At 45.8% G+C, this 44,431-nt stretch carries 54 protein-coding genes and 1 pseudogene; 11 read left to right on the forward strand and 44 right to left on the reverse strand.

Annotated features, from left to right (window positions below):
- The first annotated feature begins 176 nt into the window (after positions 1–176).
- Positions 177–689 carry a GspH/FimT family protein gene (locus K941_RS15200; protein WP_051225956.1) on the forward strand — a complete coding sequence of 171 codons (513 nt, stop codon included), beginning with the start codon at positions 177–179 and terminating at the stop codon, positions 687–689.
- A gap of 5 nt (positions 690–694) precedes the next feature.
- Here K941_RS15200 and K941_RS0107915 read toward each other — a convergent pair whose 3' ends face one another.
- Both K941_RS0107915 and K941_RS0107920 read right to left on the reverse strand, forming a co-directional pair.
- A complete protein-coding gene (locus tag K941_RS0107915) occupies positions 695–1,186 on the reverse strand; it encodes a YbjQ family protein (protein ID WP_029103196.1) in 492 nt (163 codons plus the stop codon).
- Positions 1,187–1,191: 5 nt separating this feature from the next.
- Positions 1,192–1,566, reverse strand: a complete 375-nt coding sequence (locus tag K941_RS0107920) for a YbjQ family protein (protein WP_029103197.1) — start codon at positions 1,564–1,566, stop codon at positions 1,192–1,194.
- 251 nt (positions 1,567–1,817) lie between these two features.
- Between K941_RS0107920 and K941_RS0107925 the strand changes: the two genes are divergently transcribed.
- Together K941_RS0107925 and K941_RS0107935 are read left to right on the forward strand one after the other, a co-directional pair.
- The gene (locus tag K941_RS0107925; RefSeq protein ID WP_029103198.1) at positions 1,818–2,078 is read left to right on the forward strand and encodes a type B 50S ribosomal protein L31; all 261 of its coding nucleotides are present in this window, start codon (positions 1,818–1,820) and stop codon (positions 2,076–2,078) included.
- 435 nt (positions 2,079–2,513) lie between these two features.
- Complete coding sequence (locus K941_RS0107935) at positions 2,514–2,738, forward strand: hypothetical protein (protein WP_029103199.1); 225 nt, start codon at positions 2,514–2,516, stop codon at positions 2,736–2,738.
- A gap of 214 nt (positions 2,739–2,952) precedes the next feature.
- Here the strand turns inward: K941_RS0107935 and K941_RS0107940 are convergent, their stop codons facing one another.
- The 14 genes from K941_RS0107940 to K941_RS16420 all read right to left on the reverse strand — a co-directional run bounded on the left by K941_RS0107940 (position 2,953) and on the right by K941_RS16420 (position 19,652).
- Entirely contained in the window at positions 2,953–3,177 is a 225-nt protein-coding gene (locus K941_RS0107940) for a DUF2190 family protein (protein WP_029103200.1), read from the reverse strand.
- Positions 3,178–3,235: 58 nt separating this feature from the next.
- Positions 3,236–5,065: a hypothetical protein gene (locus tag K941_RS15205; RefSeq protein ID WP_051225957.1), complete on the reverse strand. Its 1,830-nt coding sequence runs from the start codon at positions 5,063–5,065 to the stop codon at positions 3,236–3,238.
- Entirely contained in the window at positions 5,053–5,409 is a 357-nt protein-coding gene (locus K941_RS0107950) for a hypothetical protein (RefSeq protein WP_029103201.1), read from the reverse strand. The genes K941_RS15205 and K941_RS0107950 overlap by 13 nt, the downstream gene beginning before the upstream one ends.
- The gene (locus K941_RS0107955) at positions 5,409–6,245 is read right to left on the reverse strand and encodes a hypothetical protein (protein WP_029103202.1); all 837 of its coding nucleotides are present in this window, start codon (positions 6,243–6,245) and stop codon (positions 5,409–5,411) included. Before K941_RS0107955 ends, K941_RS0107950 begins: the two co-directional genes overlap by 1 nt.
- 54 nt (positions 6,246–6,299) lie before the next feature.
- On the reverse strand, positions 6,300–9,881 hold the full coding sequence (locus K941_RS0107960) for a hypothetical protein (protein ID WP_029103203.1): 3,582 nt from the start codon (positions 9,879–9,881) through the stop codon (positions 6,300–6,302).
- 44 nt (positions 9,882–9,925) lie between these two features.
- Positions 9,926–10,321, reverse strand: a complete 396-nt coding sequence (locus K941_RS15210) for a hypothetical protein (protein ID WP_051225958.1) — start codon at positions 10,319–10,321, stop codon at positions 9,926–9,928.
- A gap of 77 nt (positions 10,322–10,398) precedes the next feature.
- A complete protein-coding gene (locus K941_RS16415) occupies positions 10,399–14,208 on the reverse strand; it encodes a phage tail tape measure protein (RefSeq protein ID WP_051225959.1) in 3,810 nt (1,269 codons plus the stop codon).
- A 558-nt stretch (positions 14,209–14,766) separates the two neighbouring features.
- Entirely contained in the window at positions 14,767–15,645 is an 879-nt protein-coding gene (locus K941_RS0107980) for a DNA adenine methylase (RefSeq protein ID WP_029103205.1), read from the reverse strand.
- Between the two features lie 88 nt (positions 15,646–15,733).
- Positions 15,734–15,880, reverse strand: a complete 147-nt coding sequence (locus K941_RS18110; RefSeq protein WP_084137717.1) for a Com family DNA-binding transcriptional regulator — start codon at positions 15,878–15,880, stop codon at positions 15,734–15,736.
- Between the two features lie 193 nt (positions 15,881–16,073).
- Entirely contained in the window at positions 16,074–16,826 is a 753-nt protein-coding gene (locus K941_RS0107990) for a phage tail tube protein (RefSeq protein ID WP_029103206.1), read from the reverse strand.
- A 66-nt stretch (positions 16,827–16,892) separates the two neighbouring features.
- Positions 16,893–17,219 (reverse strand): Gp49 family protein, encoded by a 327-nt coding sequence (locus K941_RS0107995; protein WP_051225960.1) that lies wholly within the window; start codon positions 17,217–17,219, stop codon positions 16,893–16,895.
- A gap of 60 nt (positions 17,220–17,279) precedes the next feature.
- Positions 17,280–18,272, reverse strand: coding sequence for a major capsid protein (locus K941_RS0108000; RefSeq protein WP_029103208.1), 993 nt, complete (start codon positions 18,270–18,272; stop codon positions 17,280–17,282).
- 54 nt (positions 18,273–18,326) lie between these two features.
- Positions 18,327–18,686, reverse strand: a complete 360-nt coding sequence (locus tag K941_RS0108005) for a hypothetical protein (RefSeq protein ID WP_051225961.1) — start codon at positions 18,684–18,686, stop codon at positions 18,327–18,329.
- A 9-nt stretch (positions 18,687–18,695) separates the two neighbouring features.
- Positions 18,696–19,652, reverse strand: coding sequence for a hypothetical protein (locus K941_RS16420; protein ID WP_051225962.1), 957 nt, complete (start codon positions 19,650–19,652; stop codon positions 18,696–18,698).
- A 490-nt stretch (positions 19,653–20,142) separates the two neighbouring features.
- Between K941_RS16420 and K941_RS0108020 the strand changes: the two genes are divergently transcribed.
- Entirely contained in the window at positions 20,143–20,331 is a 189-nt protein-coding gene (locus K941_RS0108020; protein ID WP_029103211.1) for a hypothetical protein, read from the forward strand.
- On the opposite strand, the gene K941_RS0108025 is transcribed toward K941_RS0108020, so the two are convergent.
- The 28 genes from K941_RS0108025 to K941_RS0108165 form a co-directional block, all read right to left on the reverse strand.
- Positions 20,312–20,503 (reverse strand): hypothetical protein, encoded by a 192-nt coding sequence (locus K941_RS0108025; RefSeq protein ID WP_029103212.1) that lies wholly within the window; start codon positions 20,501–20,503, stop codon positions 20,312–20,314. The two genes, K941_RS0108020 and K941_RS0108025, sit on opposite strands and share 20 nt — an antisense overlap.
- A gap of 2 nt (positions 20,504–20,505) precedes the next feature.
- Positions 20,506–20,835 (reverse strand): hypothetical protein, encoded by a 330-nt coding sequence (locus K941_RS0108030; protein WP_115341002.1) that lies wholly within the window; start codon positions 20,833–20,835, stop codon positions 20,506–20,508.
- 5 nt (positions 20,836–20,840) lie between these two features.
- On the reverse strand, positions 20,841–22,181 hold the full coding sequence (locus tag K941_RS16425; RefSeq protein ID WP_051225963.1) for a phage minor head protein: 1,341 nt from the start codon (positions 22,179–22,181) through the stop codon (positions 20,841–20,843).
- Position 22,182: 1 nt separating this feature from the next.
- Positions 22,183–23,685, reverse strand: coding sequence for a phage portal protein family protein (locus tag K941_RS0108040; RefSeq protein ID WP_029103214.1), 1,503 nt, complete (start codon positions 23,683–23,685; stop codon positions 22,183–22,185).
- A gap of 1 nt (position 23,686) precedes the next feature.
- Positions 23,687–24,148 carry a phage tail terminator protein gene (locus K941_RS0108045; RefSeq protein WP_029103215.1) on the reverse strand — a complete coding sequence of 154 codons (462 nt, stop codon included), beginning with the start codon at positions 24,146–24,148 and terminating at the stop codon, positions 23,687–23,689.
- Positions 24,149–24,568: 420 nt separating this feature from the next.
- On the reverse strand, positions 24,569–24,994 hold the full coding sequence (locus K941_RS16430; protein WP_051225964.1) for a phage virion morphogenesis protein: 426 nt from the start codon (positions 24,992–24,994) through the stop codon (positions 24,569–24,571).
- 2 nt (positions 24,995–24,996) lie between these two features.
- The gene (locus tag K941_RS0108060; protein ID WP_029103217.1) at positions 24,997–25,410 is read right to left on the reverse strand and encodes a DUF1320 domain-containing protein; all 414 of its coding nucleotides are present in this window, start codon (positions 25,408–25,410) and stop codon (positions 24,997–24,999) included.
- A gap of 9 nt (positions 25,411–25,419) precedes the next feature.
- Positions 25,420–27,042, reverse strand: a complete 1,623-nt coding sequence (terL, locus tag K941_RS15235; RefSeq protein WP_051225965.1) for a phage terminase large subunit — start codon at positions 27,040–27,042, stop codon at positions 25,420–25,422.
- An 8-nt stretch (positions 27,043–27,050) separates the two neighbouring features.
- The gene (locus K941_RS0108070; RefSeq protein WP_147287531.1) at positions 27,051–27,305 is read right to left on the reverse strand and encodes a hypothetical protein; all 255 of its coding nucleotides are present in this window, start codon (positions 27,303–27,305) and stop codon (positions 27,051–27,053) included.
- Between the two features lie 113 nt (positions 27,306–27,418).
- A complete protein-coding gene (locus K941_RS0108075) occupies positions 27,419–27,916 on the reverse strand; it encodes a DUF1804 family protein (protein WP_029103219.1) in 498 nt (165 codons plus the stop codon).
- The gene (locus K941_RS15240) at positions 27,917–28,150 is read right to left on the reverse strand and encodes a hypothetical protein (protein ID WP_036387882.1); all 234 of its coding nucleotides are present in this window, start codon (positions 28,148–28,150) and stop codon (positions 27,917–27,919) included. It lies immediately after the preceding gene.
- The gene (locus K941_RS15245; RefSeq protein ID WP_036387884.1) at positions 28,147–28,431 is read right to left on the reverse strand and encodes a hypothetical protein; all 285 of its coding nucleotides are present in this window, start codon (positions 28,429–28,431) and stop codon (positions 28,147–28,149) included. Before K941_RS15245 ends, K941_RS15240 begins: the two co-directional genes overlap by 4 nt.
- Positions 28,428–28,700, reverse strand: coding sequence for a DUF7940 domain-containing protein (locus tag K941_RS15250; protein ID WP_051225966.1), 273 nt, complete (start codon positions 28,698–28,700; stop codon positions 28,428–28,430). The genes K941_RS15245 and K941_RS15250 overlap by 4 nt, the downstream gene beginning before the upstream one ends.
- A gap of 9 nt (positions 28,701–28,709) precedes the next feature.
- The gene (locus tag K941_RS0108095; RefSeq protein ID WP_029103220.1) at positions 28,710–29,210 is read right to left on the reverse strand and encodes a M15 family metallopeptidase; all 501 of its coding nucleotides are present in this window, start codon (positions 29,208–29,210) and stop codon (positions 28,710–28,712) included.
- A gap of 80 nt (positions 29,211–29,290) precedes the next feature.
- Positions 29,291–29,503: a helix-turn-helix domain-containing protein gene (locus K941_RS0108100; RefSeq protein WP_029103221.1), complete on the reverse strand. Its 213-nt coding sequence runs from the start codon at positions 29,501–29,503 to the stop codon at positions 29,291–29,293.
- A gap of 42 nt (positions 29,504–29,545) precedes the next feature.
- Complete coding sequence (locus tag K941_RS0108105; protein WP_036387886.1) at positions 29,546–29,767, reverse strand: hypothetical protein; 222 nt, start codon at positions 29,765–29,767, stop codon at positions 29,546–29,548.
- Between the two features lie 151 nt (positions 29,768–29,918).
- Complete coding sequence (locus K941_RS0108110) at positions 29,919–30,152, reverse strand: hypothetical protein (protein ID WP_029103223.1); 234 nt, start codon at positions 30,150–30,152, stop codon at positions 29,919–29,921.
- A gap of 10 nt (positions 30,153–30,162) precedes the next feature.
- The gene (locus K941_RS0108115) at positions 30,163–30,792 is read right to left on the reverse strand and encodes a DUF3164 family protein (RefSeq protein WP_029103224.1); all 630 of its coding nucleotides are present in this window, start codon (positions 30,790–30,792) and stop codon (positions 30,163–30,165) included.
- A gap of 21 nt (positions 30,793–30,813) precedes the next feature.
- The gene (locus K941_RS0108120) at positions 30,814–31,041 is read right to left on the reverse strand and encodes a hypothetical protein (protein WP_029103225.1); all 228 of its coding nucleotides are present in this window, start codon (positions 31,039–31,041) and stop codon (positions 30,814–30,816) included.
- Between the two features lie 19 nt (positions 31,042–31,060).
- The gene (locus K941_RS0108125) at positions 31,061–31,378 is read right to left on the reverse strand and encodes a hypothetical protein (protein ID WP_029103226.1); all 318 of its coding nucleotides are present in this window, start codon (positions 31,376–31,378) and stop codon (positions 31,061–31,063) included.
- Between the two features lie 32 nt (positions 31,379–31,410).
- A complete protein-coding gene (locus K941_RS0108130; RefSeq protein ID WP_029103227.1) occupies positions 31,411–31,635 on the reverse strand; it encodes a hypothetical protein in 225 nt (74 codons plus the stop codon).
- On the reverse strand, positions 31,625–31,849 hold the full coding sequence (locus K941_RS0108135; RefSeq protein WP_029103228.1) for a hypothetical protein: 225 nt from the start codon (positions 31,847–31,849) through the stop codon (positions 31,625–31,627). The genes K941_RS0108130 and K941_RS0108135 overlap by 11 nt, the downstream gene beginning before the upstream one ends.
- Positions 31,850–31,885: 36 nt before the next feature.
- The gene (locus tag K941_RS0108140; RefSeq protein WP_029103229.1) at positions 31,886–32,329 is read right to left on the reverse strand and encodes a hypothetical protein; all 444 of its coding nucleotides are present in this window, start codon (positions 32,327–32,329) and stop codon (positions 31,886–31,888) included.
- A 91-nt stretch (positions 32,330–32,420) separates the two neighbouring features.
- Complete coding sequence (locus K941_RS0108145) at positions 32,421–32,861, reverse strand: gp16 family protein (protein ID WP_029103230.1); 441 nt, start codon at positions 32,859–32,861, stop codon at positions 32,421–32,423.
- Entirely contained in the window at positions 32,851–33,045 is a 195-nt protein-coding gene (locus K941_RS0108150; protein WP_029103231.1) for a hypothetical protein, read from the reverse strand. The genes K941_RS0108145 and K941_RS0108150 overlap by 11 nt, the downstream gene beginning before the upstream one ends.
- A gap of 11 nt (positions 33,046–33,056) precedes the next feature.
- On the reverse strand, positions 33,057–33,932 hold the full coding sequence (locus K941_RS0108155; RefSeq protein ID WP_029103232.1) for an AAA family ATPase: 876 nt from the start codon (positions 33,930–33,932) through the stop codon (positions 33,057–33,059).
- A 15-nt stretch (positions 33,933–33,947) separates the two neighbouring features.
- Positions 33,948–35,987, reverse strand: coding sequence for a Mu transposase C-terminal domain-containing protein (locus K941_RS0108160; RefSeq protein WP_029103233.1), 2,040 nt, complete (start codon positions 35,985–35,987; stop codon positions 33,948–33,950).
- 56 nt (positions 35,988–36,043) lie between these two features.
- Positions 36,044–36,247 carry a helix-turn-helix domain-containing protein gene (locus K941_RS0108165; protein ID WP_029103234.1) on the reverse strand — a complete coding sequence of 68 codons (204 nt, stop codon included), beginning with the start codon at positions 36,245–36,247 and terminating at the stop codon, positions 36,044–36,046.
- A gap of 127 nt (positions 36,248–36,374) precedes the next feature.
- On the opposite strand from K941_RS0108165, the gene K941_RS0108170 reads away from it, so the two are divergent.
- The 7 genes and pseudogenes from K941_RS0108170 (at position 36,375) to K941_RS15260 (ending at position 44,275) form a co-directional block, all read left to right on the forward strand.
- Positions 36,375–37,175: a helix-turn-helix domain-containing protein gene (locus K941_RS0108170; RefSeq protein ID WP_036387888.1), complete on the forward strand. Its 801-nt coding sequence runs from the start codon at positions 36,375–36,377 to the stop codon at positions 37,173–37,175.
- Between the two features lie 222 nt (positions 37,176–37,397).
- Positions 37,398–37,610 carry a S24 family peptidase gene (locus K941_RS18115; RefSeq protein ID WP_115341145.1) on the forward strand — a complete coding sequence of 71 codons (213 nt, stop codon included), beginning with the start codon at positions 37,398–37,400 and terminating at the stop codon, positions 37,608–37,610.
- Positions 37,611–38,340: 730 nt separating this feature from the next.
- Entirely contained in the window at positions 38,341–39,597 is a 1,257-nt protein-coding gene (gene rho / locus K941_RS0108175) for a transcription termination factor Rho (RefSeq protein WP_029103236.1), read from the forward strand.
- Positions 39,598–39,988: 391 nt separating this feature from the next.
- On the forward strand, positions 39,989–40,393 hold the full coding sequence (locus K941_RS15255) for a hypothetical protein (protein ID WP_178037074.1): 405 nt from the start codon (positions 39,989–39,991) through the stop codon (positions 40,391–40,393).
- A gap of 130 nt (positions 40,394–40,523) precedes the next feature.
- Positions 40,524–42,350: an excinuclease ABC subunit UvrC gene (gene uvrC / locus K941_RS0108185; RefSeq protein ID WP_029103237.1), complete on the forward strand. Its 1,827-nt coding sequence runs from the start codon at positions 40,524–40,526 to the stop codon at positions 42,348–42,350.
- A 125-nt stretch (positions 42,351–42,475) separates the two neighbouring features.
- The gene (locus K941_RS0108190) at positions 42,476–43,090 is read left to right on the forward strand and encodes an IS607 family transposase (RefSeq protein ID WP_029102751.1); all 615 of its coding nucleotides are present in this window, start codon (positions 42,476–42,478) and stop codon (positions 43,088–43,090) included.
- Positions 43,087–44,275 (forward strand): annotated as a pseudogene (locus K941_RS15260) (RNA-guided endonuclease InsQ/TnpB family protein). The gene K941_RS0108190 and the pseudogene K941_RS15260 overlap by 4 nt, the downstream one beginning before the upstream one ends.
- Positions 44,276–44,431: the final 156 nt, after the last annotated feature.

A 44,431-nucleotide genomic window follows, 5' to 3' on the forward strand; every position in this document is an offset into this window, starting at 1 on the left:
CGATGGTAGTGTGGTTCGCCCATGTGAGAGTAGGTCATCGTCAGCACCTTATTTAGCCCCCTCTGTCATTGATAGAGGGGGTTTTGGTTTTTAAAATCGTTGAATTTGTGTATAATAGCTGACTTAACTTTACTTATATTTATGTGAGTAACTTGCTTGTGCGTAGGGTGATATTAATGGGTGGGCAAAAGGCGTTCACGTTGATTGAGTTGATGGTGGTCGTGGTTGTGATTGGTGTGATTGGTATGATTGCTTATCCTAGTGTGATGCGGGTTTTGCGGGGGATGGAAGCAAATAATGTTACATCTGTCGTTACTGATGCATTAAAAGAAGCCCGCAGTCAAAGCCATATTACTAAGCAAAACATTGTTATGTGTCCTGCCGATGAGTCAAATCGTTGCCATAAGCAGTCGGGAGTAAAAATTATCGTGTTTAGGGATTTAGATGGTAATGCCCGTCTTGATGATGGTGAGTTGATTAAAGAGTATGGGCTTAATTTAAAACATGGCAGAATTGACATGAGAGTGTCAGCATCTAGGCATTATATTAAGTACTTTGGGGTCAGTGCTAGTCCACGTGGTCATTTTGGACATATTAAGTATTGTTCGGTGTCTGATGAGTTGTCCTATAGGATTGTCTTAACGCATACAGGGGTTGTTAGAAAGCATGTTGATGATGTGGGGTGTTAGGTTTGTCAAAGATGGCTTGGCAATCTTGGCGGTACATTCGGATTGCCCACACTCATCACCGCCGTGCCATAGGCAAGCACTTCCACGCCACCACCGTCTATCGCTGATGTCTCAATGCGTACGCCATAGATTTGGTTATAGCCGTATTCATGCGCCTGCTGTTTCATACGCACAATCGCTTCACGCCTGCCACGCTCCAAAAGACTCTCATACACGGTCAAATTTTTGCCAAACAAACTCAAAAAATCAGCAAACACAAGCTTAAATCTATCTTGGGCGATAGACACGCTTCCCATCACAAGCGTGCCGTCCGTCTGCACCATTGGCAGAAAAAAGCGTTCGTTTGAGATGATGATATGCCCAAGCAAATGCTCGTCATCATCAAGGCTTTCCAAGTGCTTACGCTCATTCATCGTACCAAAATACCACCCCACAAAAAACAAAATAATGGCGATGACGATTTGCAGATTATCAAAAATCAGCTTGATAATGTTCATATCAATTACTCAAACGAAGTCGGATTAAACGCAGGGGGCTGTTGTGTGTTTTCAAACGGGGCATTTCGCACCGCTTTTACCGCCGTGCCATAAACAAAAATCTCAGACGCACCCACCGCCACATTGGACGTAGAAAAACGCACGCCCACCACAGCATCCGCCCCCATTGCACGGGCTTTGTCTATCATACGCTCCAACGCTTCTTGGCGGGCTTCTTCTAACAGCTCGGTATAGGCGACAAGCTCCCCGCCCACGATGTTTTTTAGCCCCGCCAAAAAATCCTTACCAACGTGCTTGGTGCGGACAGTACTGCCATAGACCACGTCTAGGCGTTCGGTGATGGTGTAATTGGGTAGGTGCTCTAGGTTGGATAGTTGCATGGGGTTTTCCTTATTTAATTCAAAAGCAAAGTATAACAAAATCAAACCAATATGACAATTTTTCTTGAAAATTTGGCAAATTTAGGCTAAAATAGCGTTTTTTATTTCCCATATAACTCCCACTTAAGTTGGCTAATAAACGACGGTGTGGTGTATCATGTCAAAGTTGGTTGATGATGATATGGCCGCAATCGGCAAGCGTTGCTTGAAAATGCCTTTTTATTAGTGCTTAGGTTTATTGGACTTTTATCATGCGTAAAGACATTCATCCAGAATACCGTGAGGTATTATTCCACGACACCAATGCGGACGTTTATTTTCTAACTCGCTCTACTGTGGCAACCAAGACCACTCGTGAGTACGAAGGTGCCCAGTATCCATACTTCCCACTTGATATTTCAAGTGCATCTCACCCATTCTATACTGGTGAACAACGTCAAGCGTCTAACGAAGGTCGTGTGGCAAGCTTTAACAAGCGTTTCGGTGCATTTGCCAACCGTGGCAAAAAATGATAGATTTTACAAATCCATCTATGTCGTTAAAATACCCCAAATCTCTGGTTTGGGGTATTTTCTAAATGAAAATCGCGTTAAAAAGATAGGCGTGTCCTAATTTTTTTAAATAAACCTTTGATATGAGCTGGAGCACACAGCACTAGCACAATATGTCTGTTATCAACCTTGCAAATAATCAGGGGTTGATGTGGTAAATGGCTTAAATCAAGAAAAAAATTTGTTATGAACAGCAAGAATGCCAAGAAAAAGCCATTGGTAATATTATGGGTATTTTTGATGATTTTCACAAAAGTGGCGATATATCCAGCACGTTATCTACGCATTGCGCCATCGACAACTATCAGGTTTTTATTAATGATGATGAGATATCGATGTCGTGATGAGAGCTGACACAGGCAAATTTTTACCTTTATTGAGGCATTAAGGCGATTTTTGAGCCAAGCCAAGCATTTTGGCGACAAGAAGTCCATCATCTTAACCCCTACCACGCCCATTCGTGAAGGTAGAAAAATCAATCTTGAAGACACCAAAGATTACTTTAAAGGTCTTTACAATGATGCTCATGGCAAGGAAATTGCGTCTGTGTCTATGAAATTGGCAATATTTCTGTCATTAATGATTTCATCAAATCTGAAAATTTGTCCGCTCTGGCCATGACACTCAGCTTGTTTGACAAAGGTGGTAATGTTTTCAATCGCCCCTTGGAGAGGAATTCACACGCCTGATTTGTTTTTTTGGGTAATAGTCTAAAAAGTATGCCAAACTGTAAAATCGCAAAAATTCCTGCATAAAATAACATAAATATCTGCATAAAGAAAACCCAATTATGCAGATATTTTTATCACAGTATGCAGATATTAATCTAACAAACTTACACCCCAAACTCCCCTCGCTCCCCCTGCGGAGCTTGCCCTGTGATTTCATGAGTCTGTCGGTCATAATAGACCATATCGCCCACCTCTGCTTGTCCGCTTAGCACCACAAACACCCCACCGAGTGTCTGCCCGACCACCACGCCTTGCCCCTTTTGGCCTGTGATTTGTGCCACGCCTTTGGGTGTGGCAAAGAGTCTATTAAATGTTTGATATAAATTCATGTTTTTTGCCTTTGAATTATTGACTTTTTAGAGCATTAATGTATAATATAATTGGGTGTTAATGTCCAATATACCTATCAAGCCCCACCACCTGCCACACGCTTGGCACACCGTCCTCTACTTTGACTTGTACGTCCACGCTGACCACGACCGCCTTATATCCGCCCTCATCGTTGATTTGCCAGATATCGCCTAGCGTGGCAAGGGGCAAGCCGTATTTATCTGACCAGCGTGTCGTTACCGTCATGTCCATGTGCGTACCAGAGTCTGAGAGTATTTGTACACCTTTGGCGATGGTAGCGATTTGGTCGGTAAACAGCTCATTGGACTGTGTGGAGGCTTCATTGGTGCGTGCCGATTGTTTGCGATAGACGTTATCCAAGCGTGCGGTGCTGGTCAGCCAAACGTTGTCATAAGCAGGGCTTACCCGTTGTTGCTCGCTGATTTGGCGAATGGGGTCAAGACCCAAGATAAGATTAGGCTCTGCAGTGGCAAGCTTCCAAGCAGGGACTTTATGACGAGGCTTGATGATAAGCTGTGGCTCGCTGACATGGCTTGATACAAACGCCCCGCACGCATGAGCGACATCGGAGAGTATTACAATCGGTGTCTTATCGGTGCTATATACCCCTGCACTGATGAGCCAATCAGGGGCTTGATATTCTGCCGTCATGCCTGTATTTGCCAATGCTTGCTGACAGAGCTGACTGGCAAATAAGGCTTGATTTAATCCGCCTTGTTTATTTGTCGTGTAGTCTGCTGACAGGCGAGCGGTAACACTTCGCCCTGATAGGGTGTAGCTATGATTGACAAACGAGCGGTTTTTGCTTATCTCCTCACCCATGATGACAAAGCGGTGATTGTTAATGACCACGCTAATCATCGGCTCATTACCACGGCTACCCAGTTTATCCTTGATTTTGGCAAAGTCTTTGGTGGGTATCTCAATGCGTCCTTGCCAACAAAAGCTGTCCATGTCTGTTTTGATACTAAACGACAAAGGATTGGCATTGACACCACCGATGGTGGCGGTGATGGTATTATGCACGATATAAGCTCCTAAATTTGGGGTGGTGGTCGGTGGTAAGTCATGCCAACAGAGGAGAGGCAGAGGCAAGGAACCCGCAGGGTGCTCTCCTCGTTTGCGTCTTAAAGCCAGTGGCAGTCGGTCAGATGGCGGCCTGATACTACAATACGACACAGGTTTATCAGGCTCTGGCTCTGGTATCGGATAATAGCGACAAGGCACAGGCACGCTATGGGTGATGGTGTGCGTGCTAGGGTGGGCAATTAGTGCACTATCCGCTTGGTGTATGTTATCGCCAAATAGCCCCTGCGTGTCTGATAATCTGCCATGTGTACAGCCCTGCAAATAGCTCTTAGCCCCATATTCAGCCACATGACAACTAAATAACCTCACATCATCGCCCACGCTAATGTGATGAGCGTGGTGAAGTGCCATGAGAGCTTGCCATGTGTGCCGATAGACACTGCCAATCAGATAAGGTGTACCCATAGCACTATCTGCCCCACTAGCAACAGGGATAAAATGGCGAGTGAACATATCACGCCCATAAGTCATTGTTAGCGTATCACCATACACCACACCATACGCCCGTGCCACCTCATCACTTGCTATACTCACTTGTCTGCCCATATTCACGCCCTGTGGGTCAGATATTAGGCTATCAAACTCCGCCATGACAGGGTTTTGTCTTTTTGGGGTTGGGTCAGTGGACTTGGGTACTGGGTCAATCGGTGTTGGCAAGACCACATCCAGCGTGCCTAACTTGCGATTAAGTGATAATGGCAAGCGGTCGGACGGTGGCTTATCACTTATCCGCCGTGTCAGTGGCAAGGGCAATTTATCACGGGTTAGGTCTGCCATGACTGCCACAGTTCCATTTGCTCGGCTTGGGTTTTGTCGCTCATGGGGGTTACATAATCCCAAGTGGCAGGTTCGTAACGCTCCACCCCATCGGATGGGGGCAGGTCTCGTGCCATGATGAGATACTGCTGATTTGGGTCAAGATTGTTAATCAGATAATGCCCATTGTCCAAGCTGTAAAAGCGTGAATGTACACTCAAATCCATATTAAACACCACCATTTCACGGCGGGCAGGGACACCGCCAATGGTTACAATGCCGTCAGCATCACCTGCAACATAACCAAGATTAGGTAGCATAAGCTCAACATCCGCAATGCTGTGTACTTCTGTAATTGCGTTCATTAGTACTCCCAATAATCAAGATAAATCATCGCTCCAAAAGCATAAGCATCGATAGCCCAGTCAGACGTGCTATTAGGTAAAAATACCGATAATACAGGTCTGCCTTGATATTCTGTTATCACTGTACGCCTTTCAAGGTTTGAGGTCATTGCGTTTTTAATCAGTAAGGCTGGCTGATGAGACAATACAGACCCATCTGACCTATAATAGACATCAGAGACCATTGTAATAAAAAATGTTTCTTGCTTGTTGTATTGCCAAGATAATGACGCACCATTTGACAAAAAATTGGCACCAGTGTGCTTGCCAAGTCTAAAATCGAGTCCAATTGGCGAAGAAGTGCTACTGCTACTTATATAACCCAAACTAAGCATAGCCATGTTTTGGTTATTGTCGTTAATCGCTGATTTGGTCAGCCCCATATAGTTTACTTTGCTCATACCATTGACAGTAACAATAAAATACAGCCCAAGCTCACACACGAGCATGACCCAGCCTCTTGTCTTGAACCGTCTAATTTCATAAGTGTTAAGTTGTCCTGCATTCCAATTTGCACGCACTTTTTGTGTACCATTGTAGCAAAATGGATAACAGTAGTCATTCACTTCTTCCACCCCGATTTTACTCATCATGATGTTTGGGGAGATAAACTCAGCAGATACATCTGTTTCATTCTCAATCGTATAGCCAGCACCTTGTTTATTGCCATAGCCAGTTACTAGGCAAGCCTTAAAGATAGATTTGATGTCGCCCAGTTGCCCCAGTAGCTGTGGGGCAACTGGGTCGGTAGATTGGTAGAGTCTGGGGATTAGGGTAATGGGATTTAAATAGCTCATAAATTATCCTTTAAAGATTGATTAATTAACATTTAAAATACAATTAAAACCGCTTTAAATTTCGGTCGTATCGCCAAACAACACCTGCGTATAGCCGTCTGACCCCTTAGGGTTGTCCGCTGACGGCTGCACGGCACAGATGACCCACACAGGCATGAGCGTCCCCCATGTGTTAAACCGTACCACCTCTTGCACGCTCCATGGGGTGTCAGTGCCAAAAGCCTCACGAGGTATGGTAAAGTAGGGCTTTTTGGTGGACGGATTGATTGGGGCTAAGTCTTGTAAGGTGTCGGTTTTTAGCACAAAGCCGAGTGTTTGCCCATACAACTCAAATTGTGATGAGCTGGTAAACTTGATGAGCCATTTCTCATCAATCGCCCCATCATCGGTGAGGATAATGGGATAGTCTTTGACATTTAAGCGGTTTAATGGCTCATCTCCAATGCGGGTGTCTTGCCAGACGTTCGTCCAGTTTCGCTGAGTAAACGGCACGCTCGCTCGCACTTGTAGATTGCCACCAATCAGCACGCTGGCGACATATGTGTCTTCCAATGGATAATCTCGCTTGGTTGGAAATATCAAGGTGAGCGTACCGTCAATATCTACACTGTGTATGCGGTTTTTCTCCTCCCACGTGCAAGTAGCAAATAAGGGCAGGGCATAATCGGACAAATCGAGCGGACTTGTCCATGTGATACTGCCCGCCTCCAAATCATAATCCCACAGTTCGGCATTGACCGCCTTGCCTGTACTGTCGGTAATACACAGGCGGTCTAAGTCGGTGCGGTCAAGGGCTATGGTTTGACCTGCCTTGTGAGCTGAGCCGAGTGCTTGTTTTAGGCTGTTGGTAATGAGTATGGTATCGCCACGGCGAAAGATAGGCACACGTCCGTCTTGGGGTAGCCTGACGGTGTCAATGCGTATGGTCGTGCTGTCCACAGGCAAATAAGAATAAGCCACGGTGCTGTATATGATAGATGAGCTAAACACATGGGTAGGCTTAAAGATTTGTCCGTCCACCACAGCGTCCGCATTGTACCAGTCCTCACTCTCATTACCCTGTGCCTGCACCCATTTGCCAAATTTGACCGATGCCAGCCCATATTCGACATCAACCAGTCCAGAGATATACTCGCCCTCAAACTCACCCTTTGCGTTTGCGGTGGCAGAGATTTTTTTGCCATCTAGGGTAGTTGCCGAGATGGTCAGCGATGACGGACGGATTGGGGCGGACGGCGTGATAAAGCTGATAGAATCAGTACGATTTGCATTGACGCTCGTGGTCAAAGACTGTACCGACACCGTCCCAATGGGGTCAGACAGTATCAGCTCGCCTGTACTATAATCAATGCTCCCCACTTTGTCCGCTTGCCCTGTGGCGGTCTTAAGATTAATATAAATAGAGCCGTCTTTATCAAAGTAGCTCTTACCGTTCATGGTAAATCGCACCGAGTTGGGTGTAATCAGCTCTCCTGCTCCTACATCAAATTTAATGTACGTTTGCACGGCAAGGCTATGCGACACCGCCGATGTGGGGTGATTGTCATAATAGCTTGCTGTGATACTACCGCCTGTCGCTAGGTTCGCCCCTGCGGGGGTATAACTAAACCCTGTGAAACTGGTGCGATAGACGTCTTGGTAGGTTTTGGTTGCATAATTAATATTGGCACCCACCCAGCTTGTGTCTGTTTGTGAGTACACTTTTTCGCCAATTTTGTCTTTTTGATAGTTGGCTTTGGGGATGGAGACCGTGGTGTCAGGGTTAAACACTGCTTTGCCATTTTTGACCGTGCCGACGGTTTTGCCGTGGCTGTCTATCAGATTGCCCTTGCCGTCATCGGTCAGCGTGATAAAGACCGTCCCCGCCCCATAAGTGCCGTGCGAGCCATCGCCTGACTGGGTAACGTTACGCCCTTTACGCCCACTGGTGCTAATCACCGCCCCTAGGGCAATCTCATCATAGCCCTCCACGGTGACAGGATAAGTCAGTTGCAACGTCCCTGCGACAAAATCGCCAATGTCAATACTGACATTACCCCGCAAGTCTCGGGCGGGGGTTGGGTGATTTTGGCTCACTTTATCGCCTGTGTTATAGCCGACAGTGACACCCTTGATGGCTTTGTCAAGCAACAACACGCCATCACGATACTGCCCTGTGACATCGCCACTGATGACCCCTTGGGCATTAACCCGAGCAGTACCGCCACGCCATGACAAGGTGATGGACGATGGGTCGGGCGTGGTGGGCAGTCTGATGACACTTTTAACGCTCGGCACAAGGTCGGCTCGCTTGATAAATGTCGCAGATGACCCCCAATAGATGACGATTGCCGAGCCGATGTCGGGCAGTTCGCTACACGTGATAGAGAGTGTGCCTGTTTGGGGATTTAGATTAATCGAGCCGTGCGTTTGTGAGCCTTGGGTGAGCCTGTACCACTTGCCCTGTGAGCGGTATTGCACGCTTACCGTGCTAGGACTTGGCAGATTGACGATGTAGTTATAAGACTGGGTGTTTTCGCTCACGATGATTTTGGCGGTGTCCGAGACGACATCGGCAACACTGGCTGGGGTAAATGTTACTTTGTTGACATAAGTACTGTTAAAGGTTGCCAATCCACTGGCATAATCCACCGCCCCCACCGCTTGCCCGTTTTGAGTAAGCGTGCCGTCTGTGTCGGTGATGTTACCGCTACCTGCACTGATAATCAGCGAGTTTGGCAAGATAGCCGAGCCTACATATAAGCTGTTTTGGGTGCTGTTAATGGTCAGTGTGATAGCCTCCTTTGCCCCATCAAAGAGTGCAACTGTCAATCCACTGGCGGTCAAATCGGCAAGCAAAGTCTCGCTTTGGGTCGTTGGCACCAGTTTCTCCATGAGTGATGGCACTTGTACGCTCATCATGCCCGCTTTGATGGCTTTGGCAAGGGGCTTGACACCATAGTATTGCCCTGCGTCCGCCACATGAGTTTCACGGATTTTACAAGGGGCATCGGTATGACCTTGCACAGGATATTCCACGCCCACAAAGCTGTGTTCTAAGGGCTGGCTTATCTCCATTTTAATGACGGTTTTGTTAAACGATTTTTCGCCCGCATAAAAGGTGCGTTCCTCGCTCGACACGCTGATGACTTTGATGTACTGCTCGGCAGTCTCATAGCCCCTTTTGTCTTGTCTTAAGCAATAGACATCACCCACTAGGGGCAATGGCTCACCCATCGACTGATATGCTTGCACGATACGGCTGTTTTTTGATTGGGTGGATAATAGGGTCATGCGAGATTCTATCGTGGCAACGCTGTACGCTTCGATAGATTTGATAATCTCACTTCGCACTTCGCCAAATTTGTTTGCCCGTGTGAGCAGATAAGACACGCTGGGGTCTTTGGGTGGCTTAGTAATGGCGGTGTATGCCCCAAGTAGCGGTTCATCGTCCGCCCTTTGTACGCCTGCATAGACTAGGCGAGTCATCATACTGCCGTTGATGCGTTGGATGGACGAGATGGGGTTAAAGAGTTCATTATCCGCCCCTGTCAAGGGCGTACCTAGTGCCAACCCACCGCCGTCATCGTTGTCGGTTAAGCGTTCTGACGGATAGATTTTTAGGTCGGATTTGTTGAGTTTGGTGCGTTTTGTCATGTTATCGTCTTTTAAATTGGATTTAATGGATGATTAAAGGGCATTTATTCTGTGGTTAAAAAATGCAGGTTTAGCGTGCATTTATCGTCATCTTCTTCATCTTCGGGCTTATATTGCTTGATAAAATTGATGTTGGTAATATTTGGTCTGGCAAAGATGACTTTATATTCTTTGCCTTTAGGGTGGGTTAGGGTCATCGTAAGCTCTGGTATGTCCGCCCATGCTTGCAAAGTCGCCAAATCCGCCCGTGTGGTGCGAGTATCATCGCCGTTAAGCGTGATGGGTCTGCCCGCCTTTTTTGTGCCTTGTTGTATGTCTATCGCTCCTGTCAAAGTATAAACAGGGTCAGACTGAGCAAGGGCTTGCCAGTCAAATTCATCTACCCAAATAAATTGGGCGTGCAGGTTTAGGGTGTTGGTTTTATTGGTGAGTTGCCACATATATTATCCTTTTTTGTCATTATGCCAAAGACTATCCCAGAGCATTAGGGGAACGAGTTCAGGGGACTGGCAGGGGATTAGTAGGCTTGGCGTTTGGATGCGTCCATGAGTTCTTTGGCAAATTCTTGCTTTGCCTCATGTTTGGCTTGCTCTCTGACAGCTTCGAGCCGTGCGTTCCAACCGTTTGCCACATCTTGGGCGGTAAGATTGCCAGTACTGTTGCTACTACTCTCTTGCCATGCTTTAATGCTTTGCTCGCTCGCTTTGGCAGTTGCTTGGCGGTTTTGCTCATCGTTGATTTGTCTTTGTAGGGATAGAGCCTTTTGATAATGGGCGATTTCTTGGGTATTACCTCGTACCACCGCTTCTGCCATTTTGGCTTGTAGGTCGGCAAGTTTTTGAGCCTGTTTAATACGCTGGCTGTCCGCCTCACGACCTTGTAGGCTGGCAAGCTCGGCATCTAAGTCTTGCATTGTATTTTTAGCACTGTTTGCCATATCATCAAGCTGTTTTTTGGCTTGCTCGATCTGATTTTTTAGGGCAGATAATTTGGTCTTATCAAGTCTAATCAGATTGCCAATACTAAATGCGGTGGCACTAGTCAAGGTTTCTTGGGCTTTTTGCAAGTCTGCCATTGTCATGCTTTGCCCTGATAGACTGTTGGTTGCGCTTGTCACCGCACTATCCATGTCAGTCATTGATTTGACTGTTTTTTTAGTGAGTTTATCAAGCTCACCAAAATACTCACCCAACTGACGCAGACTACGCTTAGTCTTACCTGCTTCTTTGGCTAGCTTGTCAAAAATCTGATTAATCTGCTCGCTTGTCGCTCCCATGCTGACCATCGCATTCATCTGCGATTTGATGCCCATCGCAATTCTTGCCAAGCCTTGTGCAAAGCCTTTGCTGCTGTTTTGGGTGGCAGTACCTGCATTTTGGCTCGCTTTTGCCATGTCATCAGCACTTTTGGCGGCGTCTTTTTGTGCTTTATCAAGCTCTTTTGTGCTGCGAGTCGATTGAGTTAGGGCTTTGTCGTTATTAGTCAGAGTCTCTGACTGCTCTTTTAGCTTGTTGTTTAGCTCTTGGACACCCTCCGCTCCGCCTGTCGCCCCTGCGTGTAGCTGTCTCATTTGTTCGGCAGAGACAGACGCTGTTAGCCCTGCTTTTTGTAGCTCGGTTTGTATTGCCCGAAAATCTTCTTTGGTCTTGGCGGATGCTAGGGCAGTATCTAGGGCTTGGGTGAGTGCGACTTTTAGCTCGTCTGCTCCTTTGGCGGTGTCTTTGATGACGGACAGACCGATTTTTAAATTATCCGTCATGTCTTTGCCTGATTTGCTCATGCCTGCATTGATGGCGGACATGGACACGCCCAAAGCGTCTAAGGCACGGGCTTGTTCATCGGTGGCTTTTTTAGCGTTTTGTTGGGCGGTGGCGGTGTCTTTGACGGATTGGGCGAGTTCTTTGTTGCCGTTTACTGCTTCAAGCAGTCGCCCGTTTAACTCGGTTTGGGCTTTGGCATTGTCGCCAACCTGAGCCTTAACAGCGTTATAAGCCATTGCCATTTTATTGACATCATCGCCTGCCAAACTCATGACCGTACTAAACCCTTGCAAGGCGGATTTGGTTTTGCCGTCAATGCCCGTGGCAAATTCGTCCATGTCAAGACCTAGGGCGTCAAATGCCCCACTGGCTTTTTCAAGGTCACTTTTAATCGCCTCGCCCAAGCCCTGATTTTGGGCTTCATCGGTCAAGTTTTTGATGGTCGTCTTGGTCGCTTCGATTTGAGTTTGTAAGTCTTTATAATCCTGCGTGTTCTTTTGCCCTGCCATGCCCATATTGGCAAGCTGTATTTCAAGCTGTTCTAGCTCTGCTTTGGCAATGGCAAGACTGTTGATAAGTTCGGTGTTGGCTTGGGACTGGGCAAGAGCAGTGTCTGTGGCATTGTCTTGGCTTTGGGCAAGGTTGTCGGTAGCAGTTTTTGCATTCGCTGTCTCATCTGCCAAACGTTTGGCACTCTCAGCAGACGTTTCAAAATTCTGGCGGACATCATCAAAGGTGCGGTCGGTAAAGATGGCATCTGCATAAGCAAGCAATCGCCCCATCTCATCACCAATGGCTCGGACGGCACTACTATTCTCATAAGCCCAATCGCCAATGCTTTTGCCTACCGTCCAAGCAGTTAATGCCCCCATAATGCTATTTAAGCTGGTCATTTGTTTGGCAAGGCTTGCTGTCTGCACACCTGCATTGCCAAGCTCAGTGTTCATCTTGTCAGCACTAACAGCGGTCGCATCGATGGCACTTTTAGCACCCAAAAAGCCTGTTGTTATCTGCAAAGCAGACTTACCACCCAAACTACCCGTCAGAGCAATCACGCTATTTAACGCCTTGACAGCCACCACCGCTCCGCCCATGAGCGTGACAAGCTGAGTGATGGTCGGGTATTCGTGGGCGATATCGGCAAGCGTACCTGCCATGTCGCCCACCGCTTCGGCTGTGGCACTGATGATGGGCAGTAGGTGCTGACCGATGTTAATCGCCAGTGCCATGAGTTCGGCTTTGGCTTGGGTCACCTTTTTGGCGGCAGTGTCCATTTGAGCTTGAAATTCTTTTTGCATCGCCCCTGCCGTGGCGGTCTTATCTGTGGCAAGCCCCAAGGCTTGATTATAAGTGCCAAGCGAGCCGACCAGTAGGTTAATGTCATCGGCATACTCTGCCCCAAAGAGCTTGGCAGACACCATAGAGCGTTGACGGTCATCAAGCTGTCCTAGCTTTTCTAAAAAGCCTGATAGGGCCTGTTGGGGGTTTTTGGCGATGTTATCTGCCATCTCATCGGCACTGGTGCCTATCATCTGTAAGCCATCAGCAAACCCCGCCCCTTGGTTTTGGGCGGTTTGTAGTTTGGTCAGCAAGGCATTGATGGCGGTGCTTGCTACTTCTGGCGGTTTGCCTAGGGCAATCATGGCGGCGGTCAGTCCTGCCACTTCTTCTTTGACAAGCCCAAACTGACGAGCTGTACCGCCCACTCTGAGCATGGCATCGACTATCTCTCGCTCTTTGGCTGCCATGTTATTGCCCAACGTGTTGATGACATCGCCAAGCTCGCCCACCTGTTCGATGGGCATGTTAAAGACGTTGGCAAGTTTGGCGGCGGCATTACCTGCCTCATCAGCACTCATGCTAAATGCCACTGACATCTGACCTGCCATGGTCGTAAACTCGCCCAATTTGTTAATCGGCACGCCAAGCTGACCGCCCATCGTGGCTATCTGTGCCACTTCGGTGGCAGTCATGCCAAGCTCCACCGACAAATCTTTGATTTCTTTGGAGAGCCTAGACATCTGCTCGGGCGTGCCGTCCACGACTTTCTTGACCCCTGCCATGGCGGTCTCAAATTCCATGGCGGCTTTGGCGACCACTGCCATACCACCTGCACTGCCTGCGATTTTACTAAGCTCGCCTGCCATCTCACTTGCCGTGAGTGTGGTTTTGCCCAGCTGTTCTTCTAGCTCTTTGACTTTTTTGGTGTGTAATTCATTGGCACGGGCAAGCTCACTGCCTGTTAGCTTGCCTGAGAGCTTAAGGCGTTCGTAGGCTTTATTGACTTCTTCTAACTGTTTTTTGGCTTTATTATCTTCATCAATGCCTAGAGAGATTTTGGCATCGCTGATGCTTTTTAAGCGTTTAAACTCATCGCCCAATGCTTTGACTTTTTTGGTTTGCTCATCGGCGGATAAGGCATTCCACGACTTTTGTAGCTCATCGGTGGCTTTGTCCAAACTGTCTGTTTCCGTGCCTGTCGCCTTTATCTCATCAGATAGGCGTTTTAACTCGTTAATGCCTTTCACGCCTGCGTGTATGGTTAAGGCAGTGTCCAAACTTTTCATAAAAAATCCCCTTAAATTTAATTAAGGGGATTTTAAAGGGGATTTACGGTTGGGGTAAGATGACGGGGTTCAGGGTCTTTTAAAAAATTAACAACTGTATTAAAAGTGTTTTACACAGCTAATGCCTTAGATACACTAGTCAAAGTCCACAGCTTCAGTATAAACACACCAACCTTTTGCAAGTGGGTTGTCTGTCGTTATGGGTTTGGCTATTAATAAAAACAAGTTAATCCAATGCAGATAATAATTTGGTGCACTCATGATATGTCCGTCCAAGTCAAAAAAAATTTTCTCATGATAACATAACAATACCCCATAATAAAAGCATTTTAATTTACAATTAAAATGCTTTTTAAATTTTAGTTTGGTGTTTGGTTTATGTGTCCAAATTCTCATTGCAAAGACAAGAGCTTAGCTCGTCCAAGGGTGCTTCTAGCAATGCCACAAATTCTGCCCACAATAGCAAGTCTTATTTTTGTATTTTTTTGCAAATAAATACTTGTTTTTAAAGATAATTTTTAAAAGAAATAACAAAGCAATGATAAAATAAACAACCGATTAAAACTTCGCCAAAATATTATCTTCATACCCAAGCCCTTTATTGACCGTTACTTTTACCACAATCCGCTCAAATCCCCCAATCCGCTCCCATGTGTGCGGTTCGTATTGCTCGACATAACTCATATAATCCAAAAGCTCGCTCCGTGTCGAACTAAAAAAGATGTAGGGTGGCTTGACATAGTGCATGAGTGTCAAAAACTTTGTCATGCCAAAATACCCACCACGCTCATGTAGGTTATAAGCACTTTGAGTGGTACAAACATACGGCGGGTCAAGCAGTAATAAGCAGTTGGGCGTGGCTTGGTGTTTTGTGAGCAATTGTTCAAAGCTCTCGCAAGTGATGACAAGTCCGTCAAGATAGCCATCTGCCAGCTCATAATCCGTCTTGGTAATGCGATTATAAAGTGTGCTTTCTGCCATAAATTCATCAAGGTCGGCGACTTGGCGACCGCTAAATAGTAGCCAACCTGCAATGGTCTGCACATCAATGAATTTGCCTTGACTTTGAAAGTCTTTGACGATGTCCAGTACCTGCTGTTTGACGGTAGAGCTAAGTTTGAGGCTTCTTGGCTCATGCTTTAAAATGTCAGACAGGGCTTGGCGTAGGGCGTTGGTGGTGGGAATGTGTTTAAGGCGGTTGGTGTAGTCATCAAAGTCGTTGTAAATGACGGTTGTTTTTGGCAGTAGGCGTTTGGCGTTATGAGCAAGTAGCCCAGAGCCACCGAATACGTCAATGACCGTCCAGCCTTCGCCATCGTTGGGAATGTTGTTAAGCAGTAACTTTTCAAAGCGACCGATGAACTGGCGTTTTTGCCCCACAAATGGTAGGGGTGCAGTCTTAAAGCGTTTTGATTGAGATAAAAGATTGAGTGTCATAGATACCTTCTTGCCCAACAGGGCATGACGCTCGCAGGCGTTCTAATCAGGCGTTCTATGACACTCAAAAGAGAAAATGGGTTAATTGTTACTGTGTTGCCACGCTTTTTGGTGATTGGGCGACACAGCTAAAATGATTGATTTGTTTACAGCGATTGCATTTAATCGCAATGTTATCAAAACAATCTACTTGCAATAGTTTTTTATTGCAGTTTTGACAAAATAAAAATCGCATATCATCATCTCCATATATATGCACTTATTTTCATGATTTTTTGTGATAAAAATTCGTGCATAACCGTTTAGTTTATGCTAAAATCGCCACGCTCTGTACAGAGTGCTTGGGTCTTAGCCTGATGACAGCGTGCTTGTCGGATAGGGATATGGCGTAGCCTTAATACGCCATATCGCCCAAGTTTTTTATTTTATTAGTCTACAAACTCTGTAAACCGCATGGCGGGTTTACCCTCGTCTTTGACGATTGTGCCAGTCAGACCAGACTCCCACCAGCCGTCTTCAAACCAGTTGATGTCGCCATCAGCCGACAAAACAACGTGAGCCACTTCCAGCACGCCATCGTTGCCACTGATACGGTCTTTGCCGTCTAGGTAGAGTTCAAGCGGGATTGATTGCAAGGTATTGGCATCAATGGCAAAGCCTTTACGCCCCTTTGTTTTGCCTTCGTAGTGTAGGTTATCGCCGTCATTAATGCCTGTACTGTCAAGCAAACGCACCATACCCAAACGGGGGTTTAGCTCGTATTTGGCTTTTTCAATGTCTTGTTTGCTTTTGTTTTTCAGCTTAAAGTTTTCAGGGTCAATGTCGTTGTGATTTAGCTTAATCCAGCCTGTTTTAGACGCTTTGACAGCAGTTTCATTGATAACTTCTGGCACACCGCCAATGTCCACCGCTTCGCCCATCAGCACACGGGCTAGGGCGTGTTTATCGAAAGTATTAAATTTGAGGGAAATTTCAGTGGGTTGTGGCACGACTTCCACTTCAATGGCTTGTCCAAAGTCGTCCCGACCTGTGCTTTTAAGTTCGTCTTTTTCGGTTTCGCTTTTGGTTGTAAATTCGGTAACATTACCCATTTTTTCAAATACATCAGATGAGCCGTATTTACGAGCGTACAAATCACCCGAATATTTACGCCCCCGCAGGGATTGTGTTTGTTGTGTCATTGATTTATCCTTATAAATTAAAGAGTTGGGATATGTTGGCGACATTTGTTTCGCCAACATTGTCATTTAACCAGCATTTAATGCTTGGTGTAGCAAAAAGCCATACACTTGCCAGAGCTTTTCAAAGGCATTGTCGTAGGCAATGGCTTGACCTGTTTTTTCATCAAAATTATCAGCAGATGCACACACCGCTTCACCTGTAACCACAAAACCTGTTTTGGTGGTAATAGTGCAGTGCATTAGACGGTCGCCAATTTTGGTGTAGGTGGTTTTGCCCTCATCAATTTGGCTTTCCAAAAAGTCCTGTGATAGCTTTTTGTCATCAAGCTCTTTTTGGCTAAGTAGTCCTGAGTTGATACAGGCGATAGCAAGGGCGGATAGGAATTTGATCATGGTTACTCCTTTATCGATAAATTAGTTATGTCGGCAAAACCGATTTCGCCGACATCACGATTAGGTTAATTTAATGGTCTGCACAAGGTCAGGACGTAGCACCAGTGGCAGGGGGTTGGATTGGGCGTGTAGCTCCCAGCCTTTATCCATGCCCAGCTTTTCACGCATGGCGTAGTAAGCAAGGGCTTTGGTGTTTACCGTGGCGTTCATGTCCGCAGGAGCGTAGTATTCAAAGAATGCCCCTCGTGTCCCCAATGGCAGGATAATACCCTCATCATCGGCAAGTTTTAGCCCACTGTCAAACTCATCGGCATACACCACAAACTTAATGCCGTTATGGACAAATTCCACATCGGTATTGCCCTCACGATACAGCAGACCGTCTTGGTGGCGGGCGTAGTATTTCTCCACGCTTTGATGAGCGATGAGCGTATTCATAAACTCAGGCGACACCAAGCACAGATGACCTGTTACCGACTCGCCACGGCGTAGCTTGGCAATGTCTTGCTTGTAGCTGTTGATGAGCTTGGTAACTTGGGTGGTTGAATTAGACAGCTCCCAGTTAATCGTTTTGCGGGTCATGCCAAACTCTTTGTAAATGTCGGTGATGACTGTTTTACCGTCTGAGTCTAGGATTTTGCCCTTTAATGCCCCCAAGCGTGCGTGTTCAATGGTGTAATCAATGTCCGCTTTCATGGCAAGCATTTTGTCATTAACCAGATCGGCAACGGCAAGCGTCTGATTTTGTGAACCAAAAGAGCGGATATTTTGCACGTCATCGGCTCGCACCACGTCATCTTTGACTAGGTGCATCATGTTAAAGGTTTTTGGGGCGTGGCGTTTTGATTGTACAGGGTCGCCCACACTACCACGGGGTGTGTTGGCAACCAGCGTTAAGATGTTCTCTTTACGCTCCACCGACACATGGGTCGTGGTTTTAAAGTCTTTTTTAAAGATACCCAAATCCCCCAAAATGGACGGGGTGGCAGGTAGCTCGTTAATGGCTTCGGTCAAAGACTCCACGCCAAAAATACGGTTATCAGATAAAGGCATAAATACTCCTTAAAATGGGTTTAAATCAGGTTTAATCGGTCAAACGGACATCGGTCAAACGGACGCATCGGTGATTGGCTTACCGATGTATTTAATGCCGTATTCATCGCCTTGTTTGATAAAGGCATCCACAGACGTTGCCACCGCCTTAATGTCGGCTTCTTTAATGACGGCTAGGTTAATCACGCAGTTATGCGGTTGTACCAGTACAAGCCCACTGGCATTTGTGTTTGACAGTGCCACAAGGGGCTTTTTTCGGATTGGGTGCTGAACTAATTGACCGATTTTGATGTTGTCCGCCTTGATGTTCTCACGGCTATGGCGGTCGGCTTCGGATTTTAGAATGTCGCCTATGGTGATGAGCGTGGTAGGCTCAGGGGTAGGGACGGCTGGGACTGATTGGGTGTCGGACATGATAAACTCCTATTTGCGTGCTTTGGCGTTGGCAACCAATGGATTGGTTGGGGCTGGGTTGGCAGATTGTCCTGTGCCTGTGCCGTGTTGTTCGGACAGTAGGTACTCAGGCAAGCCCTGCTTGGGAGCAGACAGCGAGCCAATCATGGTTTTGGCTTTGTCTGTATCAAGCGACAACAGCACCTGCACGGTTGCGTTATCAATGCCTTGCCAGTCGCCTTTGTTGTCTTTGGTAAAGCCTTTTTGTGATAGCTGAGCTTCAATCTCGGCAGTTTTGGCTTGTTCGTCTGCTTTGGCTTTTTGTGCTTTTAGCTCATCTCTTTCTTTGGTCAGCTCTTGAACTTGCTCGGTCAGCTCTTGCACTTGGTTGGTAAGCTCAGTCATGCGTGCCAAAACCGCTTCATCAACAGTTCCGCTTTTTTGGGGTGGGTTTGGATTGCTCATTGCATTTTCCTTTTGGTTGTGGGTTTGGGATAAAATCATCGCCATGGTCTGATTGTCCACGCCTGTGGGCGTAAAAGACACTTCCGACACTCGGCATTTTCTTAAAATGGTAATCTCGCCCGTCAGCGTCTGCCCATTGACCACCGCCGTCTGTCCATGCGACAGCTTCTCTTCGTAGTCGGCGATGATGTGGACGGACATCTGGAATGGAAAGCCGTCATCAGACTCACGGGCTAAGGCTTGTCCATGCTCGTTATCTAGTAACTCACCTTTGATGATGAGCTGATTGTCAGCCACAGACAGCACGCCAAAGCCCACTCGCTTGTCTCGGTCGTGGAGCAATAAAGCAGGCACTTTGTCAGCAAAAGTGATGTCAGATAAATCAGCAATGGCACGCACGCCATGATACACAAAGGGCTTGCCACTGTTGGCAATGCCATTAAAGGTGCGTTTGACTGCCTTGTCCGTTTGGTTGGCAGGGGCAATCGTAGCAGGGGTGGTCTCGGTGAGTAGGTAGTGCATGGTCGCCTTATATGTCAATTTTTCGGCGATTATGACAGATGGCAGTAGGGGCGATAAGATGACGGGGTTCAGGGATTGTATTTAAACCGCCCTAAAAGAGCGTTTAAACCTGTTTAAATCAAGGGTTACAGCCGATTTTGGCGGAGTGAATGGAGCCCTATTTTGCCAAAAAATGGTGGTTTGGCGGTAGGTATAGACAGCCCAAAAAGACAGGCACGCCCCATAAGCGATTTTAAGGGGGTTTTTGGCGTGATAAAATTGACGTGGTGCAATGGGTGCAAAAATTTTATTCCAACAAATTTAAAGGGGTTACAGCAAAATTTAAACGCTATCTTTGGGGTAGGTTTTGGCGGTGGGGTCAAAAAATCATAAAAAATCCCCAATTTGGGGGTGGGTTCAAAAGTAGGGCTTTGGATTCACCCTTGTGCTATAATAAAAAACGCCCTATGTGTCAGATAGGGCGGTCATTGCAAAGAACAACGGAGAACTTATGTCAAATCATCCAGACACCAACGAAACCAACAAGCACATCGCCTTAGAGCTTACCAAACTCGTTATTAATAACCCACAATCACAAAACAATCTAAGACTCACCAAAGAGCTAAAAGATAATCCAAAAGATTGTATTGTTACGATATATCTTGATGTTTTGGGGGTGCTTAACGCTCATAAAGCCTAAAATCATCTTGGTTATCTAGCATTTTAAACAAACTTTCATTACTGGGTACATAGCCTGTCGTTAGGCAGTCGGCAATGATTTTGGCTTGTTTGAATGCTAGATACAGACTACCAATATCGCCATTATAAATGCTCAAAAAAATCTGCTTTATTAACTCTTTTTCTATATTCATCATCACACCTTTTTAAAACGTGGGTCGGCTTGCATTTTTTGCAAAATCTCTAGCATAAAGGGTTTTAGGTCTTGATTGTCAGATTTTTGGATAAGCCCATAAGCCTGCATAAAAATATCGCTAGGCAGGTCATTTAACGATTGACTTTCTGCAATATTCCACCACAACTGATAATCTACCCCCCACTCATTGTCGCCTTGTTTTGCCATACTGTTTGAGATAGGGTCAAGCAACAAGTCAAATAAAAACTTACCAGAGCGGTCATCTAAATCTATCGCAAGGTTTTCTGTCTTATCCGAGTGGTTATATTCGTTAATGTATAACATTGTCATGATGATTACTCCACAACAAACACAATCTGTTTTTGTTTTTCTTTGGGTAATGATAGCACATAAGCGATGATTTTTGTAGCAATTCTTGCATCTGCTTTGCGTAAATCCATTGGTACAATATCTGCCTTCAATAAATGTTCATCTATCGTGTCTTTAACCCTATCCCAAGCATCAGCATGGCGTTTTTTCTTGCTTTCAAAAATTTGGTAAGCCATTTCTTTTGCTTGCGTGTTGTCAAAGGCAAATAAAAAATCAATCGTTACCCAGTCTTTGGGTTCGCTGTCTTTGGCAATTACGGCATAGTCTGCGGATTTTGGCGTGCCTGTTTTTTCATTTGATAACATGACTTTGTGAATATTAGGGTCAAATCGCACGAGCTCTACATCAAACTTTTGTTGCCATTCATCTGCCACCATACCCTCAAAAGGTCGTGTACTGCCATTTAACTCTTGTTCAAGTCTTAATTTTTCAGACTCACGATAGACAATGCCACCAAAATCTGCTGTTTGTACAAATCCTGTCTGTGTTGCATAGCTTACCATAAATGATTTTAGGGCAGTTTGTGCATCAAGCCCAAACGCCAACCCATGCTTATCCTCTGCTAGCTTCAAAAGAGCCGTCAGCCTATCATGATTATGATTAAAGCTAAAATGCACACCCTTTGGCACACTCATCATCTCGCCTGTTAGGGGGTGTTTGACCTGCTCCATGTCAATGTCATAGACGATGCCTTTTTCGGCTTGCTCATTTAGGATTTTTTCGGCACGGGTTTTGGTAAGCTGTTTGACCCAGCATTTGCACCCAAAGCTATTGGGGGGCATGATACTTGCCCAAATGGGGTCGTCCACAGGGCGTACCATGTCATAAAACTGCTTATGTTCGTCTCGCTTGTTGGTGGACACGCTTGGCATATATTGCAGATAAGGCAATAGCTCCTTGGTACGCTGTATGCGTTCCCATTGTCCGCCTGCATAAGCGGTGGCTTTGTTGGTGTGGTAAATGGTACGCAGACGATGACCCAGATGTTTTTGATAATCTCTAAACGTCTCTTTGTCATCGTCCACGTTGTCATTTTTAAAAGTCGGAGCAAGCCAGCCTTTTGCCATAAGGTACGGTCTAAGCTGTTTTTTAAAATCGGAAAAACTGGTGCCGTTCTCTATCGCCTGCTTCATCGCCTTGTGGACTTCGGTTAGCATGTCCTTATCAGCGATACGAGCCACGGTAAAGGCTAAGGCGTGTTCATACGCTGTTAATTCTGCATGGTGCTGAGTAGTCAGTAGGACTTTACCACCAAAGCTGGCAGTGGCGTCTTTGTTTGGCAGTCGCTCATGGTTAATCTCTGGCATATCACACCCCCGTCTGCCCGTCTTGGTTGCTCTTGCCTGTCAAGCCGTCCACATAAGCTGTTAAGTTTTGTCTGGCAAGCTCATCTACAAAGTCATCATCAGTCAAATCAAGATTTTCAAGCCTTTTTTGGAACGTTGCAAAGTCGTCCACGTCTTTAACCAATGCCAGCAACTTTTCGCCCTTGTTATTGGCAATCTTAATCTGTCTATCACTCAATGGCTCATCGTCATGGTCGTGGCTTGTATCAGCGTGGGTATCGGACAGTAGCATGGATAACGGCATATTCTGTGGCTCGGTGGCAGGGCTAGGCTCTACAATTTTAAAATGATGCTCTTCAAAGCCCACCACGTCTTTGTAGTAGTCCGATGTTAAAACTATCGTCCCTGTGTCCAGATACAGCTTATCTCGCTCGGCTCGCATCTTATCCACCGCTTTCTCGTTTTTCCAGTCAAACCACACCTGCCCACCCGACACAAGGGGCGTGCCGTAGTAGGCATTGACCGCTATCATGGCAGTTAGGGCGTGATTTATCGCTTCTTTGGTCAGCTCTAAGTATGTGCCAATGCGGTCAATGCGGGTCTTGTCGTCTGTCTCTTGCGATGCACGGCTGCCGCTAGATAGCTCAGACGTTTTAACACGTCCTAATAGGAGCTTTTGGATGCGGCTGTTTGCCATGCGCTCTGCCATTTCAAATGCCGAACCGTCCGCACTTAGCTGATGAATGTTAATGTCATCATCTGCCCCAATACCAGTCGCCCCGCCATTGATAAACTCAAACAGCCTAGCGGTAAAGCTCTCAATCATGCTAAATCCGCCTTGCTTACCCACGACATAGGGCTGGGCGTAGCGTTTGATAAACTGCCCCAAAAACGCCCAATTTTTACCACGCAGTAGTACGGACGGATACGCCTTGATAATCATCATCTGTCCCATAGGACGGGCAGGACTGGCTCTGTGGGTTAGCACCAAGTTTTTGACGGCGGTATTTATTGGTTCATCACGCCCATGGTCATCAAACAGCACCGTGCCGTCTCTTTTAAATTTATAATGCCCAAGCTCGCCCTCACGGTTTAGCACCTTATCAATGACAATCCGCCCCTTGTCATCGTGTTTATAGACGTATTCGGCGATGGCATGTCCGTTCCATTTGGCAAGCATGGCAAGCTCGGCAAAGGTCTTGATGTGGGGTGTTACCCATTTGATAAGCTCGTTTTGGGTGTCCTCATCTAGTGTGTCGCCCCACAGCACAAAGGGCGTGGCTCTGATGGCACTCTCAATATCCTCACGGCAGGACTCTATCTCATCATCATTTAGGATAGTGTCTAATATCTGGATGCGTGATTTGCCCGTCTGTGCGATGAGCCTAGCCAAGCTCTCGTCTGTCGTCTCACTGGCAAAATCATCAAAGGCGGTGTTAATCGCCCTAAACAGTACCGTTTTATCAAAAGGCTTGGTCTCTTTTGGGGTGGTTTTGCTTTTGAGTTTATTTAGTAGTCCCAACATATCAGTCCCCCATGACAGCCACGGTGGTGGTAAAACGGAGTGGGAATAGGGCATAATTTTTAAAATACCGCACCGCCAAGGCTTGTTTTTGCACAAAAGGCGATAAGGTCAAGGCTCGTCCGTCCTGCTCAGGCTCGTAGCCTTGCAAGGCTTTGCAAATGGCGGTCAGGCTCGCCCCCACGCCATCCATGCGTGGGCGTGGGTTGTACTGCTGTTTGGCAAGTATCAGCGTAAAGCCCAGCTCCATGACCTGCTCACGCCCATTATTGTTGGAGTCGGTTGGACTCATGCCGTCAAAGATGACATAGACCGCCCCGTCTAGTGGGGCAACGGTTTGGCTGTCTATTTCGGCAAGCTCTTTAATCTCTTGGACTTTTTTAACCTGTGGTATCGTGCCAATACGGTCAAGCAAGGCAGGATAGCACACCAAAAAATCATCATGCCAAAGGGGGTGGTTTTTCATGGGATTGTCCTTATAAAATTGGGCGACTGTTTTGCTATAATGGGTGTTTTGTCTCATTTAAGGGTTTGACATGGATAATTTTGGTTGTTCTCGGCACTCTTTGCTGTGTTTGTGAGCAATTTGGACAAATTCGCCCCGCAGGTTTACATGCTATTAAAGACGGCACTGATGAGTAATGCAGTCGCACTCCTATTTGGCACAGTCGCTTTATACGGCGAAGTGAGCACTGCCAATCGTCTTCTGAGAGCTCTTGTGATGTCCTATACAGGTAATGCACAGGAAAAAAATGTCGCCTCATATCACGGTAAAATCGTCGTTCCATTAAGCCCCATTTACTCTTTTTGTGAAAAAGCCAGTTACGCTTTTTTGGTAATAGCGTTTGGGTGCTTAACAGTTCTTGTGTGGTTTTTATAGTCATGGTTAATCGTCCATTAAAATCTCATTGATTAGCTCATAAATCTCTTCTTTGTCGTCATCAGATAAGCCCAAAAAGGGTCGGGCGGTCATCTTATCTGTGCCGAATTGATGATATACGCCGTAAGTCTCAGGCGTGCCAACAGTTACGCTGTATTTATCAGCGTGATTGGTGATAGAACTAATCAAATCGCCACTTTTTACCAAAATGTTGTTGTTGCCTTTTTGGGTTTGTGTGGACGGCATTAGATTTGCCCATGATGTGCTGTCTGGGGCTTTTTTATCTAAAAATCGCTGACGAGTGCTACCCTCCAACAGACTACCGATAGCTTGCATGAGCGGGGTTAAATCGCCCAGTTTTTCGGTAAGTGTCTCTACGTTATCTTGGAGTAGGGGCAGGTCATTGCTAATATCAATGGTTATTTGGGTCATGACTACTCCCACATACTTGGCGGACGGTTTGGCATGACGGCGATACCGCTTTTTGTGCCGTGTGTGCCGTCATCATGAGTCGCTCCTGTGAGCATGGACGGATTTTTTTGTACAAGCAGTAGCCAGTCTATGGCTTGTCTATACCGCTTTTCTACGATGTCCGTTACGCCATTTTCATATAGATAGTAGCGAGCAATATCACAAGTCTTTAATACAAGCGACTTGGGCGGTGTGCCGACATACACACCATTAGCGATAAGCCCCGTTGGGTTAAGATAGCCCACGACTTCGGCAACAGCGTCAGAGATGGCGTGATTAACCACCGTTTCATCAATCACTTGATAATTAACTTTGTCTGTGAGCTGTGCTATCTCTTGCTCACTAAATCTGTCTATCAAATCTTGCAGTTTAATCATGATTTATCCTTATGAATACATACTTGGCGTGGGAATATGAATAGGGGTAATTTCGGCTTGTCTAACATAAGTGCTGGCAAGTTTATACACCATCTCCACCGCATCAGCTCCATCATCGTGGTCAGCTTTGGGGAAATGACGAAACTGGTCAATCAGCGTACTTTGGGAAGTATGTAAAAGTAGCAAGCCATTTGCCATATAAGGCTGTAAGGTCTCAATTCTAAGCAATTTATCCGAAGTTGGCTTCACAGGCATGGCAGGCACTGGTACACCACTCTCACTACTTCTACGCACAAGCTCGGTTCTAAAAAACTCTTGAAACTGCACACTTTCCACCGCCCATTTCACGCACCCATATTGCCTTTGATAATGGATAACATCACTGATGATACGGTCGGGCAAGCGTTTTTTAATGTCTGCCACCACCACATAGACCTTGCCTGTGGTGCGGTCAAGCCCTGCTATCACAATGGCGGACGGGTCTCGGCTTGCCCCTGCCTTACCCAAGCTCGGGTCTACCGCCCCAAAATAGATGAGATTATTAGGCAAGTCGTGCCAAAAATTCATCGCTTTGGCAAAGGGGGCGTCATCCCCTGCGGTCGGGTCGTTTTGGTATTCTGAGTCAAAGGCTTCGTGTCCGTCCCTTGCACGGATTTTCATTAGGGCAAGGATAGGGCGAGCTTGCCAAGAAACAATCGCCCCTTTGTCCATTTTCTTTTTATGCTTGACATAAAACTCATTAGCTTCGTCAATCTGCTTGGATTTGTACAAGCATTCCCATTCGTCCCAAAGTGCCATATTTTCGGGCCATTGGATAATGGCTTTAAAGCGTGCCGATTCCCACCCTGCATTGTTTAGCGTACGGTTTAGCACGCTGTCATAGTGTAGGATTGTGCCGATGTAGATGATGTCAAACTTCTCCCCTGCCGCCCCAAGTGGCATGATGGTTTTGGTGAGCCACGAGTTCAGCTTATCTCGCTGTTCTGGATTTCGGACATTTTCGTCATTCTCAATATCATCAAGGGTGGCGGTGTCGGGGCGATATGGCCCGTGTCTTAGACCCCGTAGTTTTTTGCCCGCCCCTGCTACTTGCACCTTGATACCGTTTTTGGTAACGATTGTACCTGCTTGCCACACCCTTCCTACGCCTGCGACATCGGGGAAATCTGACTTTAAACGGGGGTTAAATTCCAGCTCCGCCTTTATCGCTTCCAACATCGGATAGGCTTGGTCTAGGCTGTCCATCACAATTAGACTGTATTTGGTAATGCCCCGCACGATTTTCCAAAGGTTGTAGAGCTGACTAACCAACGTGGATTTGGCTTCGCCACGGGGTGCAGCAATTGCCAAATATCGGCTGTCGGTGTCGTTTGCGACTTTGGGTAATTTGTCAAACAGATATTTATGCAATTCCGATTTGTGCGAGCTTCTGACATAATGTGGAAAATAGACACCCACAAAATAATCAAAGCCTGTAAGTGGGTCAAAAACCTGTGCCACACGCTCGCTAATCGCTGTCGGGCTGATGTCCCAGTTATCCGCCACCGATTCAATGGCGGTGCGATAGCCTGTTGCCAGTTCAGCGAGCTGGGTTAAAAATTCTTTGGAACGAAGAAGTTTTGATTTTGCCATATCTACCCCTAAAACCCACCACCGACCATCTCAGTTGTCTTAATACTGACATTATCAGAACACCGCAGGGCAGATTTGACGGTCAAATCCTTATTGGTCATTACCCGTCTTGTGATTTCGCCATAGCTGTCAATGTATTCTTCCACATAAATGCCGTTATCACACAAAAAGCGGTTGGTTGCTCCATATTTATCCACATAAGCCTGTACAAGGGGTTTGGCTTGTTCTTGTTGGACGATGTAAGGCGGTCTATGAGTTATCATCCAATAAAAAAACCAAACTAATAACACCACCATAATAATGCCAAAATAATATGGAAATTCCGCTTGATACTTTTTTACAAATTCAGATAATCGCATTTTGCTTAATCCTCCAATCATTCAAATTCTTTACTTAACACTTCGCCAAATGGCACCAAAATTTCTATAAATACAGGCATTGCTTCGGGTTTGGTGTCTTGGATATACTTGCCTAGCATTTCCATGACTGTCATGGCAATGGCGAGTTTGTCGGTTACGGGCATGAGTTTGCGGTTGGCACTCACCGCTTTATTGTAACTGTCGGCAAGGCTCGCCAAGAGCTTGACTTTGGTAACCGAGTCAATCTCATCACTTTTGACGCTGTCGGTGGTGTTTTTAAAGATAATGATTAGGTCAGTTAAAAGCTCTCTTGCCGTATCTTCCATTTCACCGCCTGCCAACGTTTGGGCAGTACGGATTTTGTCCCAGTCATCACCACTTGCCAAAGCATCTTTTTTCCAGCGTTGCACGGTTGGATAGCTGATGCCATAGACTTCAACACACTTATCCAGAGATAATTTGTCAAAGATGTAGGCACGGCGGACTTTGTCTTTGTCGTCTTGTGAATATGCCATTTAGCCTCCAAATTTGGCTTTGACGATTTCCATACCAATGGTAAATAAGCCACTTGTTGCCGTGCCAGCCACCGCTCCAGCGATTGCCCCTGCGGTGGTGGCTTTTTTGGTAACGCTCTTTTCTAAATCGTCAATTTTTTGAGCAATTTGGCGGTTTTGGCAGTGAATACTGTCTAGCGATGAGAGTATTTTGGCATTGACTGCCTGCTGCACCTCTTGGTCTATCTCGTTCATTTGTCCGCCTTTTTGTCTAGTTTGTCATTGACCTTGCCAAGTTCGGTCTTAATCTCTTGCAGTGACTGCATGATACGCTCACTGTCTTTGTGTACGTCCGCCTTGCTTGGGTAGTCTCGGTATATTTCTGATTGTAGCTTGGTGATTTGGTCTTTTACGGCATTGATTTGTTCGGTGTTAGACTTTTGGCTGTCCGATAGATTAGACACCCACCGCCAAAACACCGCCTGCACAAGCCCCAATACGGTGCTGATTGCCAAGATGATAAGTGAGTTTGTCATCGTCTACCCCCTGTATCGTCTTGGTCATCTGCTTGGGTGCGATACTCTCGTCCATGTCCGTCTCTATTCGGTTTGCTTTGACTGACAAACCGCAGTATCAGACCACACACCGCCACGACTGCGGTGAGTTTGTCCTGCATGACGGGCGGTAGCATGGCCGTTAGCTCAGGCGGTAGGGGCGTGGTCGCCAAAAACGCAATCAGCATAAACGCCCATGTGCTAAACCACTGCCAACCCTTACGCCAGTTTGCGACAAGTTGTAGTTTCATGCTTGCCCCTTAAAAAATTTCAAAATGCGGACTATCCGACTCGCCACGCTCTCTGGGCTTGCCGTTTCTGTTCCAATCGGCTCCCCATCGTAGATTGGTGCCTTTAGAGATAACACCTTCGGCAATCAACTGCTTTTCGGCATCAAACATGGCTTTGGCAATGGCATCAAACTTTTTTAAATCCGACCAATCCACAGGATAAGGGCAGATGTCAATGGCGTGTCCATAGCCGTCTTTTTGCTCACAGTGCTTGGACGCAAAGGGGTTATTAAGCCAAGTTACTTTGGCTTCTTTGGGACGGGCATAGCGAGCTGGAATGCCTTTGGCGGCACACTGGGCGGCGGTGCGACCCTTACCATAGTTAATCATGCACTGCTCACGGCTACGCACGCCCTCAATCACCACAAAGTCCTGACCTGTTATGGTAATGGCTCGCTTGACAATGGCGACAAGGCTCGGATGTACGCCATTTAGGTTGTTCAAAGAACGTTTTGATAAGACATCAGACATAAAAATCCCCTTAAAGTTGGTTTAAGGGGATTTTAAAGGGTGTTTAAGGTTAGGATAAGATGACGGGGTTCAGGGGTTGTTTATTGGCTGGCAAGGCACTCTATGGCAAATTGCACCGCATAGGGGGCTTTTTGATAAGTGGCGTTGCCCGTAAAGGTCAAATAACTTCTCATCATGCGTGGGCTAACCCCCACAAGCTCGGCAACGGCTTTTTGGGTCAAGCCTGTTTTGGCGATAAGCTCACGCAAATAGTCAGGGTCGGGGTTATAAGACGTTTGGGCGTTGGGTTTCATATTTTTATCCTTGTAAAATAGCCCCTAATTGGGGCTATTGGGTTATTTGGTAAGTAGGTAGGTAATGATGGGGCTTGCAATGGCTGCGATTAAGGCGATGACGGCAATAACTATGCCTATGGCGGGATAATACCGTGTTTCCTTTTGAATCTTGTAGGTTTCAGCTCTTAACTTTTCTGCCTCAACTCTCATTTTTTCAGTTTCTAGCTTAATGCGTTCTAGCTCTGCCATTTTGATTTCTCGGTTAAGGGTTGGGTTGTTCATGGTCGCTCCTTAGCGTTTTGCCCCAGCAGGATTGCTTGGCTTATGTGGTGTATTATAGGCTATTATCGCCTATTTGTCAAATAAAAATGGTAAATTTTTATCAAAAAAACACCCCAAACCGTGCTTGGCTTGGGGTGCTATGGTTTTAGCCTTAGAGTCTTAACTCTGGGCGTTTATAGCCATTTTTGATGGCTGACTCACAAAAGGCTCGGCGAATGCTGGCACAGTGGCGTAGCAGGCTGTCTTTTTTGGATTCTACTATGACCTGCCCCCACAGTCGCTTGGCTTGGGCATAGTAGCCCAGACGCTCAGCGTGTGCTGCTTGCTCGTTTTTGGGGCGACTTGAGTTATTGATGATGCTTAGGCTATGTGTATTTGGTATCATGGTTAGCTCCTTATACGCTGGCAAAATCTAGGGTGATTTGTTGGTATTTACCGTCATTGTCTCGCTCATAGACACGGATATACTCCTTAGATGAAACAACTTGAATGGCGTCCGAGATGGCATCCATCGCTTGTAGCCATTTTTCATCATTGATGTCAAGACTGCGTAGCGACAGCACTCGGCGGGTGTTAATCTTACCCTCCTTGTCCACATCAAAGGCATTATTGATGATGGCTTTGATTTTGTCATCTGAGCCTTGTGTCCATTCATTTAGGCACTCATCGATGAGCGATTTGGCGACTTGCAGACGCTCATCAAAGACGATGTTGTCTTGGACAGCCATTTGCACTTTGTATTTGCCATCAAAACTCATCAAGGTAACATTGCCCTTTTGTCCGCCAATCTTGGTATCATACTCACGGGCAGACAGCTCCACAAAGTCATAAAAATTGCTAAACATGATGTCTTTAACATTCACCATCTGACTTCTTAGCTCTTTGGCACGGCTGATGATGTCTTGGACAACGTCATCACGCAGTTTGTCAATCTCTTTGACAGCCGATAACGGCACATAATGCCCTTTGGCATTCATCACATAGCCCTCAGGGGCGGTTTGGGTGTTTGGGTTTGGGTTGGTCATAACATTCTCCGTTGGTTGGGGTTAGTAATCATTATTGCGTTCGTGAAATCTATCTTGTGCTTCTAACGCTTCGTCTTCGTTATGAGCTAAAACCACAAGATACTGATTGAAAGCCAGCCTTTCGGTCAAAAAGTAAGAAAACTTACCATCGCACATATTTTGATTGCACTTATGGGCGACTTCTAGGGCTTCGTCTTTGTTGTAAGCTCGCACTTCCATTGAGACGGTGTCAATTTTTGGGGTAGTCATAAAATACTCCGTTGGTTGGTTAGCAGTCTGTAATTTCACAATGTTCAACTTCAATATCTAGTTGGCAGTATTTGGTATCGGCATTCATCCAACCAATATCCTCTCTTAGCCAGCCAAAAACATCGTGCTGGCAATTTTCGCCACCCATTAGTAACAATCTAACAATGTGTGCATAGACATCTTGTTCGCTGTCAGTAGGATAGCCACAACCAGACATTTGCTCAAAAGTCTCTGGGTCGGACAGGTCTAGATAGTCAGGCAAGGCGATTTCAACGCTGACATCAATGGTTGCCTGAATACGCTTAAAGGCTTTGGTGGGTCGAACAGGTTCGGTCATAAATTACTCCGCTTGGTTAAATATAATAAAACTCAAATAAAACATATTAAAGCAATGATAAGATGTATCACGTGTAGCACGATAAAGAATAATAGCCAGTTTGCTTGTCTGTCTTGGCGTGCCAGTACGTCCGTCATCTGTCTGTCTAGACGCTCCAAGCTCTGATGGCGACCTTGTTCTTTTAGCCATTCATCCAGACTGGGTTTGACTGCCTTTGGGCGTGGGGTGCAGGGTGCTTGGTAAGTGCTAGGTTTCATAAATTCTCCTTGTTTGTGGTTTGGTGTCTATTTGAATGGCTTGTCGCATACACGCATAAGCGACAAGCAATCCAAGCTTAAAGGCTGATACTTGCAGACGACCCTGTAACGTCACAGGCTCGCCATCTAGTACGACAGTGATTTTTTCTTGCATGTCCAGCATGCTCTCGATGTCTTGCCATATTTGGGTTAATAGGTTGATGGGGTGGCTCATGTTATCTCTCATGTCAAAAACTAAAAAATCAAAAAGTCAAAAAAGGTTGAGCTGTGCCTTACCTGCTGTCATCTCTTTTAAGATTTCATAGGCTCGGCGTTCTGTGATACCAAATACAGGGGCGGTCTCTTGTATCGCTCTGTGCTGTGATGTGCCTGTCTCCATGCACGCCAAGATAGCACCGACCAGAGCTTGATTGCGTAGATACACACGCAGGGCATCGCAGTTGTTGATATAGAGCTTCTCGCCTTTGTGTCTGTCTATTAGAACGTTGGCGATGTCCGCCCCCAGCTCACGCACCAACCATTTGCCGTTTTTGGTGTTGGTGCTGTGTGGCATTTCAAAAGACAGTCCGCCAAACTTATCCACGAGTGTCAAAGTCGCTGTCAGCCCAATCAGGCAAGCCAGCTCTTTGATTTGCTCTGGCAACATATCGGTTATTGTGTCGGTGTGTGTCATGGTGTGTATATCTACTTTCATTATCTACCCCTTGTATTTACCCAGTTTTCTTGTTAAAATATGCGTAGGGGTTGTTCGTCCCTAATTTGCCCAAGTCTGCCAACTTGGGTTTTTATTTTGCCGTTTGGCTATTGGCATGGCGTTTTTGATACACCGCCAGAGCTTGCACGACTTTGTACATCTTTTGGGCGTCCAGCCAATGCACCATGTCCACACCAAACATATTTTTAGCCATGCCGTGAGCATAGTGCCAATGCAGGTTCATATCAGTAAGCATTGCCTCGATTTTAGAGAGCATCGCCTCACGGTCTGGCGTGGTGGTGGGTTTACGCCCATGTTTGGGAGTCACCTTTTGCCAGCTTTGTTTGACTTTAAAGCCAAGCCGTTTGAAGTCTTGAATGACTTTTTTAAGTTCGTTTAAAGTCATGTCTTTACAGCTATTTTTGCCAGTAACACGGATTAGGACATCACGATAAGTGGCATCGTCCATACACAAATCTTTTTGGGCGATATGGATTTTGGCGATGAGTGTGCGTTTTTCCTTAGTGGTCATCTTCTAATATCTCCAAAGCTCTTTTTAAGTCTGCAATACAAACCGTTTTGTCAAGGACACCTGTGTCGCCCAGTTTCCACGAGTAATGCGTGCAGTCTTTTGGACAGTTGGCAACAATATCTTTTGACCGTTCAAGTCCGTGGATATTGACTAATGTTTGTGCTTCGTCTTTATTCATCAGCATTTTTTTACCCCTTAATCAATCAACATCTGGCTAATTCTTTCCACCATCTTGGCGTTGATGGGCTTATTGTTCATTTTGGCGATACGGTTCACGCCCCGAATCAGCTTGGACAAACGGCGGGCGTTGCCACCACTTGCCTTGACAAAGCTGTCATTAAAGTCATTTGTGCCAAACACCCCAAAAATCAGCTCGCCAATGTCATCATCGGGCAAACGGTCAGCCAAATCACAGACAAAGCCAATGCGACTGTACAACTGCTTATACTCGCCTCGTTTGCCTCGCAAATTGGTGCGAAGTCGGGGCATACCCGCCAAAATCACGCCCACGCCCGACTTGTCGTGAATACGGCGTATCACTTCAAGGCATTTATAAGACAAGAGTTCGGCTTCATCAATGATAATCAAGCGGTCAGAGCCGTTTAATTTCTCAATAATGTTGGCAATGTTGTCGTGGTTAGAACGAGATGGTGGAATGCCAAGTTTGTTGCAAAGCTCAATGAGTAGCACTTTGGGGCTAAATGTCGGCTCAGTCTCAATCAGCACCACATTTTCAAAGGTTTGGGCATAGTGTTTGATTGCCATTGTTTTGCCAAGCCCCGCTTCACCAATGACAAGATTGATGTCATTCATCGTGTGAGCCATAGAGCAGACTTCTAGGATTTTTTGGGCGGTGGGCATGGCGACAAAGTCGGTTTTGACATCACAGGCTTTGTCACGGGCTCGCCCTAGCATTTCGCCCACTTTTTTATCAATGTTATCCACATCGCCCTTGTATTCGCCTTTAAGGTACTGGCTAATCACCGCAGGCGACACGCCCAAAAGGGTGGCAAGTTTGGCTTGGGATAAGCCGTTATCTTGTTGATATTGCTTTAAAAGTTCAACGCTCATTTTTCATTACTCCAATTAACCAAATTTTTTAAGCTCGTGTTCAAAAAGTACAAAATCATCATCGCTCTCGCTTTGCACCCTTTGTGTCTCTTGTAGGGCAAAAAACCCACCCAATTCGCCAAAGCTCTCGCTTGCTTCAATCTGTAAAGTTTTACGCAGTTCCAGCTTGGCTTTTTGGGCTTCATCGTCAAGCCGTGCAAGGCGGGCATTGGTACGACCCACTTTGGCTCGCTCCACAAGTGAGAGCGGGAAGGCATCTTTTTTATTGCCGTTTAGCACCGCATCACACAGATACTTACCTTCTAAGGTTTTGACAATGACCGACTGTGGGTCGTGTTGGTCTATATGCACCTGTACCTTTTTACCATCATAGTCTTCAAGGGCTTTGTGCCAATACTCATTGTTATACACACTAATCCAAGCCCGTTGCACCACACGCACCACGCTTGGGCGGTACATATCACGGGCTTCATTGGGCAATAATTGCACATATTCGCCATCTTCAAGCTGACCCAAGAGATACTCACGCACCGCTTTTGGAGTTGCTCCACCAAGCTCGCTGTGCCTATGTTCAGTATTATACCAATGCACCGCTTGTTCAATGACCACAAATAACTCACCCCAAGTGGGAAGTTTGCCAATCGCTGACTTTTGCTTGGGTGTCAAAGGCTTATCCTTTTTACGCACATCGTTTTGATGTTTGGCGAGGCTGTCCACCGCCGTCAAGGTTTGGCGAACGGTGTCCGAGTCTGCATTCGGACCAAAATAAGTAGGAAAAGCCCTTGCAATTGGGTGGGCAAGCGTTTTCATTACCCGTTCAATAATCCCACGTCCCTGCGGATTGCCGGGGATTCCCGTTTCGTGGTGTACCCCAAGACGGGGCAAAATCCCCACAATGTCGGCATCCATCGTCTTATTGGTCTGACCGCCACCGTTGTCGCTGTAATAAATGGCAGGTATGCCATTGACCATCATTGCAAAGCGTAGGGCATCCGCCACCGCAAAGGCACTTTCACTATACGAGAGGCTCCACCCCACAATGTACCGACTGGCGGTGTCCATAATGAGCGTCAGCTCAGGCGTAAAGGGTCTGCCGTGGTCGGGGTGAGCCACTTTCATGTTTAAGCTATGCCCATCGCCTACCCACACATCGTTGGCTTTGAGCACCGACCAATCCCGCTTGACATAAGTACGGAGTGCCCGTAGGCTTGCCCCTGTTTTTCTGCCAATTTGTAGGATGTGGTTTGGGATTTTGGCAAGTATGCCACGCACTTGGGCAAGGCTTGGCAGTTCATACGCCATTTGCCTATTGTCAGCAAGGTGTTGCTCGGCAATCTGATAATTAAGGACAAAGCCCCGATAGGCTTCCGCCACACATACCCCATTGGTGTTACGATACACCGCCATAAAATCGGCAAGCCACGCCACATTGACGACTTCAATTTGTGGGCGACCTTGTTTGTGTGGGGCAAAGACTTGTAACATTTGTTCGCCACGCCCTGCATTGTCCGCATTTAGCACCCATTCGTGCAAGGCTCGTGTACCCACGCCCAGACTGCCCGTGTTTTTACGAGCCACCGCCTGCCGACAGATTTGGTTATAGTCTGTGCCGTCAAGCGTGGGCAACTTGCCCGCCCGAGACAGCTTGGACACAAGTTTAATCGCACGGGTTTTTGGCAAATTTTGCTCTAAGGCATACAGAGAAACAAGAAGTGCCATCAGTAGCCGACTATCCGCTATCAAGCGGTCTTTATCGGTCAAGTCCGCCACATCTCGCTCACTGGCGATAAGTGCTTTTTCTGCACCGCTGACCCGCACGACAGGAGCATTGCCCTTGACTTGTGCCATAAGGTGCTTGGTGCGGATTTCGTCTTGCACCGCTTTGGGCAGGCTGTCAAAGGCATATTCTAAGCCGCCGCCTTTGCCCGTGCGGGGGCGAGAGAGCCAGTTTTCTTTTTTGGCACGGGCGATAATACCTTTCGTTGTTTTCGGCAGTTCACCCAAACCCAAATTTGACAATTCCAAAGCCGAATAAAACTCTTTAATTTTCAACACAATAACCACCGTTTTAGTTGGTTTTTATGCCAATTTGTGCTATAATGTTCAAACTTTTATAGCAGATCATCAGCACTATGTTTTAACCCAAAATACACCGCAATCTCGTGTCCGATACCATAGTGTCCACGACTTTGCCCATTTAGTACCTTATAGATGTCCTGTGGTCGCCAGCCCTTTTCTTCGGCAACCCTAGACAGCGGAATGCCTTTGGCACGATATTCCGCTTTGACCTGCTCGGCAGTTTTTAACGCTTTCATTGTTACCCCTTTGAGAGTGTTGGCTTACTATTGTTCAAACAAAAGCTAGTTTGTTTGAATTGTGCATATAGTAGTACAATATTTTTTACTTGTCAATAATTTTGTACTAAAAAAAGGAAATTTTTTTATGTTTGACATTCAAGAAGTCGCCCTAAGATTAACCTCTGAAAGAGCTACACACGGTTTTAGTCAAAATGCACTTGCCGAAAAAACAGGCAAAAGTCGCCAGCAGTACATCAATTATGAGACTGGGCGTAGTGAAATGACGGTTGGGTTTTTATACGCACTTGACCAACTTGGCTTTGACATTTACTACATTATTACAGGGGTTCGCAATACTGACAGCAACAAGCCTGTAAGCGAACCACAAGGACAAACCAACAACATTCAAGGCGGTGTTTCTGGTGTGCTTGCAGGAGCAGGTTCTACCGTCCACCAAGTAAACACCCAAAAACACATCACAAAAACAGTAGCCGAAGTTAAGCCCGGCATTGAGCATATTACAGACGAACAACGAGCCAACCTAAAAAGATTGGTAGATGAAGTTGTGGAATTAGAACAAAAATACAGAACAGCACAATCTGCAAAGGGTCATCAAGCGGTTTGGGCTTCATTAAATAAAAAAATGAAAGTACCCAAATACTCACTCATTCCACTTGATAAATATGAAACCGCAAGAAAGCATTTGCAAAGTTGGATAGGCAGATTGTCCGATACCAAAACTGCCAAAAAAACAGATACTGATGCCGTCCGCAAACGCCAATATGCGTACATTCATACCAATATCAAAAAACTTGGTTTAGATGATTGGTATCGGAATTACTTACAAGAAAGACACGGTGTAACCAGCTCCACCGAACTTGATGATGTCCGATTAAAACAAGCCTATCAAGCAGTTGCTTACAAGGTCAGAATGGCTAATAAGTAGTCAGTTAAACTATTATCTAACTTTTACCTTATCTATTTTGATTGGGTAAAAGTTGGTTTTTGCTACTTTTTCTGAAATTTTGTATAACCCATTGTTATTATTGTATTTTTTTAAACTTTTACCTACTTATCCCAAAACCCAAAAAGGTAAAAGTTTGTAGTGGTAAACTTTTACCTAATGTCCCCCACAATCCTAAGAAAATGCCACCATCTTAATTGATAAATCAAAAATCAAGCCAAGGACGGTCGCATCTATGTTGTCCGCATTGGCGACCAGCTTTATATCAAGCGTATTCAATGGCTACCGACAGGACTACGGCTCATCAGCGACAACACCATTTACGACCCCATAGACTTATCAAAAGCCGACCTAGACAACTCTGATGTTGAAATTTATGGGCAAGTCGTCCACATCAGCTACGACCTACCACACTAGCCCCACCACGCACACATAAAAAAGCGACCGCTACTTGGTAGGGTCGCTTGGGTTTGGACTCTATTTAATGAGCGTTTAAACGTTTTTAAACACCATTTAAACACTTATCAAAGTCTCATCATTTATGCAGGTTTTTTTATCATTTTTCTATCACTTTTCATCAGTTTTTATCATTTTGTTTTGTGCATATTCTTGACCGCCCACCTGCCCACAGCTTAGGTGTATCAATGGCTCGGGCTTGGTTGGCTCTCTGGTTTGGTCTATGCAGGTTTAATCAGTCCCCCATAAAACTAGGTTTTCCGTTCGCCCTGAGCCTGCCTGCGGGTAGGAAAACCGTTATGGGCAGGCATAGCTCGCCACGAACGGTTTTCTTTGTAGCATACTTTTTAAACCAGAGCCCATGATTTTAATTAGGGTGTGTCTGATGGAGGATTCAAGGCTCTTATTTCTCTTAATAAAGTGAGCAACCCTCCCCTGCTCTCAACCTGTTTTTTTAGGCAGATATTTTTATTGTAAATGCCGAAATCTATTATGTCCTAGTCATACGTCAACGACTAGCCTTTGGCATATCAAAAAATCACCCCCAAGCCCTTGACATTCAGGCAAAGAGCAGTTATTATGAGTGGCTGATTTATCCTTTCATATTTTTACCGCCCCCGTCAGTCCTTGACTTTTTTCTTGGCGGAGTTCATTTTATTTTCACTTCTACACATCTTATCTAGATCATCTCATGAATTTGACCGAACTAAAACGCAAGCCTGTCAGTGAGTTGCTATACATTGCTGAGCAAATGGGGCTTGAAAACATGGCTCGTAGCCGTAAACAAGACATTATTTTTGCCGTTCTAAAAACCCACGCCAAAAACGGCGAGCCGATTTATGGCGATGGCGTATTGGAGATTTTGCCAGATGGTTTTGGCTTTTTGCGTTCATCAGAAGGGTCATATTTGGCAGGGCCTGACGACATTTATGTCAGCCCAAGCCAAATCCGCCGTTTTAACCTGCAAACAGGCGATTCTATCGCAGGGCAAATCAGACCGCCCAAAGATGGTGAGCGGTATTTTGCTCTATTAAAGGTCAGTGAGATTAACTTTGACACGCCTGACCGCTCACGCCATAAGCTCATCTTTGAGAACCTAACACCGCTTTTCCCGACCGAGCAGTTACGTCTAGAAGTGGGCAACGGCACGACCGAAGATTTGACAGGGCGTGTGATTGACCTCATTGCCCCCATTGGTAAGGGTCAGCGTTCCATCATCGTCGCCCCACCCAAGGCAGGTAAGACGGTACTACTACAAAACATCGCCCAAGCCATCTCAAAAAACCACCCCGAGTGCTATCTTATCGTTCTGCTCATTGACGAACGCCCCGAAGAAGTGACCGAAATGCAACGTACCGTGCGTGGCGAGGTGGTGGCATCGACCTTTGACGAACCGCCACAACGCCATATCCAAGTAGCTGAGATGGTCATCGAAAAAGCCAAACGCCTTGTTGAGCATAAACAAGACGTGGTCATCCTGCTAGATAGTATCACACGCTTAGCCCGTGCCTACAATACGGTCATCCCATCAAGCGGCAAGGTGCTGACAGGGGGTGTGGATGCCAATGCGTTGGAGCGTCCAAAACGCTTTTTTGGAGCGGCTCGTAATGTCGAAGAAGGGGGGAGCTTGACCATCATCTCTACCGCTCTGACTGACACAGGCTCGAAGATGGACAGCGTGATTTTTGAAGAATTTAAAGGCACGGGCAACCAAGAGATTACCTTGGAGCGAGAGCTTGCCGAACGTCGCATTTTCCCTGCCATCAACATCAAAAAATCATCCACCCGCCGTGAAGAACGTCTCGTCGATGAAGAAATGCTTCGTAAAGTGTGGGTGCTTCGCAAACTGTTACAGCCGATGGATGATTATCAGGCGACCGAATTTTTACTTGACCGCCTAAAAGACGCCAAAACTAACGATGAATTTTTTAATAACATGACCAAATAAAGTCATGAATTATTAAGAAGAATGATAAATCAGTGAATATTGGCAAGCTGTCATCATTAAAAAATGACTAAAATATAATCATTTTTAGAGATATTTGCTCAGTATGTTTAAAAATAGGTGTTATTAAAATTTTTGAAAAATAATCATTTTAAGAAAATTTTACGTCATTTTAATGACACAAATCAAAAATAGCTTTCTGTAGAAATGTTTTGTTACAGATTGATTGCATTTATTACCAAAAACCATTTGTTATTGCTGAATGATGTTTATATAATAGTACAAGAAATATAGGGGTAAATATTCTGCGATGATAATCTTTGTTAAAAACAGAGATTAAACATGGCAGTTTTTTGCCTTAATTCTATGTTCATCCTAACATTTGGAGAAAATCATGAAAAAGTTAATCCTAGCTACCTTAATCGGTTCATTGGCTCTTACCGCTTGCTCAAAGCCAGCGGAAGAAGCATCAGAAGCTGCTGCTGCTGCCCAAGAAGCAGCGAACGAAGCACAAGCCGCTGCAAACGCTGCTCCTGCTGATGCTGCTGCACAACAAGCTGCTGATACTGCCCAAGCTGCCGCTGACACTGCTGCTACTGCTGCCGCTGACGCTCAATCTGCTGATAAGACTGTTGCTGAGCAAGCTGAAGCGACTGCTGAAAACGCACAAGACGCTGCCGAAGAAGCTGCCGACGCTGCCAAAGACGCAGCTGACGGTGCTGCCGTTGCCGCAGGTACTGAAACTGTAACCAACGAAAACCCTGCTGTTGCTACTGTTCCTGCAACCGAAACTAAGTAATTCATTAAGTTTTCTTATTGAGTTAAAAGAGCCATGTTTGTGGCTCTTTTTTATTTGCCTATTGCTAGGGGCGGGCTTGCAAAAGCAAAAATTTACCTTATAAAGTAGTGAAAAATATCTCATTTTTACCATGAATCAAGCCTATTCCGACCATCTTACCCAGCTCCTAAAAAACCTGCCCAATCTGCCTGGTGTCTATAAAATGCTCGGCAAGTCGGGCGAGATTTTGTACGTTGGAAAAGCCAAATCCCTAAAAAACAGGGTAAACAGCTATTTTGCCAAGACCATTGACCACCCAAAAACAGTCGCCCTAGTCGCTCGCATTTGTGATATTGAGATTATCATTACACGGAGCGAGAGCGAGGCTCTGCTTCTTGAGCAAAATCTCATCAAACAGCACCGTCCGCCTTATAACATCATTCTAAGGGACGATAAATCCTATTTGTATCTGTTCATCTCAAAGGACAAATTCCCACGCCTTGCGGTGGGGCGGGGCAAGGGCAATCATGCCGAAGGTCGCTATTTTGGTCCTTATCCGTCCGCCAATAGTGCCAAAGAAGCGATGCTACTTTTGCAAAAGCTTTTTATGCTACGAAACTGCACCAATAACGTATTTGCCAATGCCAAACGCCCCTGCCTAGAACACCAAATCAAACGCTGTACCGCTCCGTGTGTGGGGTTGATTAGTCAAGCTGATTATGATGACAATGTGGGACAAGCACTTGATTTTTTGAATGGCAAAACAGGCGAATTGCAAGCCATGCTTGCCCAAAAAATGCACGAATCTGCCGAGAATATGTACTTTGAGCAAGCCGTTTTTTACCGAGACCGCCTTGCCATGCTCTCTGACATTACCGCCCGTCAAGCGGTGTATCGGGTGGGCGATGACAGCAGTGCCGATGTGTTTGCCATTGCCGACAAAAACGGGCTGACGGTCGTCCATGTGCTGACCGTGCGTGGTGGTAAGGTGCTGGGCGGTAAGAATTATTTTCCTGATGATGTGGAGGTGTTTGATATGCCTGCCGAGCGACTCGAACGGTTTTTGTTGTCGTTTTATTTGGAGGTGAGCGATGATTTGCCCAAAGAGATTATTATCAATGAGATGATAGATGACAAAGACACGGTTGCCGAGCTACTCCATGATGAATTTGGCAAAAAATGCCTGATAAAAGACAAAGTACAAAAGCACCGCCGAGAGTGGCAGGAGCTGGCGATTTTGAACGCTCATAATGCCTTGACCGCCAAGTTGTCTGATTTTAATGAATTAAATGAGCGGTTTGTCGCCATGCAACAGGTGCTAGGAGCGGTGTCGGATAGGGCGATTAACCGCATTGAATGCTTTGACATCAGTCATACCATGGGCGAGCTGGCGGTGGGGTCGTGCGTGGTGTTTGACAGTCGGGGGGCGAGAAAGCGGGATTATCGCCAGTACGCCATTCATGACGTGGTCGGGGGCGATGATTATGGAGCGATGAGACAGGTGCTGACAAGGCGGTATGTCAAGCACCCCTTGCCTGATTTGCTATTGATAGACGGTGGAAAAGGGCAGTTAAATATCGCCAAAGAAGTCTTAACCGAGCTTGATAAATTGGACGACACGCTACTCATCAGCGTGGCAAAGGGCGAGGGGCGAAAGGCGGGGCTTGAAGTGCTACACTTTTTGGAGCATGAGCCGATAGATTTGCCAATGGATTCTAAGGCATTGCACCTTATCATGCACATACGAGACGAAGCTCACCGCTTTGCCATTACCGCTCACCGCAAAAAACGAGACAAGGCTCGTGGGGCAAGCGTGCTGGAAGTCATTCCCAATCTGGGGGCAAAACGCAGGCGAGACCTATTGGCTCATTTTGGCGGTATTCAACAGCTCCTTGGTGCGTCCGAAAGTGAGATTGCCAGCGTCAAGGGCATTGGTAAGGTGCTGGCAGGGACGATTTATAAAAGTTTGCATGGGTAAATGGCGTGTCTTTTGGGCGGTAAAAATAAAGACAAATCCAATTTGCCCTTATTTTTGGGTGTTGTTTGGTTAAGGGCTTTGAACTGTTCCTTGAAATCTAACCAAATCTATCTTATAACATCCAAATGAATAGATTGATTAGTATCAACGAAGCTTCCAAACAACTTGGCGTGTCCATCTCAACATTACGCAGATGGGACGAAAGTGGTGTGCTTGTTGCCGAAAGAACACCTAAAGGACACAGACGTTACGATATTAGTAAAATCAACCCAAACCTACTGCATGGCATAGGCAACAAAGACCGAAAAACCATTGCCTATGCACGAGTATCAAGCCACGACCAAAAGGACGATTTAGAGCGTCAAATCCAAGTTTTAGAACGCTACTGTGCCAAACAAGGCTGGACTTATGAGGTCATCAATGATTTAGGTTCTGGCATGAGCTACCATAAAAAAGGACTTAAACAACTGCTTGACGGCATATTAAACAATGAAATCGGCAGATTGGTTTTAACCCATAAAGACCGCCTATTACGCTTTGGTGCAGAACTTGTCTTTGCTATCTGTGAAGCAAGAAACGTTGAAGTTATCATCATCAATCAAGGTGAAAACCCATCCTTTGAAGAAGAGCTTGCTCAAGATGTGCTAGAAATCATTACGGTATTTTCCGCTCGTCTGTATGGTTCACGCAGTAAGAAAAATAAAAAAGTGTTAGAAGCTGTTAAGGCGGTGTTAGAATGACCGCCATTCGTGGGCACATCATTGAACTAAAACCCAATCACAAACAAGCCACTTATTTTAAAAAGGCTTGCGGGGTTGCAAGATTTGCTTATAATTGGGCATTGGCGGAGTGGAAAAGGCAATACGAACAAGATAAACAATATCGTGATGACTGTTTAGCAAAGAACCTACCCATTAACGAAAGCAAACTCAACAAACCCACACAAGGCAAATTAAGAAAACAGCTTAATGCCATCAAACGCACCCAGTTTCCCTTTATGCTGGAAATTACCAAATGCTCTCCCCAGCTTGCCATTATGCAACTAGGCGATGCCTTTAAACGCTTTTTTAAAGGCGAAAGCAAATACCCCCAATTTCGCAAAAAAGGTGTAAATGACCGTTTTAGCCTATCCAACGACCAATTTAAACTCAAAACCATCAATAACAAACCATACATTCAAATCCCAAATTTAGGTTTGGTAAGAATGCGTGAAAACTTACGCTTTGATGGCAAAATCCTATCCGCCAAAGTCTTTACAAAAGGTGGTAAATGGTTTGTGTCCATTGCGGTTGAACTGAACAATAACACACAAGCCAAACAACTTAAAACCAATCAAACTCTTAAAACAGGTAATGCTGTTGGCATTGATTTAGGCATTACCGACCTTGCCACACTTTCAACAGGAGAAAAGATACAAGCACCAAAACCTTTAAAGAATAAACTTAAAAAACTTCAAAGATTATCAAAACAACTTAGCCATAAACAAAAAGGCTCTAAAAATCGTGAAAAAGCGAAAACCAAGCTATCACGATTGCATTACAAAATCAGTTGTATCAGAAAAGACTTTTTGCACAAACTCACCACTGATTTGGTAAAACGATTTGATGTGATTTGTATTGAAAACCTAAATATCAAAGGTATGGTAAAAAAATCGCAAACTAAGCCGTGCTATCAATGATTTAGGGTTTTATGAACTTAAAAGGCAACTCATCTACAAAGCAAATCAATGGGGCAAGACAGTCAAAGAACTGGATAAGTTTTATCCCTCAAGCAAAACCTGCTCTTGTTGTGGTGTTAAGTTAGATGAATTACCTTTATCTGTTAGAAACTGGACTTGCCCCAACTGCAACACAAACCACGATAGGGACATCAACGCCAGTATCAACATTTTAAACAAAGCGGATAAGATTTTAACCTTATCTTAACAAAAATCTTGGCGGGTGAGTTCTATCCCCAATTTTAAAATGCCTATGGAGCTTATGTAAGACCTACGCCAAATGGCAAGGGCAACAAGCGATGAAGTAGGAAGAAAACGCTAAATTTGCCTTTGGGTAGATTTTGGTAGGTTTTTTGGAACGGTT

Origin of the sequence: Moraxella caprae DSM 19149 (genome assembly GCF_000426885.1) — a bacterium.
Taxonomy (GTDB): domain Bacteria; phylum Pseudomonadota; class Gammaproteobacteria; order Pseudomonadales; family Moraxellaceae; genus Moraxella; species Moraxella caprae.

Coding starts and splice junctions, on each gene's coding strand:
- K941_RS0107995 (WP_051225960.1), bottom strand. CDS start 17,219: ATGATCAAATTCCTATCCGCCCTTGCTATCGCCTGTATCAACTCAGGA.
- K941_RS0108030 (WP_115341002.1), bottom strand. CDS start 20,835: ATGACAATGTTATACATTAACGAATATAACCACTCGGATAAGACAGAA.
- K941_RS18110 (WP_084137717.1), bottom strand. CDS start 15,880: ATGCGATTTTTATTTTGTCAAAACTGCAATAAAAAACTATTGCAAGTA.
- K941_RS15255 (WP_178037074.1), top strand. CDS start 39,989: ATGAAAAAGTTAATCCTAGCTACCTTAATCGGTTCATTGGCTCTTACC.
- K941_RS0108020 (WP_029103211.1), top strand. CDS start 20,143: ATGTCAAATCATCCAGACACCAACGAAACCAACAAGCACATCGCCTTA.
- K941_RS0108155 (WP_029103232.1), bottom strand. CDS start 33,932: ATGAGCGTTGAACTTTTAAAGCAATATCAACAAGATAACGGCTTATCC.
- K941_RS0107925 (WP_029103198.1), top strand. CDS start 1,818: ATGCGTAAAGACATTCATCCAGAATACCGTGAGGTATTATTCCACGAC.
- rho (WP_029103236.1), top strand. CDS start 38,341: ATGAATTTGACCGAACTAAAACGCAAGCCTGTCAGTGAGTTGCTATAC.
- K941_RS0107920 (WP_029103197.1), bottom strand. CDS start 1,566: ATGCAACTATCCAACCTAGAGCACCTACCCAATTACACCATCACCGAA.
- K941_RS0108040 (WP_029103214.1), bottom strand. CDS start 23,685: ATGTTGGGACTACTAAATAAACTCAAAAGCAAAACCACCCCAAAAGAG.
- K941_RS0108145 (WP_029103230.1), bottom strand. CDS start 32,861: ATGACCACTAAGGAAAAACGCACACTCATCGCCAAAATCCATATCGCC.
- K941_RS0108005 (WP_051225961.1), bottom strand. CDS start 18,686: ATGTCCGACACCCAATCAGTCCCAGCCGTCCCTACCCCTGAGCCTACC.
- K941_RS0108150 (WP_029103231.1), bottom strand. CDS start 33,045: ATGCTGATGAATAAAGACGAAGCACAAACATTAGTCAATATCCACGGA.
- K941_RS0108170 (WP_036387888.1), top strand. CDS start 36,375: ATGTTTGACATTCAAGAAGTCGCCCTAAGATTAACCTCTGAAAGAGCT.
- K941_RS0107940 (WP_029103200.1), bottom strand. CDS start 3,177: ATGAATTTATATCAAACATTTAATAGACTCTTTGCCACACCCAAAGGC.
- K941_RS0108165 (WP_029103234.1), bottom strand. CDS start 36,247: ATGAAAGCGTTAAAAACTGCCGAGCAGGTCAAAGCGGAATATCGTGCC.
- K941_RS0107980 (WP_029103205.1), bottom strand. CDS start 15,645: ATGACACTCAATCTTTTATCTCAATCAAAACGCTTTAAGACTGCACCC.
- K941_RS0108095 (WP_029103220.1), bottom strand. CDS start 29,210: ATGTCTGATGTCTTATCAAAACGTTCTTTGAACAACCTAAATGGCGTA.
- K941_RS0108130 (WP_029103227.1), bottom strand. CDS start 31,635: ATGAAACCTAGCACTTACCAAGCACCCTGCACCCCACGCCCAAAGGCA.
- K941_RS0108120 (WP_029103225.1), bottom strand. CDS start 31,041: ATGACTACCCCAAAAATTGACACCGTCTCAATGGAAGTGCGAGCTTAC.
- K941_RS15240 (WP_036387882.1), bottom strand. CDS start 28,150: ATGAACGAGATAGACCAAGAGGTGCAGCAGGCAGTCAATGCCAAAATA.
- K941_RS16425 (WP_051225963.1), bottom strand. CDS start 22,181: ATGCCAGAGATTAACCATGAGCGACTGCCAAACAAAGACGCCACTGCC.
- K941_RS15250 (WP_051225966.1), bottom strand. CDS start 28,700: ATGAAACTACAACTTGTCGCAAACTGGCGTAAGGGTTGGCAGTGGTTT.
- uvrC (WP_029103237.1), top strand. CDS start 40,524: ATGAATCAAGCCTATTCCGACCATCTTACCCAGCTCCTAAAAAACCTG.
- K941_RS0108190 (WP_029102751.1), top strand. CDS start 42,476: ATGAATAGATTGATTAGTATCAACGAAGCTTCCAAACAACTTGGCGTG.
- K941_RS0108100 (WP_029103221.1), bottom strand. CDS start 29,503: ATGAAACCCAACGCCCAAACGTCTTATAACCCCGACCCTGACTATTTG.
- K941_RS0108135 (WP_029103228.1), bottom strand. CDS start 31,849: ATGAGCCACCCCATCAACCTATTAACCCAAATATGGCAAGACATCGAG.
- K941_RS0107955 (WP_029103202.1), bottom strand. CDS start 6,245: ATGAGCTATTTAAATCCCATTACCCTAATCCCCAGACTCTACCAATCT.
- K941_RS0108125 (WP_029103226.1), bottom strand. CDS start 31,378: ATGACCGAACCTGTTCGACCCACCAAAGCCTTTAAGCGTATTCAGGCA.
- K941_RS0107990 (WP_029103206.1), bottom strand. CDS start 16,826: ATGACACAACAAACACAATCCCTGCGGGGGCGTAAATATTCGGGTGAT.
- K941_RS15200 (WP_051225956.1), top strand. CDS start 177: ATGGGTGGGCAAAAGGCGTTCACGTTGATTGAGTTGATGGTGGTCGTG.
- K941_RS0107915 (WP_029103196.1), bottom strand. CDS start 1,186: ATGAACATTATCAAGCTGATTTTTGATAATCTGCAAATCGTCATCGCC.
- K941_RS0107960 (WP_029103203.1), bottom strand. CDS start 9,881: ATGACAAAACGCACCAAACTCAACAAATCCGACCTAAAAATCTATCCG.
- K941_RS0108075 (WP_029103219.1), bottom strand. CDS start 27,916: ATGGCATATTCACAAGACGACAAAGACAAAGTCCGCCGTGCCTACATC.
- K941_RS15205 (WP_051225957.1), bottom strand. CDS start 5,065: ATGGCAGACCTAACCCGTGATAAATTGCCCTTGCCACTGACACGGCGG.
- K941_RS15210 (WP_051225958.1), bottom strand. CDS start 10,321: ATGTGGCAACTCACCAATAAAACCAACACCCTAAACCTGCACGCCCAA.
- K941_RS16415 (WP_051225959.1), bottom strand. CDS start 14,208: ATGAAAAGTTTGGACACTGCCTTAACCATACACGCAGGCGTGAAAGGC.
- K941_RS0108140 (WP_029103229.1), bottom strand. CDS start 32,329: ATGAAAGTAGATATACACACCATGACACACACCGACACAATAACCGAT.
- terL (WP_051225965.1), bottom strand. CDS start 27,042: ATGGCAAAATCAAAACTTCTTCGTTCCAAAGAATTTTTAACCCAGCTC.
- K941_RS0108045 (WP_029103215.1), bottom strand. CDS start 24,148: ATGAAAAACCACCCCCTTTGGCATGATGATTTTTTGGTGTGCTATCCT.
- K941_RS0108000 (WP_029103208.1), bottom strand. CDS start 18,272: ATGCCTTTATCTGATAACCGTATTTTTGGCGTGGAGTCTTTGACCGAA.
- K941_RS0108115 (WP_029103224.1), bottom strand. CDS start 30,792: ATGACCAACCCAAACCCAAACACCCAAACCGCCCCTGAGGGCTATGTG.
- K941_RS0108070 (WP_147287531.1), bottom strand. CDS start 27,305: ATGATAACTCATAGACCGCCTTACATCGTCCAACAAGAACAAGCCAAA.
- K941_RS16420 (WP_051225962.1), bottom strand. CDS start 19,652: ATGCACTACCTACTCACCGAGACCACCCCTGCTACGATTGCCCCTGCC.
- K941_RS15245 (WP_036387884.1), bottom strand. CDS start 28,431: ATGACAAACTCACTTATCATCTTGGCAATCAGCACCGTATTGGGGCTT.
- K941_RS0108105 (WP_036387886.1), bottom strand. CDS start 29,767: ATGAACAACCCAACCCTTAACCGAGAAATCAAAATGGCAGAGCTAGAA.
- K941_RS0108110 (WP_029103223.1), bottom strand. CDS start 30,152: ATGATACCAAATACACATAGCCTAAGCATCATCAATAACTCAAGTCGC.
- K941_RS0107950 (WP_029103201.1), bottom strand. CDS start 5,409: ATGAACGCAATTACAGAAGTACACAGCATTGCGGATGTTGAGCTTATG.
- K941_RS0108060 (WP_029103217.1), bottom strand. CDS start 25,410: ATGATTAAACTGCAAGATTTGATAGACAGATTTAGTGAGCAAGAGATA.
- K941_RS0108025 (WP_029103212.1), bottom strand. CDS start 20,503: ATGAATATAGAAAAAGAGTTAATAAAGCAGATTTTTTTGAGCATTTAT.
- K941_RS16430 (WP_051225964.1), bottom strand. CDS start 24,994: ATGACCCAAATAACCATTGATATTAGCAATGACCTGCCCCTACTCCAA.